This is a genomic window from Pseudomonas marginalis, from assembly GCF_024169655.1.
In the GTDB taxonomy this organism is placed as follows: domain Bacteria; phylum Pseudomonadota; class Gammaproteobacteria; order Pseudomonadales; family Pseudomonadaceae; genus Aquipseudomonas; species Aquipseudomonas paraveronii.
The window spans coordinates 1,203,156-1,257,112 of sequence record NZ_JALJWV010000001.1; the positions used below are offsets into that span (position 1 = coordinate 1,203,156).

The 53,957-nt window shown below is 59.8% G+C and carries 64 protein-coding genes and 1 pseudogene (2 of these 65 cut by a window edge); 38 read left to right on the forward strand and 27 right to left on the reverse strand.

From position 1 onward, the window contains the following. Together glpK and J2Y83_RS05250 are read right to left on the reverse strand one after the other, a co-directional pair. A protein-coding gene (gene glpK / locus J2Y83_RS05245) for a glycerol kinase GlpK (protein WP_247396310.1) crosses the window boundary here: on the reverse strand, positions 1-298 show its 5' portion. 1,208 nt of this gene lie to the left of the window's left edge; only the first 298 of its 1,506 coding nucleotides appear in the window; the start codon lies at positions 296-298; its stop codon lies off the left edge, out of view. Between the two features lie 77 nt (positions 299-375). Then, positions 376-1,230, reverse strand: a complete 855-nt coding sequence (locus tag J2Y83_RS05250) for an MIP/aquaporin family protein (protein WP_253393610.1) — start codon at positions 1,228-1,230, stop codon at positions 376-378. A gap of 327 nt (positions 1,231-1,557) precedes the next feature. Here J2Y83_RS05250 and ybaK point away from each other — a divergent pair, with 327 nt between their 5' ends. Continuing rightward, entirely contained in the window at positions 1,558-2,028 is a 471-nt protein-coding gene (ybaK, locus tag J2Y83_RS05255; RefSeq protein ID WP_253393612.1) for a Cys-tRNA(Pro) deacylase, read from the forward strand. 54 nt (positions 2,029-2,082) lie between these two features. Here ybaK and J2Y83_RS05260 read toward each other — a convergent pair whose 3' ends face one another. After that, positions 2,083-3,192, reverse strand: coding sequence for an ABC transporter ATP-binding protein (locus J2Y83_RS05260; protein ID WP_247396303.1), 1,110 nt, complete (start codon positions 3,190-3,192; stop codon positions 2,083-2,085). After that, positions 3,189-4,109, reverse strand: coding sequence for an ornithine carbamoyltransferase (argF, locus tag J2Y83_RS05265; protein ID WP_247396301.1), 921 nt, complete (start codon positions 4,107-4,109; stop codon positions 3,189-3,191). The genes J2Y83_RS05260 and argF overlap by 4 nt, the downstream gene beginning before the upstream one ends. A gap of 433 nt (positions 4,110-4,542) precedes the next feature. On the opposite strand from argF, the gene J2Y83_RS05270 reads away from it, so the two are divergent. After that, positions 4,543-6,651, forward strand: coding sequence for a molybdopterin oxidoreductase family protein (locus tag J2Y83_RS05270; RefSeq protein ID WP_253393614.1), 2,109 nt, complete (start codon positions 4,543-4,545; stop codon positions 6,649-6,651). A gap of 86 nt (positions 6,652-6,737) precedes the next feature. Further along, on the forward strand, positions 6,738-7,076 hold the full coding sequence (grxD, locus tag J2Y83_RS05275) for a Grx4 family monothiol glutaredoxin (RefSeq protein ID WP_253393616.1): 339 nt from the start codon (positions 6,738-6,740) through the stop codon (positions 7,074-7,076). Positions 7,077-7,247: 171 nt separating this feature from the next. Here grxD and bfr read toward each other — a convergent pair whose 3' ends face one another. From bfr to J2Y83_RS29555, 3 genes are all read right to left on the reverse strand, one after another. Next, positions 7,248-7,718, reverse strand: a complete 471-nt coding sequence (bfr, locus tag J2Y83_RS05280; RefSeq protein ID WP_247396289.1) for a bacterioferritin — start codon at positions 7,716-7,718, stop codon at positions 7,248-7,250. A gap of 201 nt (positions 7,719-7,919) precedes the next feature. Beyond that, positions 7,920-8,138, reverse strand: a complete 219-nt coding sequence (locus J2Y83_RS05285) for a bacterioferritin-associated ferredoxin (RefSeq protein WP_010564137.1) — start codon at positions 8,136-8,138, stop codon at positions 7,920-7,922. 65 nt (positions 8,139-8,203) lie between these two features. Next, positions 8,204-8,335 (reverse strand): hypothetical protein, encoded by a 132-nt coding sequence (locus J2Y83_RS29555; protein ID WP_301299654.1) that lies wholly within the window; start codon positions 8,333-8,335, stop codon positions 8,204-8,206. Between the two features lie 48 nt (positions 8,336-8,383). On the opposite strand from J2Y83_RS29555, the gene J2Y83_RS05290 reads away from it, so the two are divergent. Continuing rightward, entirely contained in the window at positions 8,384-8,986 is a 603-nt protein-coding gene (locus J2Y83_RS05290; RefSeq protein WP_247396286.1) for a peroxiredoxin, read from the forward strand. 66 nt (positions 8,987-9,052) lie between these two features. Here the strand turns inward: J2Y83_RS05290 and rnt are convergent, their stop codons facing one another. Both rnt and pyrC read right to left on the reverse strand, forming a co-directional pair. Next, entirely contained in the window at positions 9,053-9,724 is a 672-nt protein-coding gene (gene rnt / locus J2Y83_RS05295; RefSeq protein WP_247396283.1) for a ribonuclease T, read from the reverse strand. Beyond that, a complete protein-coding gene (gene pyrC / locus J2Y83_RS05300) occupies positions 9,721-10,767 on the reverse strand; it encodes a dihydroorotase (protein WP_253393618.1) in 1,047 nt (348 codons plus the stop codon). The genes rnt and pyrC overlap by 4 nt, the downstream gene beginning before the upstream one ends. A 156-nt stretch (positions 10,768-10,923) precedes the next feature. Here pyrC and J2Y83_RS05305 point away from each other — a divergent pair, with 156 nt between their 5' ends. From J2Y83_RS05305 to J2Y83_RS05315, 3 genes are all read left to right on the forward strand, one after another. Further along, complete coding sequence (locus J2Y83_RS05305) at positions 10,924-11,832, forward strand: flagellar protein MotY (RefSeq protein ID WP_253393620.1); 909 nt, start codon at positions 10,924-10,926, stop codon at positions 11,830-11,832. A 129-nt stretch (positions 11,833-11,961) separates the two neighbouring features. Further along, positions 11,962-13,179: an argininosuccinate synthase gene (locus J2Y83_RS05310; RefSeq protein ID WP_017738284.1), complete on the forward strand. Its 1,218-nt coding sequence runs from the start codon at positions 11,962-11,964 to the stop codon at positions 13,177-13,179. Between the two features lie 613 nt (positions 13,180-13,792). Continuing rightward, positions 13,793-14,425 (forward strand): response regulator transcription factor, encoded by a 633-nt coding sequence (locus J2Y83_RS05315; protein ID WP_253393622.1) that lies wholly within the window; start codon positions 13,793-13,795, stop codon positions 14,423-14,425. An 87-nt stretch (positions 14,426-14,512) separates the two neighbouring features. Here the strand turns inward: J2Y83_RS05315 and J2Y83_RS05320 are convergent, their stop codons facing one another. From J2Y83_RS05320 to metG, 8 genes and pseudogenes are all read right to left on the reverse strand, one after another. Next, positions 14,513-14,692, reverse strand: a complete 180-nt coding sequence (locus J2Y83_RS05320; protein WP_247396274.1) for a PA3496 family putative envelope integrity protein — start codon at positions 14,690-14,692, stop codon at positions 14,513-14,515. Positions 14,693-14,798: 106 nt separating this feature from the next. Continuing rightward, a complete protein-coding gene (gene nth, locus J2Y83_RS05325) occupies positions 14,799-15,437 on the reverse strand; it encodes an endonuclease III (protein WP_247396271.1) in 639 nt (212 codons plus the stop codon). A 25-nt stretch (positions 15,438-15,462) separates the two neighbouring features. Then, the gene (locus J2Y83_RS05330) at positions 15,463-15,957 is read right to left on the reverse strand and encodes an Rnf-Nqr domain containing protein (RefSeq protein WP_253393624.1); all 495 of its coding nucleotides are present in this window, start codon (positions 15,955-15,957) and stop codon (positions 15,463-15,465) included. After that, positions 15,950-16,534, reverse strand: coding sequence for an RnfABCDGE type electron transport complex subunit G (locus J2Y83_RS05335; RefSeq protein ID WP_253393626.1), 585 nt, complete (start codon positions 16,532-16,534; stop codon positions 15,950-15,952). Before J2Y83_RS05335 ends, J2Y83_RS05330 begins: the two co-directional genes overlap by 8 nt. After that, positions 16,531-17,490, reverse strand: coding sequence for an RnfABCDGE type electron transport complex subunit D (locus J2Y83_RS05340; RefSeq protein WP_253393627.1), 960 nt, complete (start codon positions 17,488-17,490; stop codon positions 16,531-16,533). The genes J2Y83_RS05335 and J2Y83_RS05340 overlap by 4 nt, the downstream gene beginning before the upstream one ends. Positions 17,491-18,046: 556 nt before the next feature. Beyond that, a pseudogene (rsxB, locus tag J2Y83_RS29770) lies at positions 18,047-18,418 on the reverse strand (electron transport complex subunit RsxB); the annotation flags it as partial. 17 nt (positions 18,419-18,435) lie between these two features. Continuing rightward, entirely contained in the window at positions 18,436-19,008 is a 573-nt protein-coding gene (locus J2Y83_RS05350) for an electron transport complex protein RnfA (protein WP_253393629.1), read from the reverse strand. A gap of 103 nt (positions 19,009-19,111) precedes the next feature. Further along, entirely contained in the window at positions 19,112-21,163 is a 2,052-nt protein-coding gene (gene metG / locus J2Y83_RS05355; protein WP_253393630.1) for a methionine--tRNA ligase, read from the reverse strand. Positions 21,164-21,336: 173 nt separating this feature from the next. Between metG and apbC the strand changes: the two genes are divergently transcribed. Then, on the forward strand, positions 21,337-22,431 hold the full coding sequence (gene apbC, locus J2Y83_RS05360; RefSeq protein ID WP_253393631.1) for an iron-sulfur cluster carrier protein ApbC: 1,095 nt from the start codon (positions 21,337-21,339) through the stop codon (positions 22,429-22,431). A 497-nt stretch (positions 22,432-22,928) separates the two neighbouring features. Here the strand turns inward: apbC and fdxA are convergent, their stop codons facing one another. After that, positions 22,929-23,252, reverse strand: a complete 324-nt coding sequence (fdxA, locus tag J2Y83_RS05365) for a ferredoxin FdxA (RefSeq protein WP_003222178.1) — start codon at positions 23,250-23,252, stop codon at positions 22,929-22,931. Positions 23,253-23,395: 143 nt separating this feature from the next. Continuing rightward, on the reverse strand, positions 23,396-25,987 hold the full coding sequence (gene mutS, locus J2Y83_RS05370) for a DNA mismatch repair protein MutS (RefSeq protein ID WP_253393632.1): 2,592 nt from the start codon (positions 25,985-25,987) through the stop codon (positions 23,396-23,398). Positions 25,988-26,187: 200 nt separating this feature from the next. Between mutS and J2Y83_RS05375 the strand changes: the two genes are divergently transcribed. The 24 genes from J2Y83_RS05375 (at position 26,188) to recX (ending at position 41,196) form a co-directional block, all read left to right on the forward strand. Further along, the gene (locus J2Y83_RS05375; RefSeq protein ID WP_253393634.1) at positions 26,188-26,922 is read left to right on the forward strand and encodes a LexA family transcriptional regulator; all 735 of its coding nucleotides are present in this window, start codon (positions 26,188-26,190) and stop codon (positions 26,920-26,922) included. Positions 26,923-27,517: 595 nt separating this feature from the next. After that, positions 27,518-27,862, forward strand: a complete 345-nt coding sequence (locus tag J2Y83_RS05380; protein WP_017844641.1) for a phage holin family protein — start codon at positions 27,518-27,520, stop codon at positions 27,860-27,862. Positions 27,863-27,882: 20 nt separating this feature from the next. Then, positions 27,883-28,398, forward strand: a complete 516-nt coding sequence (locus J2Y83_RS05385) for a hypothetical protein (protein ID WP_253393636.1) — start codon at positions 27,883-27,885, stop codon at positions 28,396-28,398. 3 nt (positions 28,399-28,401) lie between these two features. After that, complete coding sequence (locus tag J2Y83_RS05390; protein ID WP_253393637.1) at positions 28,402-29,013, forward strand: phage baseplate assembly protein V; 612 nt, start codon at positions 28,402-28,404, stop codon at positions 29,011-29,013. A 9-nt stretch (positions 29,014-29,022) separates the two neighbouring features. Next, complete coding sequence (locus tag J2Y83_RS05395) at positions 29,023-29,355, forward strand: phage baseplate protein (protein ID WP_253393638.1); 333 nt, start codon at positions 29,023-29,025, stop codon at positions 29,353-29,355. Next, entirely contained in the window at positions 29,352-30,347 is a 996-nt protein-coding gene (locus J2Y83_RS05400) for a baseplate J/gp47 family protein (RefSeq protein ID WP_253393639.1), read from the forward strand. Before J2Y83_RS05395 ends, J2Y83_RS05400 begins: the two co-directional genes overlap by 4 nt. Then, entirely contained in the window at positions 30,344-30,982 is a 639-nt protein-coding gene (locus J2Y83_RS05405; RefSeq protein ID WP_253393640.1) for a phage tail protein I, read from the forward strand. Before J2Y83_RS05400 ends, J2Y83_RS05405 begins: the two co-directional genes overlap by 4 nt. Beyond that, positions 30,979-31,509 (forward strand): hypothetical protein, encoded by a 531-nt coding sequence (locus J2Y83_RS05410; protein WP_201021945.1) that lies wholly within the window; start codon positions 30,979-30,981, stop codon positions 31,507-31,509. Before J2Y83_RS05405 ends, J2Y83_RS05410 begins: the two co-directional genes overlap by 4 nt. 91 nt (positions 31,510-31,600) lie before the next feature. Then, entirely contained in the window at positions 31,601-32,218 is a 618-nt protein-coding gene (locus J2Y83_RS05415) for a hypothetical protein (RefSeq protein WP_253393641.1), read from the forward strand. Continuing rightward, positions 32,219-32,479, forward strand: coding sequence for a tail fiber assembly protein (locus tag J2Y83_RS05420; RefSeq protein WP_253393643.1), 261 nt, complete (start codon positions 32,219-32,221; stop codon positions 32,477-32,479). It abuts the gene before it with no gap. Positions 32,480-32,566: 87 nt separating this feature from the next. After that, positions 32,567-32,740, forward strand: a complete 174-nt coding sequence (locus J2Y83_RS05425; RefSeq protein ID WP_253393645.1) for a hypothetical protein — start codon at positions 32,567-32,569, stop codon at positions 32,738-32,740. 2 nt (positions 32,741-32,742) lie between these two features. Beyond that, entirely contained in the window at positions 32,743-33,909 is a 1,167-nt protein-coding gene (locus J2Y83_RS05430) for a phage tail protein (protein ID WP_253393647.1), read from the forward strand. Beyond that, on the forward strand, positions 33,909-34,415 hold the full coding sequence (locus J2Y83_RS05435) for a phage major tail tube protein (protein WP_253393649.1): 507 nt from the start codon (positions 33,909-33,911) through the stop codon (positions 34,413-34,415). The genes J2Y83_RS05430 and J2Y83_RS05435 overlap by 1 nt, the downstream gene beginning before the upstream one ends. 50 nt (positions 34,416-34,465) lie before the next feature. Next, a complete protein-coding gene (locus J2Y83_RS05440; RefSeq protein WP_253393651.1) occupies positions 34,466-35,038 on the forward strand; it encodes a phage tail assembly protein in 573 nt (190 codons plus the stop codon). Beyond that, positions 35,035-35,160, forward strand: coding sequence for a hypothetical protein (locus tag J2Y83_RS29560; RefSeq protein WP_260473885.1), 126 nt, complete (start codon positions 35,035-35,037; stop codon positions 35,158-35,160). Before J2Y83_RS05440 ends, J2Y83_RS29560 begins: the two co-directional genes overlap by 4 nt. A gap of 6 nt (positions 35,161-35,166) precedes the next feature. Next, positions 35,167-36,321 carry a hypothetical protein gene (locus J2Y83_RS05445; protein ID WP_253393653.1) on the forward strand — a complete coding sequence of 385 codons (1,155 nt, stop codon included), beginning with the start codon at positions 35,167-35,169 and terminating at the stop codon, positions 36,319-36,321. Then, positions 36,321-36,704: a phage tail protein gene (locus J2Y83_RS05450; protein WP_253393655.1), complete on the forward strand. Its 384-nt coding sequence runs from the start codon at positions 36,321-36,323 to the stop codon at positions 36,702-36,704. Before J2Y83_RS05445 ends, J2Y83_RS05450 begins: the two co-directional genes overlap by 1 nt. Continuing rightward, positions 36,697-36,909, forward strand: a complete 213-nt coding sequence (locus tag J2Y83_RS05455) for a tail protein X (protein WP_017844656.1) — start codon at positions 36,697-36,699, stop codon at positions 36,907-36,909. The genes J2Y83_RS05450 and J2Y83_RS05455 overlap by 8 nt, the downstream gene beginning before the upstream one ends. Before the next feature lie 12 nt (positions 36,910-36,921). Then, positions 36,922-37,932: a contractile injection system protein, VgrG/Pvc8 family gene (locus J2Y83_RS05460; RefSeq protein ID WP_253393656.1), complete on the forward strand. Its 1,011-nt coding sequence runs from the start codon at positions 36,922-36,924 to the stop codon at positions 37,930-37,932. A gap of 22 nt (positions 37,933-37,954) precedes the next feature. Continuing rightward, the gene (locus J2Y83_RS05465) at positions 37,955-38,512 is read left to right on the forward strand and encodes a glycoside hydrolase family 19 protein (RefSeq protein WP_253393657.1); all 558 of its coding nucleotides are present in this window, start codon (positions 37,955-37,957) and stop codon (positions 38,510-38,512) included. Further along, entirely contained in the window at positions 38,500-38,997 is a 498-nt protein-coding gene (locus tag J2Y83_RS05470; RefSeq protein ID WP_253393658.1) for a lysis system i-spanin subunit Rz, read from the forward strand. Before J2Y83_RS05465 ends, J2Y83_RS05470 begins: the two co-directional genes overlap by 13 nt. An 80-nt stretch (positions 38,998-39,077) precedes the next feature. After that, on the forward strand, positions 39,078-39,578 hold the full coding sequence (locus J2Y83_RS05475; RefSeq protein ID WP_253393659.1) for a CinA family protein: 501 nt from the start codon (positions 39,078-39,080) through the stop codon (positions 39,576-39,578). A gap of 83 nt (positions 39,579-39,661) precedes the next feature. Continuing rightward, a complete protein-coding gene (gene recA, locus J2Y83_RS05480; RefSeq protein ID WP_253393660.1) occupies positions 39,662-40,720 on the forward strand; it encodes a recombinase RecA in 1,059 nt (352 codons plus the stop codon). An 8-nt stretch (positions 40,721-40,728) separates the two neighbouring features. Next, a complete protein-coding gene (gene recX / locus J2Y83_RS05485) occupies positions 40,729-41,196 on the forward strand; it encodes a recombination regulator RecX (RefSeq protein ID WP_253393661.1) in 468 nt (155 codons plus the stop codon). Positions 41,197-41,255: 59 nt separating this feature from the next. Here recX and J2Y83_RS05490 read toward each other — a convergent pair whose 3' ends face one another. Then, positions 41,256-42,368 carry a TIGR00730 family Rossman fold protein gene (locus J2Y83_RS05490; RefSeq protein WP_253393662.1) on the reverse strand — a complete coding sequence of 371 codons (1,113 nt, stop codon included), beginning with the start codon at positions 42,366-42,368 and terminating at the stop codon, positions 41,256-41,258. 363 nt (positions 42,369-42,731) lie between these two features. After that, positions 42,732-43,172, reverse strand: coding sequence for a PA3611 family quorum-sensing-regulated virulence factor (locus J2Y83_RS05495; protein ID WP_253393663.1), 441 nt, complete (start codon positions 43,170-43,172; stop codon positions 42,732-42,734). 198 nt (positions 43,173-43,370) lie between these two features. Between J2Y83_RS05495 and J2Y83_RS05500 the strand changes: the two genes are divergently transcribed. From J2Y83_RS05500 to J2Y83_RS05510, 3 genes are all read left to right on the forward strand, one after another. Continuing rightward, on the forward strand, positions 43,371-44,090 hold the full coding sequence (locus tag J2Y83_RS05500) for a tRNA-uridine aminocarboxypropyltransferase (protein ID WP_253393664.1): 720 nt from the start codon (positions 43,371-43,373) through the stop codon (positions 44,088-44,090). 252 nt (positions 44,091-44,342) lie between these two features. Next, positions 44,343-44,993, forward strand: coding sequence for a response regulator transcription factor ErdR (gene erdR / locus J2Y83_RS05505; protein ID WP_247402905.1), 651 nt, complete (start codon positions 44,343-44,345; stop codon positions 44,991-44,993). Between the two features lie 75 nt (positions 44,994-45,068). Further along, positions 45,069-45,431 carry a diacylglycerol kinase gene (locus tag J2Y83_RS05510; protein ID WP_247402908.1) on the forward strand — a complete coding sequence of 121 codons (363 nt, stop codon included), beginning with the start codon at positions 45,069-45,071 and terminating at the stop codon, positions 45,429-45,431. 3 nt (positions 45,432-45,434) lie between these two features. On the opposite strand, the gene J2Y83_RS05515 is transcribed toward J2Y83_RS05510, so the two are convergent. Further along, a complete protein-coding gene (locus tag J2Y83_RS05515) occupies positions 45,435-46,361 on the reverse strand; it encodes a LysR family transcriptional regulator (RefSeq protein ID WP_247402911.1) in 927 nt (308 codons plus the stop codon). 124 nt (positions 46,362-46,485) lie between these two features. Here J2Y83_RS05515 and fpr point away from each other — a divergent pair, with 124 nt between their 5' ends. Beyond that, positions 46,486-47,265, forward strand: a complete 780-nt coding sequence (fpr, locus tag J2Y83_RS05520) for a ferredoxin-NADP reductase (RefSeq protein WP_247402915.1) — start codon at positions 46,486-46,488, stop codon at positions 47,263-47,265. A 116-nt stretch (positions 47,266-47,381) separates the two neighbouring features. On the opposite strand, the gene tsaA is transcribed toward fpr, so the two are convergent. From tsaA to rimO, 5 genes are all read right to left on the reverse strand, one after another. Then, positions 47,382-48,077, reverse strand: coding sequence for a tRNA (N6-threonylcarbamoyladenosine(37)-N6)-methyltransferase TrmO (gene tsaA, locus J2Y83_RS05525; RefSeq protein WP_253393665.1), 696 nt, complete (start codon positions 48,075-48,077; stop codon positions 47,382-47,384). A gap of 3 nt (positions 48,078-48,080) precedes the next feature. Then, a complete protein-coding gene (locus J2Y83_RS05530) occupies positions 48,081-48,542 on the reverse strand; it encodes a DUF1456 family protein (RefSeq protein ID WP_253393666.1) in 462 nt (153 codons plus the stop codon). A 68-nt stretch (positions 48,543-48,610) separates the two neighbouring features. Further along, positions 48,611-49,321: an rRNA pseudouridine synthase gene (locus tag J2Y83_RS05535; RefSeq protein WP_053254683.1), complete on the reverse strand. Its 711-nt coding sequence runs from the start codon at positions 49,319-49,321 to the stop codon at positions 48,611-48,613. Positions 49,322-49,392: 71 nt separating this feature from the next. Further along, positions 49,393-49,866 carry a GNAT family N-acetyltransferase gene (locus tag J2Y83_RS05540; protein ID WP_253393667.1) on the reverse strand — a complete coding sequence of 158 codons (474 nt, stop codon included), beginning with the start codon at positions 49,864-49,866 and terminating at the stop codon, positions 49,393-49,395. 118 nt (positions 49,867-49,984) lie between these two features. Beyond that, entirely contained in the window at positions 49,985-51,325 is a 1,341-nt protein-coding gene (gene rimO, locus J2Y83_RS05545) for a 30S ribosomal protein S12 methylthiotransferase RimO (RefSeq protein WP_245229100.1), read from the reverse strand. 312 nt (positions 51,326-51,637) lie between these two features. Here rimO and J2Y83_RS05550 point away from each other — a divergent pair, with 312 nt between their 5' ends. Beyond that, on the forward strand, positions 51,638-53,539 hold the full coding sequence (locus J2Y83_RS05550) for a potassium transporter Kup (RefSeq protein WP_253393669.1): 1,902 nt from the start codon (positions 51,638-51,640) through the stop codon (positions 53,537-53,539). A gap of 225 nt (positions 53,540-53,764) precedes the next feature. After that, positions 53,765-53,957 carry the 5' portion of an NADH:flavin oxidoreductase/NADH oxidase gene (locus J2Y83_RS05555; protein WP_253393671.1) on the forward strand. Its footprint extends 914 nt past the window's final position, so only the first 193 of its 1,107 coding nucleotides appear in the window; its start codon is at positions 53,765-53,767; its stop codon lies beyond the right edge, outside the window.

Below are 53,957 nucleotides of genomic sequence, written 5' to 3' on the forward strand. Positions count from 1 at the left end.
GGCGGCCGGTGACTTTATCCCAGACCACGGTGGTTTCACGCTGATTGGTGATGCCGATGGCGGCGACTTGGTCATGGTGCAGGCCGGCTTGGGCCAGGGCTTCGACCATCACCGCGCTCTGGGTGGCGAAGATCTCCATCGGGTCATGTTCGACCCAGCCCGCTTGTGGGTAATGCTGGACGAATTCACGCTGGGCGGTACAGACCACGTTAGCGTCGCGATCGAAGATGATTGCCCGGGAACTGGTGGTGCCCTGATCAAGGGCAATGATGTAGTTCTTATTCTGAATGTCGGTCATGTCGATTGCCTTGGACGAGAAATAAGGATTGGTAAGCTGCCTGGGCCACGAAGGGGCAGGGTGGACCAGGCTGGCTATCAGGAAATACGGGTGTTGCCGTTGACGGCACTTTCTTCAGTTTCGGCGGCAGTGGGCGCGGCGCTTGGCAGATGACGGGCAATCAGCCCGCGATACGCTGCGGCACCCAGGCATGCGCCGACAATCGGTGCGAAAATCGGCACCAGGAAGTAGGGAATATCGCGCCCGCCAGTAAAGGCCATTTCACCCCAACCGGCGAAAAAGGTCATCAGCTTGGGCCCGAAATCCCGCGCAGGGTTCATTGCAAAGCCGGTCAGCGGGCCCATGGCGCTGCCAATCACCGCGATCAGCAAGCCGATCAGCAGCGGCGCCAGCGGGCCGCGTGGCAGGCCGTTGTTATCGTCGGTCAGGGCCATGATCACGCCCATCAGGATCGCAGTGATGACCATTTCCACCAGGAAGGCCTGGGCTGTGCTCAACAGTGCATGGGGGTAGGTCGAGAAGACCGAGGCCAATTCCAGGCTGGCCTGGGTGCCGCGCACCAGATGGTGGGTTTGTTCGTAATCGAAAAACAGGTTGCTGTAGAGCGTGTACACCAACGCCGCGGAGCAGAAGGCACCGGCGACCTGGGCGAGGATATAGAAGGGCAGTTTGCGCTTGTCGAAATCGGCAAAAATACACAGGGCAATGCTGACCGCCGGGTTGAGATGAGCCCCGGAGATGCCTGCGGTCAGGTAGATCGCCATGCTGACGCCGATCCCCCAGATGATACTGATTTCCCACAGGCCAAAGCTGGCCCCCGCGACCTTGAGCGCAGCGACACAGCCTGTACCGAAGAAGATCAGAAGTGCAGTCCCCAGGAATTCGGCCATGCATTGGCTCGAAAGTGAAGGCTGTTGAAGAGCAGTTGTCATGGAAAACCTCAATTTGTTGTTCTTGTCTGGCGTCTGGCCTCAACGGGCCTTGCGCGTTGTTCACCGTGTCGAGGATCCCCATCCCGGGCGCGGCTTACTGCTGGAATTCTGCGGGTGTATTCCTACAGTATTCGGAAACGAAAAAATATAGACAAGAATGACGCCTGTCAAAGGTCGAAAGTGAACCATTGGTCATTTTCGAACTATAGGTTTGATGAATGATCACGCTCGCCACGGTAAGTATTGCCGGGAGTGAGGGGCGTACTAGAGCGTTTTGTGTGGGCTTGGCCTAGAATTGGCCATCCGTTTGCCACGCCAGGAGTGTCCATGACCCCCGCATTGGATTTGTTGAAAAAAGTTCGCGCCGAACATCGCATCCACAGTTATGAACACGATCCCAAGGCGGCGTCGTATGGCCTGGAGGCCGCGGAAAAGTTGGGTCTCGACCCGGCGCAAGTGTTCAAGACCTTACTGGCGAGCAGCGAGAAGGGCGAATTATTGGTGGCGGTGGTGCCGGTCGTCGGAAGTCTGGACTTAAAAGCCTTGGCCCATGCCGCTGGCGTGAAAAAAGTCGAGATGGCCGACCCGGCGGCAGCGCAGCGTTCCACCGGCTATCTGTTGGGCGGGATTAGCCCGTTGGGGCAGAAAAAGCGTTTGCGGACCTTTATCGATAGTACGGCGCAGCCGTTCCCGACGATTTTTGTCAGCGCCGGGAGAAGGGGGCTGGAAGTGGAATTGTCCGCTGCGGTCCTGGCCGAGCAGACCCAGGCCAAATTCGCGTCGATCGGGCGGGCCTGAGATCCAATGTGGTAGCGGGCTTGCCTGCTACCACGTTGATGAATGTCGGTTTCTTCAGTTGGCAGGGCTGAAGCGCCGCACACCTGAATCGGCGTGAGGCACCTGCGCCGCAGTGCTGCCGGATGCCTGGAACAACACCAGGTGCTCGGCGGCGACACGAATCCCCACGTCTGCACCGACTTGATGGTCGGCATGACTGGGAAAAATCGACTCCAGTTGTGCGCCTGTCGACAGCTGCAGGCGGTACAGGGTCGAGGCGCCAAGGAACGTCTTGCCGACGATCCGTGCTTTCAATGCGCTGTCCGGCGCGTAGACGATGTCATCCGGGCGCAGCAATACATCCACGGCGCCGCCTGTCGGCCAGGTATATGCGCGGTTGCCACGCAGGTCGCCGAGCTCGGTGCTGACGGATTCCGGCGTGCTCAATTGGCCACGGATGAAATAGCCCTGGCCGACAAAGCTGGCGACGTAGGGTGTCAGCGGCTCGTGATAGAGGTTGTAGGGCGTATCCCACTGCTCCAGGCGGCCTTCCTTGAACACGCCGACGTGGTCACTCACGGCGAACGCTTCTTCCTGGTCATGGGTCACCAGGATCGCACTGGTGCCTCGTGCCTTGAGAATGTCGCGCACCTCATGGCTGAGTTTGCGCCGCAGTTCGCCATCGAGGTTGGAGAACGGTTCGTCGAGCAGCAACAATTGCGGCTCCGGCGCCAAGGCGCGGGCGAGGGCCACGCGTTGTTGCTGACCACCGGACAGCTCGTGGGGGAAACGCTTGCCCAGGTTCTTCAGGTTGACCAGCTCCAGCAGTTCGGCGACCACGCGGTCTTTCTGCGGGTGCTTGCGAATGCCGAAGGCGATGTTGTCGGCCACGCTGAGGTGGGGAAACAGCGCGTAGTCCTGGAACACCATGCCGATACGACGTTTCTCCGGCGCCAGGGTGAACCCTGCACTGGAGATGACTTCGCCGGCCAGGCTGATTTCGCCTTCGTGGACCGGTTCAAACCCTGCGATCGCGCGCAGGGTAGTGGTCTTGCCGCACCCCGAGGAACCGAGCAGGCAACCGATGTCGCCGGCATTGAGGTGCAGGTTGAGGTTCTGCACCACCCGCTGATCTTGATAGCCGCATGCCAGATTGCGCAGGTTCAGCAGTAATGGCTGGCTCATGCGTGGTGGTACGCCGGCTCTACCAGAAATTCGAGCAGGGCTTTTTGCGCATGCAGGCGGTTTTCCGCCTGGTCCCAGGCGACCGAACGCGGGTCGTCGAGCAGGTCGAGGCTGATTTCTTCGCCACGGTGGGCGGGCAGGCAATGCATGAACAGCACGTCCGGCGCGGCCAGGTCGAGCAGGGCGCGGGTGACCTGGAACGGCGCAAACAGCTTCAGGCGCTTGGCGGTTTCGTCTTCCTGGCCCATGGAGGTCCAGACGTCGGTGCTTACCAAGTGGGCGCCGATCACCGCATCTTTTGGATCACGCAGGATTTGTACACGGCCATCAGCGTTGGCCAGGAACTCGGCGGACGGTTCGAAACCTTCCGGGCAGGCGATGCGCAGGTGGAAGTCGAATTGGATCGCCGCTTCTATATAGCTGTTGCACATGTTGTTGCCGTCGCCGATCCAGGCCACGGTCTTGCCCTGGATCGAGCCACGGTGTTCGAGGAAGGTTTGCATGTCGGCCAGCAACTGGCACGGGTGCAGGTCATCGGACAGGCCGTTGATCACCGGAACGCGGGAGTTGGCGGAAAATTCGGTCAGGGTGCTGTGGGCGAAGGTACGGATCATCACCGCATCGAGCATGCGCGACATGACAATCGCGCAATCGCTGATCGGCTCGCCACGGCCCAGTTGGGTGTCACGCGGCGACAGAAAAATGGCCTGGCCGCCCAGTTGGATCATGCCGGCCTCGAAGGACAAGCGGGTGCGGGTCGACGACTTCTCGAAAATCATCCCGAGCACGCGGTTTTTCAAAGGCTCGAACAGTACGCCGCGGTTACGCAGGTCTTTAAGCTCAATGCCTCGACGGATCACGCTGACCAGCTCTTCGGGCGTGCAATCCATCAGGGAGAGAAAGTGCCTTGCGCTCATCATTAACTACCTTTTTGCAACAGACCGCAGATACTCAAAGCCTTGTTTATTGTGAAAACGGGCGAGACCTGCGGCGAAAGCCGCACGGGGCGACGAAATAGGGGAAGGCGCGATCTTATAATTAAATGTCGCGTCTTACCAATAGGGCTACGGTGTTTAGGGGTGTTCAGATAGGCGCGATAGCGCTTTTGAAGACGATTTCCTGACAGCAGCGGGTCATTTGTACACTGGCGTTGCGACCTTTTGCAATCTGCGAGGGCTGGCCCAGGCCAGGCTGCGTCGGTTTCAGGGACTGTTCGGCAGGTTTTGAAACACTTTCTCACGTTTGCTCATGGCCTGGCCTGATGCCCCTCAATTCACGCGACGAACGTTGCTGGTGCCCGTTGCAGTCGCGGCCCATAGTCGGGCCAAAGCCCTGATAAAGAGACTGGCCATGACCAAGACTCTCCACCACCGTGCCTGCCATCTGTGCGAAGCCATTTGTGGTCTGACCCTGGAAACCACCCAAGCCGAAGATGGCAGCCTGGCGATCACTTCGATCAAGGGTGACGCACTGGACACGTTCAGTCGTGGGCATATCTGCCCCAAGGCCGTGGCGCTGCAGGATATCCAGAATGACCCGGACCGCCTGCGCCAGCCGATGCTGCGAGTGGGTAGCGAATGGCAACCGATTCCGTGGGAAGAGGCCTTCGCCCTGGTGGCCGAAAAACTGTCGGACATCCAGGCTCGCTACGGACAGAATTCGGTGGCGGTGTATCAGGGTAATCCCAGCGTGCATAACTATGGGCTGATGACCCACAGCAACTACTTCCTTGGCCTGCTCAAGACGCGTAACCGGTTTTCCGCGACGTCGGTCGACCAGTTGCCCCATCACCTCACCAGCCACCTGATGTACGGTCATGGCCTGTTGTTGCCGATTCCGGATATCGACCATACCGACTTCATGCTGATCCTCGGCGGCAACCCGCTGGCGTCCAACGGCAGCATCATGACGGTGCCCGACGTGGAGAAGCGCCTCAAAGCCATCCAGGCCCGGGGCGGTAAAGTGGTGGTGGTCGACCCTCGTCGCAGCGAGACGGCGGCGATTGCCGATCAGCACCTGTTTGTGCGGCCCGGTGGCGACGCCGCGTTGCTGTTCGGATTGCTCAACACCTTGTTTGCCGAAAACCTGACCCGTGACAGTCACTTGCCGGTTGACGGCCTGGATGACGTGCGCCGCGCAATCGCCGGGTTTACCGCCGAGGCCATGAGCCACCAGTGTGCGGTGCCTGCTGAGCAGATCCGCCAATTGGCGCGGGATTTTGCCGCCGCAGATAAGGCGGTATGTTACGGGCGCATGGGCGTTTCGACCCAGGCGTTCGGCACGCTGTGCCATTGGCTGGTGCAATTGATCAATCTGGTCACCGGCAACCTGGATCGTCCAGGCGGTGCCTTGTGTACCACGCCGGCGGTGGACCTGGTGGCCTCGACTTCCGGCGGGCATTTCAATCGCTGGCAGAGCCGTGTGTCGGGGCGTCCGGAATACGGTGGCGAGTTGCCGGTGTCGGCGCTGGCGGAAGAAATGCTCACCGAAGGCGAAGGACAGATCCGCGCCCTGATCACCGTGGCCGGCAATCCGGTCCTATCAACCCCGAATGGCCGCCAGTTGGAGCAGGCCCTGGACGGGCTGGAGTTCATGCTCAGCGTCGATCTGTACATCAACGAGACGACGCGCTATGCCGACTTGATTCTGCCGTCCACCTCGGCGCTGGAAAACGATCACTACGACACCACCTTCAATATGTTCGCGGTGCGCAATGTCACCCGTTTCAATCGTGCGATCCTGCCCAAGCCTGAAGGCGCGCTGCATGACTGGGAGATCTTCGTTGGCTTGGCCAAGGCGTTTGCGGCGCACACCGGGGTTGCGCTCAAGCCGACCCTGTCACCGGCGCAGATGATCGACTTCGGCCTGCGCGCCGGCGTGTATGGTGATGCTTCCAGCCACAAACTGTCGGTGGCGATGCTCGCTGAGCATCCCCACGGCGTCGACCTGGGTCCACTCAAGCCCAATCTCGCTGCGCGCCTGAACACCGCGAATGGTCGGGTGCAGGCGGCACCGGCAGTAATTCTGGCGGACCTGGCGCGTTTCGCGGCGCAACCGCTGCCACAGGCCAACGAATTGCTGTTGATCGGCCGCCGCCATGTGCGCAGCAACAATTCCTGGATGCACAACTATCACCGCTTGGTAAAGGGCAAGCCCCGGCACCAGTTGCACATGCATCCCGATGATCTGGCCAGCCGCCAATTGAGCGACGGGCAGCGGGTGAAGGTCAGCTCGCGCATCGGCATGATCGAGGTGGAGGTGGTCGCCAGCCTGGACATGATGCCTGGCGTGGTCAGCCTGCCGCACGGCTGGGGCCATGGTCGTCCGGGCGTGCAGATGACGATCGCCAGCAGTCAGCCGGGTGCCAGTGCGAATGACCTGACCGACGAACGGCAACTGGATGAGTTGTCGGGCAACGCCGCGCTGAACGGCGTGCCGGTACAGGTCGCTGCGGCATAATGTGCCCGAGCACCGCGCTGGGATTTTGCGTTACAATGCGCCACCGTGCCGACCTGTGAGTCGCAAAGTTCCAGCCGAGGTGTTCCATGGATATCATCGAAACGATCAAAGAGCAGATTGCCAACAACACCATTCTGCTTTACATGAAGGGCTCTCCCAATGCCCCGCAGTGCGGTTTCTCCGCGAAGGCGTCCCAGGCCATCATGCAGTGTGGCGAGAAATTCGCTTACGTGGATATCCTGCAAAACCCGGAAATTCGCGCCAACCTGCCGAAGTACGCCAACTGGCCAACATTCCCACAACTGTGGGTAGCCGGTGAACTGGTCGGCGGCAGCGATATCATCACTGAAATGGCCGCTGATGGTTCGTTGCAAGCGCTGGTCAAAGACGCAGCAGTAAAAGCGGCAGCTCAGACTGAAGCTTGATTGGCCTGCAACAAAAAGCCCCGCTTCTCATACGAGAGCGGGGCTTTTTCATGCTTCCAGTGTAGGAGCGAGCTTGCTCGCGAAATACTCAAAGACGCCGTGTTCATACTGAATGCACGCGTTATCGTTGACGCTCTTCGCGAGCAAGCTCGCTCCTACAATGAATAAGGGTTATTCACCCATCTGCGATTGCAGGTAGTTTTCCAGGCTGACCTTGTCGATCAGGCCCAGTTGGGTTTCCAGCCAGTCGATATGTTCTTCCTGGTCTTCCAGGATATCTTCCAGCAGTTCGCGGCTGCCGAAGTCCTGGGTCACCTCGCAGTGAGCGATGGCGGCCTTGAGGTCGCTGTGGCTCTTGCGTTCGAAGCCCAGGTCGCTGCTGATCATTTCCTGGGTGTGCTCGCCGATGTTCAGCTTGCCCAGGTCCTGCACGTTCGGCAGGCCTTCCAAGAACAGGATGCGCTTGATCAGGGCATCGGCGTCCTTCATGGCTTTGATCGATTCCTTGTACTCGCGCTTGCCCAGCTTTTCCAGGCCCCAATCGTCATACATGCGCGCATGCAGAAAGTACTGATTGATCGCGACCAGTTCATTGCCAAGGATTTTGTTGAGTTGCTGGATGACTGAGATGTCGCCTTTCATGACTGGGGTCCTGCCCTTTATTCGCTGTATATAGGCCAGAGTTTGAGTGGCGAACCTCTAAGTGTCAAACCTAAGTAATTGAATAATAAATGAAAATTAATCTGAATAAGAATGTTTGAGTTCCGCGTCTTGGCCCTAACTGATTGAATTGCGGGCATAAAAAAGCCGGACACTAAGTCCGGCTCGTTAAAACACGCTCATTTAAGCGTGTGTAAATTCTGCTGAATAGGGGAGCGCGGCCTGGGCTGTTTGCAGCTGCGTCAGGGTTTCGCGTACCACTTGCTTGGCGAGGCAAGCACATTTACCGCATTGGCTGGCAACGCCGGTCGTTTCACGCACTTCCTTGTAGCTGCAGCAACCTTCGTAGATTGCTTCGCGGATTTGTCCGTCGGTGACGCCAGTGCAGAGGCAGACATACATAAGGGAGAACCATCGCGGGTTTAAGGCTTAAGTGCGATGGATCTTAATGTTAACGAGAATGATTGTCAAAGTAGTTTTGCCGCGCTGGGCAGCGACTTGGCCTGCGCGCTGACGAACGGTTTTTTCAGTGTATGATGGTCGGTCTTCACGAAGCGTGACTGCGTCACAGGCTTGTCGCTTATGCGCGGCAGACTCAAGGCCGGTCCTTTTACTTCAATCGTCACCCCTACATCAGGAGATATCCAATGAGCGTACTCGTCGGCAAACAAGCCCCGGATTTCGACGTACCTGCCGTTCTCGGCACTGGCGAAATCGTTGACAGCTTCAAGCTGTCTGAAGCCATCAAAGGCAAATACGGCCTGGTGTTCTTCTACCCGCTGGACTTCACCTTCGTCTGCCCTTCGGAGCTGATTGCTCTGGACCACCGCATGGACGATTTCAAGGCGCGTAACGTTGAAGTGGTCGCGGTTTCCATCGACTCCCACTTCACCCACAACGCCTGGCGCAACACGGCCATCAACGATGGCGGCATCGGCAAAGTCAAATACACCATGGCTGCCGACATGAAGCACGACATCGCCAAGGCTTACGACGTTGAGTCCGAAGGCGGCGTGGCATTCCGTGGCGCGTTCCTGATCGACGACAAGGGCGTTGTGCGCTCCCAGATCATCAACGACCTGCCGCTGGGCCGTAACATGGAAGAGCTGATCCGTCTGATCGACGCCCTGCAATTCCACGAAGAGCACGGCGAAGTCTGCCCTGCCAACTGGAAAAAAGGCGACAAAGGCATGAACGCTTCGCCAGAAGGCGTTGCAGCGTACCTGACCGAGAACGCCGGCAAGCTGTAAGCCACGTTATCGGTACAAAAAAAACCGGCCTGAGAAGGCCGGTTTTTTTATACGTGGGATTTAGCGTCAGTCGCTGAAGTCTTCCCAGCCGCCCATCTGTTTCCAACGGTTGACGATGCCGCAGAACAGTTCGGCAGTCTTTTCAGTGTCGTAGCGCGCCGAGTGGGCTTCGCGACCGTCAAAGTCGATACCGGCGGCCTGGCAGGCTTTGGCCAATACGGTCTGGCCGTAAGCCAGGCCTGCGAGCGTAGCGGTGTCGAAGCTGGAGAACGGGTGGAACGGGTTACGCTTCATGTCCAACCGCGCCACGGCGGCATTCAGGAAACCCAGGTCGAAACTGCTGTTGTGCCCCACCAGGATCGCGCGTTTGCAGCCATTGGCCTTCAACGCCTTGCGCACGCCACGGAAGATATCGGTCAACGCCGCTTCTTCACTCACCGCCATGCGCAGTGGGTGATCGAGCTTGATCCCGGTGAATTCCAGGGCCGCTGCTTCGATATTGGCGCCTTCGAACGGCTCGACGCGGAAGAAGTGGGTGTGTTCCGCGAACACAAAGCCCTGTTCGTCCATGCCGATGGTCGTCGCGGCGATTTCCAGCAGTGCATCGGTGGCGCAGTTGAAGCCACCGGTTTCTACGTCGATGACAACCGGCAGATAGCCGCGAAACCGCTCGGCCATCGGGTGACGGGAACCGCCACCGCTGTGCTCGTGTTCGTCATCGTAATGGTCTTCACTCACTTGCTTTCCTCCAGCAGGCGCCAGCGCAGTGTTTCACCGGCGCGCAGCGGGATAACAGTCAGCTCGCCAAATGGCAGGCTGGCGGGGGTGGTCCAGTCTTCACGAACCAGGGTGATGCGGTCGGTATTCGCCGGCAGCCCGTAGAAACGCGGGCCATTCAGGCTGGCGAAGCCTTCGAGTTTGTCCAGGGCGTTGCGCTGTTCGAACGCCTCGGCGTACAGCTCGATCGCCGCATAGGCGGTGTAGCAACCGGCACAGCCACAGGCAGCTTCCTTGGCGTGCTGGGCGTGGGGCGCCGAGTCGGTGCCAAGGAAGAACTTCGGGTTGCCGCTGGTCGCGGCGTCCAGCAGGGCCACCTGATGGGTGTTGCGCTTGAGAATCGGCAGGCAATAGAAGTGCGGCCGAATCCCGCCCACCAGCATGTGGTTGCGGTTGTAGAGCAGGTGATGGGCGGTGATGGTCGCGCCGACGTTGGCCGAGGCCTCGGTGACGAATTGCACCGCGTCGGCCGTGGTGATGTGTTCGAACACCACCTTGAGGGTTGGAAACAGCTCGACCACACGGCGCATATGCTCGTCGATGAAGATTTTTTCGCGATCGAATACGTCGACATCACCACGGGTGACTTCACCGTGGATCAACAGCGGCATGCCGACTTCGGCCATCGCTTCGATCGCCGGCAGGATCTTGTCGATACTGGTCACGCCGGAATCGGAGTTGGTGGTCGCGCCCGCCGGGTAGAGCTTGGCGGCGTGTACGAAACCGCTGGCCTTGGCCTGGCGGATTTCGTCGGGCTGGGTGCGGTCGGTCAGGTAGAGCACCATCAGCGGTTCGAAGCGGCTGCCGGCCGGCCGTACAGCGAGGATGCGCTGGCGATAGGCGTCGGCTTCAGCGGCATTACGCACCGGAGGTACCAGGTTAGGCATGATGATGGCGCGGCCAAACGTGCGCGCAACATCGGCCACGGTTTGGGTTAACGCAGCACCATCGCGAAGATGAATATGCCAGTCGTCGGGACGCAGCAGGGTCAGGCGGTCGGACATTGGGGATTCCAGGCGGGTCAATCTGGTGGGAATGCTACCGGAAAAGACTCTTGCAGGCACTCGCTATCAAGTTTTGCAGGATGCATCCGATAGCCTTTGGTATGCCTTAACGATGTATGACGCTTTGAAGTGTTGTAGAAACCAGTGGAGCCTCCCGTGCGCCAGCATTATCTAGCCCTGCTCAGTGTGTTTGCCAGCCTGCCTGCGATGGCCCTCACGTTTCAGACACGTCTGGAGAATATTGAGTGGAAGGTGGAGGGCGACAAATTCGAGTGCCGTTTGACCCAGCCGATCACTGATTTCGGCTCGGGCGAGTTCGTGCGCCGGGCCGGTGAGCAGGCGACATTCCGTCTGAAAGCCTTCAACGGCTCGCTCGGCGCGGGATCGGCGACCTTGCTGGCGGCTGCTGCGCCTTGGCAACCGGGCCGGGGTGATATCAACCTCGGTGCCGTGCGTGTCGGCAGTGGCGACGTGTTGTTCAACAGTTCCCAGGCCCAGGCCGGGCGCCTGTTCAATGGCCTGCTTGAGGGGCGCAGTCCGACCGTGCGGCATTACGGGCGTGAAGGCGGCTATTCGGAAATTCGCCTGTTGCCGGTGAAATTCAACAAGGCCTACAACGACTATCAACTGTGTACTACCAAGTTGCTGCCGATGAATTACGATCAGGTCAAGCAGACCGAAGTCGGCTTCCCCGGTGGCGGCATCGAGCTGGACGCATCGGCCAAGAGCAAGCTGGCGGTGATCGTCGAATTCATGAAAGCCGATCCGACGGTCAACCATATCGAATTGAATGGTCACTCCGACAATAGTGGCAATCGCCTGACCAATCGCGATGTCTCGCGCCGTCGCGCATTGGCGGTAATGGACTACTTCAAGGCCAACGGCGTGCAGGAATCGCAGATCACCATGCGGTTCCACGGCGAAAGCTACCCCTTGGCGCCCAATACCAACGCCGCTAACCGAGCGCGCAATCGCCGCGTCAATATCCAGCTCGAACGCGTGGCAGCCCCCGAGAAGCCGGCGGCCCAGGCCGCGGGGCCGAGCAACCCCGCCGCCACGTCATAAGCTGCGACCATCGGTCGCCCGCTCGACATAATCTGTCGCTTTATCTTCATTTGCTGTCGCGCCCCTGTAATTTCGCGGTTTTGATCGGTAGAATCGTTGCCTTTCCGTAAAACCCCGTGGAGTGATGGCATGGCCGACGTAAACAAGGTCGTTCTCGCGTATTCCGGCGGCCTGGACACTTCGGTGATCCTCAAGTGGCTGCAGGATACTTATAACTGTGAAGTGGTGACCTTCACCGCTGACCTGGGTCAGGGCGAAGAGGTCGAACCTGCACGTGCCAAGGCGCAAGCCATGGGCGTCAAAGAGATCTACATTGACGACCTGCGCGAAGAGTTCGTCCGCGACTTCGTTTTCCCGATGTTTCGCGCCAACACCGTCTACGAAGGCGAGTACCTGCTGGGTACCTCCATCGCACGTCCGCTGATCGCCAAGCGCCTGATCGAAATCGCCAACGAAACCGGCGCTGACGCCATTTCCCATGGCGCCACCGGCAAAGGCAACGACCAGGTGCGTTTCGAACTGGGCGCCTATGCCCTCAAGCCGGGCGTGAAAGTGATTGCCCCTTGGCGTGAATGGGACCTGCTGTCCCGTGAAAAGCTGATGGATTACGCTGAAAAGCACGCAATCCCGATCGAGCGTCATGGTAAGAAAAAGTCCCCGTACTCGATGGATGCCAACCTGTTGCACATCTCCTATGAAGGCGGCGTGCTGGAAGACACCTGGACCGAGCACGAAGAAGACATGTGGAAGTGGACCGTCTCCCCGGAGAACGCTCCCGACAAGCCGCAGTATCTGGAACTGACCTACCGCAACGGCGACATCGTCGCGCTGGACGGCGTCGAAATGACCCCGGCCACCGTACTGGCGACCCTGAACCGTATCGGCGGCGAACACGGTATCGGCCGTCTCGACATCGTCGAGAACCGTTACGTGGGCATGAAGTCCCGTGGCTGCTACGAAACCCCAGGCGGCACCATCATGCTGCGCGCCCACCGCGCCATCGAGTCGATCACCCTCGACCGCGAAGTGGCTCACCTCAAAGACGAGCTGATGCCCAAGTATGCCAGCCTGATCTACACCGGCTACTGGTGGAGCCCTGAGCGTCTGATGCTGCAACAGATGATCGACGCTTCCCAGGCTCACGTGAACGGTGTTGTGCGCCTGAAGCTGTACAAGGGCAATGTGATCGTCACCGGTCGCAAGTCCGACGAGTCGCTGTTCGACGCCAACATCGCCACCTTCGAAGAAGATGGCGGCGCCTACAACCAGGCGGACGCAGCAGGCTTCATCAAGTTGAATGCACTGCGCATGCGCATTGCGGCCAACAAGGGTCGCAAGTTGTTCTGAGTGTTCCAGTCGAAATGAAAAGTGGCCCCTTGTTCAGGGGCCATTTTTTTTTGCCCGTAAAAAGGCACAACGGCCCTGATGTTTAAAGTTGTTTACGGTTGTTTAAAGTCTGTCGAGGGTTTGGCGTTTCAAAAACTTTGATACTTGACGCGCCGAGGAATGAATTATTTACACCTGAATAGGAACTATGTCTTACAGAAAATTCACTCACGGAAGTGCGGTGTAGATGTAAGCCGAGGAAAGTTCTGTAGGAAATTTATGGTGTAAATGAATATGTTAAATGGAACTGAAGTCATCAGGTTTTTTTTACGCGTCCGTTCGTGTGATAGCGGCATGCAAGGGGCATTTCCTGAAACTGGTGTGCGCTGCGTTTACGACTGGCCCCCTAACCACCGGATATTTCTCTCAAAATATGTGCGAGCCCGGAAAGGTCTGAAGGGCTCCATAAAACTAGAAACATCTGAGTTGGTGATTTTTTGTAGGTTAATTCCTATCTCGTTGTGGGTTGGGTCTCTGCTTGCTGTTGCTTGGGGTGGAACGCTATGCCAACTAGGAAACGACTAGGCTATTGTGCTTGCTCTGAATAATTCGAACAGCGAAATTGGACTTTCTCATGAATAAAGTGCTGATCGTGGATGATCATCCCGTCATTCGTCTTGCTGTGCGCATGCTAATGGAGCGTCATGGTTATGAGGTCGTTGCCGAGACCGATAACGGTGTCGATGCGTTGCAACTTGCGCGGGAACATATGCCGGACATTGTCATACTGGATATTGGGATTCCCAAACTCGATGGCCTGGAAGTTATCTGCCGGCTGTCGTCGACCAAGCAGGCCATACCGTTCAAGGTGCTGGTCCTGACTTCCCAGGCCCCGGGTCATTTCTCCATGCGCTGCATGCAAGCGGGGGCGGCCGGGTACGTGTGCAAGCAGCAGGACCTGACGGAATTGCTGAGTGCCATCAAGGCGGTGCTGTCCGGCTACAGCTACTTTCCGAACCAGGCGCTGAATTCGGTGCGTTCCACCATGGGCAATGCCAGCGAGGCCGACATGGTCGAGCGCCTTTCGGGGCGCGAGATGATGGTGTTGCAGCAACTGGCGCGCGGCAAAACCAACAAGGAAATCGCCGACGGCATGTTCCTCAGCAACAAAACCGTCAGCACCTATAAGACGCGGTTGCTGCTCAAGCTCAATGCCCGCTCACTGGTCGATCTGATCGAGTTGGCTCAACGCAATGGACTGGTCTAGAGGAGGGCGCCACCACATGGCTTGATAGCCAGGCGAATCGGCAGAAAAAAGCCTCCGTCAGGGAGGCTTCCGGCCGTTCTCGGCCGATCAGAGGTCGAAGTCGTAATCGGCCAGCTGTTTTTGCAAGCGTCGCTCTTCCAGAAGGTTGTCGATGGTGCGGCGTTTGCTTAGATTGGTCTTGGCCACCTCTACAGGTGTTTCCTCTCCACCGTCATCCGACTCAACAAGGTCATCTTCCACTTCCAGTTGTTCTTTGCCAGTGCTCATAAGGTTAACTCCGGGCTAAGACTGCCGTTGGCGCTCCTTATAACGATATTCCATGGGCGGGTAAAAAAGATTTTTTCAATCGATGGATCGAAAAACCAATGATCTCTCAATCGTCCGACGTCTTGTCCTTGTATTCGCACAGGTCTTCGATGCGACAGCTGCCACAGCGCGGCTTGCGGGCCTGGCAAACGTAGCGTCCGTGAAGGATCAGCCAGTGGTGCGAATCGAGCAGATACGGCTTGGGGACAAACTTCATCAGTTGTTTTTCCACTTCCACCACATTCTTGCCGCGGGCAATGCCGGTGCGGTTACTTACGCGGAAAATGTGGGTGTCCACGGCCATGGTCAGTTGCCGGAATGCCGTATTGAGCACTACGTTGGCCGTCTTGCGGCCCACTCCCGGCAGAGCCTCCAGCGCTTCACGAGTCTGCGGCACTTCACCGTTATGCCGTTCGACCAGCAGGCGGCAGGTCTCGATGACATTCTTCGCCTTGCTGTTGTACAGACCGATGGTCTTGATGTATTCGGACAAACCTTCCACGCCCAAAGCATGGATCGCTGCCGGGGTGTTCGCCACGGGATATAGCTTGGCCGTGGCCTTGTTGACGCCAACGTCTGTGGATTGGGCCGAGAGAATCACCGCAATCAGCAACTCAAACGGCGTTGAGTAAGCCAGTTCGGTTTTGGGTTCCGGATTGTCTTCGTGAAGCCTGCGGAAAATTTCCAGGCGTTTTGCGGCGTTCATGGGGCAGGCGATTCCTTGCTGGAGGTCAGCGTGATTGTGAAAAATGGGCCCAGGCCTGCAACCCTGCGAGCAATAACCCGAGCAGGATAAACCCGGCCGGCATCAATTGGGTGGCGGCAGTGGCGCGTAACAACCCCAGGATGATCATGAGTGCGGCGAACAGACCGACTAACCGTAGCTGCGCCTTGCGTTGGCTCGCCTCAAAGAAACCATGATGTTCCAGGACGACGCATTGCACGCTGATCAGCGCGAGGTAGATGCCCAGTTGCTGATACATCGGTAGCGCAAATGCCTGTAACAATAACTGCGCACAGCTGACTAGCGTAGCAGCGACTGTCAGGCTGGCACCCAACCGCAAGGGCGTGCTCAGGCGTGAGCGCAGCGCGCGCATGGCCAGGCCGTAGAACGTCACGATCAGCGCCGACAACGCCAGGAAACTCAGGGCTTTGGGCAGGGTGTCGGTCACCCCGAGCAACGGTGCCAGCATCGATGCATTGGCCAGGCCAACGGCTCTAGTCATGGGTGTCGGGCTCCAGCAGGGATGAGCGGTGCTCGTCGAAATAGCGCAAAGCGTCGTGGACGGCACTGATCACCGCTCGGGAGGTGAGGGTGGCACCGGCTATTTGATCGAAGTTCGAGCCTTGCATGTCCGTGCGCGAACGCCCCTTGAATGAAGCCAGCCAAGGGTTGCCGGGCTCGCTGATATGCCCACCCAGGCTTGGGGTTTCCGATTGCGCCAGGGTTTTGATGCCCAGCAGCTTGCCGTCGCGGTCGATGGCGATCAGCAGTTCGATCGGCCCAGCGTAGCCGTTGGTCGTCAAACGAAGCAGTACCGCGCTGGGTTGGCCCGACAGGGTCACCCGATAGCCACCCTGCAGGTGGCTATCGGCCAGGGGCTGTGGGGCGATGGTCAGCGGGTGATCCAGTGGTTGGTTGTCATAGCGGTCGGCGGGTAGCAGGTCGCGCAGCGCCTGGCGCTGTAGCGCCTGAACCTGGCGCGCGGCGTGATCGGCGGTCAGGTGCTGAAGGGTGAGGACCAGCGTGCCGCCGCCGATGGCGATCAGCAACGCCAGCAACACACCTCTGCTCGATTTCATACGCTGACCGCCGGCTGTTTCGCTGCCACCAGGCGTTCCAGCGCCGGCACGGCCAGGTTCATCAACAGCACCGCAAAGGCTACACCGTCCGGGTAACCGCCCCACGTGCGAATCAGATATGTCAGCACGCCCACTCCCGCCCCGAACAGCAGCCGGGCTGTGGGGCTTTTCGGGCCGGAGACCGGCTCGGTGACGATAAAAAATGCGCCGAGAACGGTGGCGCCGGTCAGCAGATGAAACAGCGGCGAGCCGTGGGAGTCGGAGCCCGAGCCATTCCAGCACAGCAAGCTGATCACAAAGAGGCTGCCCAGCATGCCCAGGGGTGCGTGCCAACTGAATACCCGCTGGCGTAACAGCCACAGACCGCCCGCCAGAAACGCCAGGTTCACCCACTCGCTGCCCTTGCCGCCGAAATGCCCAAATGCCGGGCTGCGAGCGAACAGTTCATCGATGGTCAAGCTCTTGTTCAGTCGCAGGGCATCCAGTGCAGTCGCCTGGGCCCAGGCATCGGGCGCGTCGCGGTGCAGGCCGAATATCTGTTGTGCGCCGGCCAGCAGGTCCAGGCCGTGGGTGGCCGGCCAGTGCGTCATGAGTTGCGGAAAGGCCACCAGCATCAACGCATACCCGACCATGGCCGGGTTGAAAGGGTTGCGATGGCCGCCGTACAGGTGCTTGCCCAGCAGCAGCCCACTGGCGACGGCCGCCACGCACAGCCACCAGGGGCAATAGGGCGGCAGTGCCAGGGCGAGCAAGGTCGCGCTGACCAGGCTGCTCAGATCGCTGCCACGCTGCCCCCGCAGGCGTTGCACGCCCGCATCTACCAACAATGCGCCGCCTGTCGCCAGCAACAGATTGATCAACACGCCCCAACCGTATAACCAGAACATCGCCACCGCCCCCGGTAGCGTCGCCAGCAACACCCGTTGCAGGGCCTGCTGAGGCTCAAGCGTGGCCATGGGCATCCACCTGGCGCTGTGCAGCGTCGAGCTTGTTTTGCGCCTCGGACAGTTGCTGTGGATCGGCGTTCTGATCCTGGGCTTTCTTCAATTCGGCGCGGCGCATTGCCAGTTGGATCTTGGCGCGCTTGAGATCGGCGCTGCTATCGGGGGCCGGTGTTGCGGGTGCGAGGTTTACCTCCAGGGCGGTTAGTGCTTGCTCTGCGGCTTCGAACTGTTGTTGCAGGACGATCAATTGCGACTGCTGTTCAAAGGTGGGCGGATGCCCGAATGCCTTCAAGGATTTGTGCAACTGCGCGCGGCTCATCGCCACGTTGATCTTGGCTTTCTTGATCGCGGCGTCCTGGGCTGCCTGCGCTGCATCGATCGACACGGCGGCCAACGGCGCGGCACGCTTGGCGCGGGCCAGGCGTTCGGCCTGCTTATGTTCTTCTTCCCGTTGCAGGCGCGCGTTGCGTTGCTCAAAGCGTCGTCGTGCGCGGTCTCGCTTCAAGCCGCGCGCGCGGCGCTCGTGGTCGTTGGTCGCCAGGCCGCCGACGATCGGCAGCACCGTCGCCAGCGGGTGCATTTCGATGCAGTCGACCGGGCAGGGCGCAACGCACAGGTCGCAACCGGTGCATTCGTCGATGATCACGGTGTGCATCCATTTGGCAGCGCCGACAATCGCGTCCACCGGGCACGCCTGGATACATTTGGTACAACCGATGCATTCGGCTTCGCGGATGTAGGCAATCTGTGGCGGCGCTTCGCCGTGGCTGGCGTCCAGCGTCAGCACCGGCACGTTCAGCAACTGCGCGAGTGCGCCGATCGTTTCCTGCCCGCCCGGCGGGCACTTATTGATGGCTTCGCCTTGGGCAATGCCTTCGGCGTAGGGCTTGCAGCCCGGGTGCCCGCATTTGCCGCATTGGGTTTGCGGGAGCAGCGCGTCGATACATTGAATCAGGTTCATGCTTTGATCATTGCGTTGAAACCCAGAAAAGCCACCGCCATCAGCCCGGCGCTGATCAGTTCGACCGGCAGGCCGCGGAAGGGCAGCGGAATGTCGTTGTCGGCGATCCGCTGGCGTAAGTCGCTGAACAGGCTCAGCACCAGCCAGAAGCCGAGCCCGGCGCCCAGGCTCAGTGCCGCTGTGTGTGCCAGGCCCTTGTCGTCTTCAATGCCCAGCAACACCACGCCCAGTACCCCGGCGTTGCCCAGTAGGAGCGGCCATAACCCCTCCGTCGGCAGTGTGGGGCGCAAGCGCGTGAGCAAGCCGAGCACGGGGCGGATCAGCAGCGCTGTCAGCGGTAAAAACACAAACAGTCGCAGGGCGGTCAACGCCAGTGGCTGCAGCAGGTAGTGGTCCAGCAGATAGCCCAGCATGCTGCTGACTGCCATCAACACGGTGGTGGCAATCCCCAATGCATGCACCCGCGAGCGTGAGTGCGCAGCCAACATCGGGTCGACGGCCAACGGCATCTGCAACACGAGGTTGTTGATCAGGGCGGCGCTGACAAGGGTGAGGAGCATATCGGTCATGGGCATGCCGGTTAAGCAAACAGGGCCTGATTATCCGGTAAGCGAGAAGGGGGTACTAGCTGAAAAGCCCTGTCGTCGCGACGACAGGGCTGTTTTGCAGGGCTTACTTGATGCGTTGACCCGGCTTGGCGCCGCTGTCAGGGCTCAGCAGGTAGATTTCTTCACCGCCAGGGCCGGCCGCCATCACCATGCCTTCGGAAATACCGAACTTCATTTTCCGTGGCTTGAGGTTGGCGATCATCATGGTCAGGCGACCATTGAGCTTGGACGGGTCTGGATAAGCGCTCTTGATCCCGGAGAACACGTTGCGTTGCTCGTCGCCGATGTCGAGGGTCAGGCGCAGCAGCTTGTCGGCACCTTCCACGGCTTCGGCCTTGAGGATCAGCGCAACCCGCAGGTCCACGGCGGCAAAGGCGTCGAACTCGATCTCCGGGGACAGCGGCTCCTTGACCAGTTCGCCGTTGCCGGCCGGCGTCGATTCGCCGGTGTCTGTCTGGCTGGCGACCAGGTCTTCTTTCGAAGCGTCGCTCATGGCCTGGACTTTTACCGGATCGATGCGGGTCATCAGCGGCTTGAACTCATTCAACTGATGGTTGCTGAGCAAGGTGGCGTGATCGTTCCAGGTCAGCGGCGCGACGTTGAGGAACGCCTCTGCATCCGCAGCCAGCAACGGCAGCACCGGCTTGAGGAAGATCACCAACTGGCGGAACAGGTTGACGCCGGTGGCGCAGATGGCCTGGACTTCCGCCTGCTTGCCTTCCTGCTTGTTCAGCGACCACGGCGCCTTGTCGGCGATCCACGCGTTGGCGCGGTCGGCCAGGCCCATGATCTCGCGCATGGCGCGGGCAAAGTCGCGGGCCTCATAGGCTTCGGCAATGCTTGGCGCGGCGGCCAGGAACGCGTCAGTCAGCTCCGGCGCGGCATTCTCGGCCACCAGCACACCGGCGTTGCCCTTATGGATGAAACCGGCGCAACGGCTGGCGATGTTGACGACTTTGCCGACGAGGTCCGAGTTGACCTTCTGTACGAAGTCTTCCAGGTTCAGGTCGAGGTCGTCGACGCCACGGCCCAGCTTGGATGCGTAGTAGTAGCGCAGGTATTCCGGCGACAGGTGATCCAGGTAGGTGCGCGCCTTGATAAAGGTGCCACGGGACTTGGACATCTTTTGGCCGTTGACGGTCAGGTAGCCGTGTACGTTGATGCCGGTCGGCTTGCGGTAGCCCGCACCTTCGAGCATCGCCGGCCAGAACAAGGCGTGGAAGTTGACGATGTCCTTGCCGATGAAATGGTACAGCTCGGCGGTGGAGTCCTTGCCCCAGAACGCGTCGAAGTCCAGCTCCGGCGTGCGGTTGCACAGGTTCTTGAAGCTGGCCATGTAGCCGATCGGGGCGTCCAGCCACACATAAAAATACTTGCCCGGCTCGCCTGGAATCTCAAAGCCGAAATACGGCGCATCGCGGGAGATGTCCCACTGTTGCAGCCCGGCATCCAGCCATTCGGCGATCTTGTTGGCGACGGCATCCTGCAGGGTGCCGCTGCGCGTCCAGGTTTGCAGCATTTGCTGGAAATCCGGGAGCTTGAAGAAGAAGTGCTGGGAATCCTTGAGCACCGGGGTGGCGCCGGAGATTGCCGACTTCGGGTCCTTCAGGTCGGTGGGAGCGTAGGTGGCACCGCATTTTTCGCAGTTGTCGCCGTACTGGTCCGCGGTGCCGCATTTCGGGCAGGTGCCCTTGATGAAGCGGTCGGCCAGGAACATTTTCTTTTCCGGGTCGAAATACTGGGTGATCGAGCGCGTGGCAATGTGCCCGGCATCCTTCAACCGCAGGTAGATCTGGCTCGACAGCTCACGGTTTTCGTCGGCGTGGGTCGAGTGGAAGTTATCGAAGTCCACCAGGAACTCGGCAAAGTCGGCGCTGTGTTCAGCCTGCACATTGGCGATCAGTTGTTCCGGGGTGATGCCTTCCTTTTCGGCGCGCAACATGATGGCCGAACCGTGGGCGTCGTCCGCGCAGACATAGATGCATTGATTGCCGCGATGCTTCTGGAAGCGCACCCACATATCGGTCTGGATGTACTCAAGCATATGGCCAAGATGGATCGAACCATTGGCATAGGGCAGGGCGCTGGTGACGAGGATCTTGCGTGGCTCGGACATTGGGGCTCGGCTACTTGATGAAACGGAGGTCGGTCACTATAAAGCGCCGGGAAATATATTTCACCCCGTGACGCTGTTTCAGAATCTTCCCGGCCTGCGAAAGCATGCCGTTAAGCCGCTGGAACGGGTAGGATAGCCGCCTGTTTCAGTCAGTCTTTTTTCGGGAGTAGCCCATGAGCGCCGTCAATCGCGCAGCGGTGGAAGCCGTTCTTCGCCAATACACCGACCCCTATTTGAACCAGGACCCGGTCAGTGCCGGTTGTGTCCGCGCCATCGAGATCCAGGGCGACCAGGTGTCGGTCTGGATGGAACTGGGCTATGCCGCCGGTCTGTTCAAGAGCGGCTGGGCGCAGATGCTGCAAATGGCCATCGAAGGCCTCGACGGCGTGCGTTCCGCCAAGGTCGACATTCAGTGCGTGATCGCGCCGCACAAGGCCCAGGCGCAGATCCCCGGCCTGGCCAATGTGAAAAATGTGGTGGCCGTGGCCTCCGGCAAGGGTGGGGTGGGTAAATCCACCACGGCGGCCAACCTGGCGCTGGCGCTGGCGCGCGAAGGCGCTCGCGTGGGGATTCTCGACGCGGATATCTACGGCCCAAGCCAGGGCGTGATGTTCGGCATTGCCGAGGGCACTCGCCCGAAAATCAAGGACCAGAAGTGGTTCGTGCCCATCGAGTCGCTGGGTGTGGAAGTGATGTCGATGGCGTTCCTGACCGACGACAACACACCGATGGTATGGCGTGGGCCGATGGTCTCCGGCGCCTTGCTGCAACTGGTGACCCAGACCGCCTGGGGCGATTTGGACTACCTGGTGATCGACATGCCGCCAGGCACCGGTGACATCCAGCTGACCCTGGCACAAAAAGTCCCGGTGGCCGGTGCGGTGATCGTCACCACCCCCCAGGACCTGGCGTTGCTGGACGCGAAGAAAGGCGTGGAAATGTTCCGCAAGGTCAACATTCCAGTGCTGGGCGTCGTGGAAAACATGGCGGTACACATCTGCTCCAACTGCGGCCACGCCGAGCATCTGTTCGGCGAGGGGGGCGGCGAGAAACTGGCCACTCAGTACGGCGTCGAGTTGCTCGCCTCGCTGCCGCTGGCAATGGTGATTCGTGAACAGGCCGATGGCGGCAAACCGACGGTGGCGGCCGAGCCCGACGGCCAGATCGCCATGGTTTATCAGGAGCTGGCGCGTCACGTGGGCGCGCGGATTGTGCTGCAGGAAGCGGCTGCTCCGGCCATGCCGACGATTACAGTCAGCGACGACTGAGCCAGTCGTAGGAAACAAGCCTCGAATTTGTCGGGGCTTTTTCTTGTCCGCAGAACGGCCAGGCATTGCTTGCTGCGCTCTTACACAGTTGCTCGTGTAAGCATTTGCTTACTTTCACGTAAGTGTTTGGTTTTTTTAGCGCTGCCGGACGTCTCGAATTGTCTGGCTATATTTCTAATCAATTGAAATATAACAATTATTTATTGGCTTTCGAGCGCGATTGCGGCGCAGGCGGCGGTTTGGATTGCGTTGTACTTCCCTGGGAACTGGCTACTATCTGCCCTGTGTCCACGGATTGACACAGCCATCAAGGAACGATGGTTTGAAGGAACGTCGCAGGATGCGATTCATCAGGATGATGAAAAAGGAATACAGGGACTAGGGAAAAAATGTGGGCGGGTCATACCGCCCCTTTTTTTGCCTGCAGAAAAGTAAAATGCCTGCCCCATAACGCAAAAAAGGCCCACAAAGGGCCTTTTTATTGGACAGCGGCGCTGTCAGCGCTCGAGATCTTTGATCTTGCCTTTCACACCGTCCCACTCTTCCGCATCCGGCAGCGACTCTTTCTTCTCCGTGATGTTCGGCCAGATTTCCGCCAGTTCGACGTTCAACTGGATAAATTCCTGCATATCTTCCGGGACCTCGTCCTCGGAGAAAATAGCGACGGCCGGGCATTCAGGTTCACACAGGGCGCAGTCAATGCACTCGTCCGGGTGGATGACCAGGAAATTCGGGCCTTCGTAGAAGCAGTCCACCGGACAGACTTCTACGCAGTCGGTGTATTTGCACTTGATGCAGTTGTCGGTGACGACGAAGGTCATTTCTAATTTTCTCCTCAGGCGGCGGCAGCGAAACCCCTTATGGTGGGGCCCGCGAGGTTTGAGAGCGATAGTCTGCGGACCAGGCTAAAAAGCCCGCAGCATCCCAAACCGCGCGAGATAATATCAGCTTGCAAGCGTCTGCGTTAGATCCGTGTCTTCAGTGTATAGAGCATTTCCAGCGCTTTTCGCGGTGTCAAGTCGTCCAGGTCAAGTTTTGCCAACTCATCCAGCACCGGATGGGGCAGGCTGGCGAACATATCGCTCTGGTGTGGCGCGCTGGATTTGCTGCTGGCCTTCTTCGGGCTGGCGACCACGGTTTCGTGGGGCAGGGCGGTGGCTTCCAGGCGACTGAGGTGCTCGCGGGCGCGGGTGATCACGTCGTTCGGCACACCGGCCAACTGCGCCACGGCCAGGCCGTAACTCTGGCTGGCCGGCCCTGGCAACACATGGTGCAGGAACACGATGCGCTCGTTGTGCTCGGTGGCATTGAGATGCACGTTGGCCACCAGCGGCTCGCTTTCCGGCAGCACGGTCAGTTCGAAGTAGTGGGTGGCGAACAGCGTATAGGCGCGCAGATGCGCCAGGCGCTCGGCCGCCGCCCAGGCCAGGGACAGGCCGTCGAAGGTGCTGGTGCCGCGGCCCACTTCGTCCATCAGCACCAGGCTGCGCTCGGTGGCGTTGTGCAGGATGTTCGCGGTTTCGCTCATCTCCACCATAAAGGTCGACCGGCCACCGGCGAGGTCATCGCTGGAACCGATCCGCGTGAAGATGCGATCCACCAGGGACAGCTCACAACTGGTCGCCGGTACGAAGCTGCCAATATGTGCCAGCAACACGATAAGCGCGGTCTGGCGCATGTAGGTGGATTTACCGCCCATATTCGGACCGGTGATCACCAACATGCGGGTATCGTCGTCCAGCGACAGGTCGTTGGCGACGAACGGCGTAGTCAATACCTGCTCCACCACCGGGTGGCGACCCTGAACGATGCGCATGCACGGCTCGCTGACAAACCTCGGGCAGTTCAAGTCAAGGTTCAGCGCACGCTCGGCCAGGTTGCTCAGCACATCCAGCTCCGCCAGTGCGGCGGCGGTGTCTTGCAACGGCGCCAAGCGGCCGATCAAATCTTCGAGCAGCGCTTCATACAGCATCTTTTCCCGCGCCAAGGCGCGGCTCTTGGCCGACAGCGCCTTATCTTCGAACGCTTTCAGCTCGGGGGTGATGAAGCGCTCGGCACCTTTTAGGGTTTGACGACGTTGATAGTCGATGGGCGCCTGCTCGGCCTGCTTGCTCGGCAACTCGATAAAGTAGCCATGCACGCGGTTGTAACCGACCTTCAGGTTGGCCAGGCCGGTGCGCGCTTTTTCGCGGGCTTCCAGGTCAATCAGGAACTGCCCGGCGTTCTCGCTCAGGGACTGCAGTTCATCCAGTTCGCTGTCGTAGCCAGTCTTGAGCACGCCGCCGTCACGGATGATCGCCGGCGGGTTGTCGATGATGGCTTTTTCCAGCAGCGCCGCCAGGTCCGGGTAGGTGCCGGCAGTTACTGCGAGTTGTTGCAGGTGTGGTGTGTCCAGTTCGGTCATCGCCACTTGCAGTTGCGGCAGGGCGCTCAAGGCATCACGCAGACGCGCCAAGTCACGGGGCCGCGCGTTGCGCAGGCCAATCCGCGCCAGGATGCGCTCGATATCGCCGATTTCTTTCAACTGCGGCTGCAGCTTTTCGAAGCGATAGCCGTCCAGCAGGCAGGTAATCGACGTCTGCCGCGCTTGCAACACCGTCAAATCCCGCAGCGGACGGTTCAGCCAACGGGTCAGCAAGCGGCTGCCCATGGCGGTCTGGCAACGGTCCACCACCGATTGCAGAGTGTTGTCGCGCCCGCCGGCCAGGTTGGTGTCCAGTTCCAGGTTGCGACGGGTGGCACCATCGAGCACGACGGTGTCGTCCAGGCGCTCATGGCGCAGGCTGCGCAAGTGCGGCAGGGCGGTGCGCTGGGTTTCCTTGGCATAGCTGAGCAGGCAACCGGCGGCGCCGATGGCCAGGGTCAGGGTCTCGCAACCGAAGCCCTTGAGGTCCTGCACGGAGAACTGCTGGCACAGGCTTTTCAGCGCCGAATCACGTTCGAAATCCCACGGTGCGCGACGCTTGGTCCCACGACGACGTTCCGCCGGCAGGTCCTTTGGCCAATCATCCGGGATCATCAGCTCCACCGGATTGATACGCTCCAGCTCCGCCAGCAGGTTCTCCCAGCCTTTGGTCTCCAACACGCTGAAGTTGCCGCTGGTGATATCCAGTACCGCCAGGCCGAACAGCCGCTCATCGCCGAGCACCGCAGCGATCAGGTTATCGCGCCGCTCATCCAGCAGCGCCTCATCACTCACCGTCCCCGGCGTAATAATGCGCACCACCTGACGCTCCACCGGCCCCTTGCTGGTGGCCGGGTCGCCGATCTGCTCACAGATCACCACCGACTCGCCCAGCTTCACCAGCTTGACAAGGTAGCCTTCCAACGAATGGTAAGGAATCCCACACATCGGAATCGACTGCCCCGCCGACTGCCCACGCGCGGTCAGGGTGATGTCCAGCAACTTGGCGGCCTTCTTCGCGTCTTCGTAGAAGATCTCGTAGAAATCGCCCATGCGATAGAACATCAACTGATCAGGGTGCTGGTTTTTCAGGCGCCAGTACTGCTGCATCATTGGGGTGTGGCTGGACAGATCGGAAGTGGTTTTACTCATCAGATAATTAGCGAATTCGTTAAAAGAAGTGGGGCAAAGGTGGGGCACTCGGCCCAGCTGATTTTGCGATGGCGGCAAGGTTAACACGCGAGGTCGACCGTTCGCAGGCCCGCTCAAAAGTCACGAAAAATGCATAAAAATGCATACTCAATGCAAATTAGCATTTGCCAAGCCTGAAATCTGTCGTCACTATCCGCTTTATGCAAAAACGCAACGTTTCTATCGTCTTAAGAGAGCTGCTGGACCGCGACCGGATCTCCCCCACGGAGCTTCACCGGCGTACCGGCGTGCCTCAATCCACGCTGTCCCGGATACTCAGCAGCAAGATCGTTGACCCCTCGGACAAGCACATCTCCCGCATCGCCGAGTACTTCCGCGTCAGCACCGACCAACTGCGCGGGCGCGCGGCGGTGGGCGTTTCGCGGGATGATGGGCGCGACCCGACGCATTCGGAACTCAAGGACATAAGCCTGTGGGATGACGACACCCCCGTGAATGACGACGAGGTGTCGATCCCCTTTTTGCGTGAGGTTGAATTGGCTGCTGGATCAGGAAGATTCGTCATCGAGGAAAGCGAAAAGGCCAGCCTGCGGTTCGGCAAGCGCAGCCTGCGGCATAACGGCGTGCAGTTCGACCAGGCCAAGTGCGTGACGGTGCGCGGCAACAGCATGTTGCCCGTGCTGCGTGATGGCGCGACGGTGGGGGTGAATGCGGGCAAGAGCGCGATTGGCGACATCGTCGATGGCGACTTGTACGCCATCAATCACAATGGCCAGTTGCGGGTCAAACAGCTCTATCGCTTGCCTTCCGGGATTCGCCTGCGCAGTTTCAACCGCGATGAACACCCGGACGAGGACTACAGCTTCCAGGACATCCAGGATGAACAGATCAGCATCCTCGGTCATGTCTTCTGGTGGGGCATGTACGCCCGTTAACCTTCTCTCGTAAGACAAAGCCCGCCAATGAGCGGGCTTTTTTTCGTCTGTTGAAAGGCATCAAACCCTTTGCTAGCAAGGCTCTAAATGCATCAGTGCATTTGCATACTGAAAATAAATGCATTTATGCATTGACTGTATATGCATACATGCATATTCTTTGTCTCAAGCCAGCCAACAAGGCCTGGTGGAGGCGGCAAGGATGCTGCCAAGGACGACAAGGAAGGCACGCAACATCGGCACGGACGCCATCGAAGCGATGGCAGGGATGCCAAGCAACACCGGCAAGGATGCCGACGCTCTTTAGTTTCACCGTTTTACAAGAACAGGCAGCGATGAACCGGCCTTAACGGTTCAGAGGGTTGGCAACTGACCCGGGTGTGCAGCGTAAAGCACCAGAAGCAGTTATCCGGCAGACAGGGATCGTGGTCGGAAAAACATTGAGGAAAGATCCGTACCGCGCCAGTAGCGCCGAAAGATCGAGGACCGCATTACTGAAAAGCCCGGTCAGCCGGGCTTTTTGGAATGCCTACCTATAAATGGATTTACCCGAACACCGGCATTCTGCCGGCATTGCTCAGCCAGGAGGCGTGACATGACAAACGAGCAGCAAGCGTTAGCGGAAATGCCTATCTGGCTGGTGATCGTACTGGCGCTGATCGGCGGAGTTTCCGGCGAAATGTGGCGCGCCGACAAGGAGGGCGCCCGTGGTTGGTCGCTGATCCGGCGCCTGGCGCTGCGGTCTGGGGCGTGCATGGTCTGCGGGGTCTCGGCGTTGATGCTGTTGTACGCCGCCGGTATGTCGATCTGGACCGCCGGCGCCCTCGGTTGCCTGACCGCCATGGCCGGTGCGGACGTCGCCATCGGCCTTTATGAACGTTGGGCGGCCAAGCGCATTGGCGTCGACGAGGCCCCGCCCTCCCGCCCGGATCAGCAGTAACCGCTGCAAGGACGCGACTGATGACATCTATCGAAAAACCTTCCCAACTGCCCATCGCAATTGGTGAAGCGCTCAAGGGCGCCTTCCCACAATTGCGTGTGGGCAATCACCAGGACTTCCAGGGCGCCGGGGATAAAACCGGCGTGCTGATTACTGTGGAACGCAACGGCCCCGGCGTTCGATCCCTTGAAGGGCGTAAGGCCCATGCACTGTCGGTGTCACTCATGGCCAGGGTTGCCAGTGGTTCGGCGCCTTACGACGCCTGCGACCTGGCCAGCCAATTGATGGATTTGGCCCTCGATAATCGCTGGGGCCTGCCGGCGGATCAGTGCGACCTGCCAACCGCCATCGTCGCGGCGCCGACCCTACAGGGCAGTGCCGAAACGGACTACGACACCTGGACAGTGTCCTTCACCCAAAACATCTACCTCGGCCCGCCGTTACTCGAAGATCCCACCGGAAAACCTCTGTTTGCCTGCACGTGGGAAGTCTCGAGTATCGACGATCCTGAGCAATACCGACCCTTGCAGGAGTAGTCCATGTTCGATGCGCTGTTACGCATGCAACTGGGACCGATCGTCGAGCGCCTGGCGGAAATGGAGGCCCAGCTCGAAGATCTGTACCGCCGCGCTGAAAGCTACTGTCGGATCGGCATCTGCCAGCAGGTCGACGCCGCCAGCAATACCTGCACCGTCAGCCACGGTGATTTGCTCACTCCAGCGATTCGTTTTTTCAACCCCAGTGCGGGGGCGCAGACTGAAACGCGGATTCCGTCAGTGGGCGAACAATGCTTGCTGCTCAACTATGGCGGCGGGGAAGGCGCTGCGCAGTCGGTGGCGCTTTTCGGGCTCAACAGTAGTCTGTTTCCGCCGGTCTCCAGCGTTGCGTCGTTGACCCGGCGCCGCCATCAGGACGGCACACAAAGTGACTATGACGACGTCAGCCACACGTTCAACTGGACCAACGGACCCACTGTCTTCGGCGGCTCCCGCGAACAGATCGAAGCGAAGATCGGCGCCGCCACGCTGCGGCTGACCGCCAACCACATCAGCTTGCAACTCGGCGCCGTCGGCCTGCTATTGGATGCTGGCGGCGTGCATTTGAGCGGCCCGCTGGTGGATCACCAGGGCCGCGTGATCAGCACCGCATAAGGATTTGCCATGATCGGAATCGATAGGAACACCGGGGCAGCCGTCGATGACTGGCTGCAATTCGTGCAGCGCGCCACCCGAGCGCTGACCACCCCCGTGGGCACTCGCCAGAAGCGTCCGTTGTACGGCTCGCTGATCCCCCAACTGCTCGGGCAGAACCTCGGCGACGACCTCTTGATCCTCGCCCAAAGCCACGCCGCCAAAGCGTTCTACAACATCGAGAACGGCATCGCCGACTTTCAACCCCAAGTCATCGTCGCCACCCGCCAGGGCGCCGGTCTGTTGCTGCGGTTTGCCGGCACCTGGAAAAACCGCCAACAATCCTTCGAGGTCATGACATGAGCATGCTGATCCCTGGCCAGAACCAACTGGCAGAGCCGGCGATCATTGCCGTCGACGCGTTCGAGCCGTTGCTGGCGGAGTTCAAGGCGTTTGTCATTGACTACGTCGCCACCCGTGCGCCGCAAAGCGCCGCCAAACTCAAGGTCAGCCTCGACAACGAAAGCGAACTGCTGACCCTGGCCCTGGAAGCGTTTTGCGTGCGCCTGCAAACCCACGAGCGCAAGTACAACGCGCGCATCAAGCAGATGCTGGCGTGGTGGGCCACCGGCAGTAACCTCGACGCGCGCCTGGCCGATATGGGGCTGGAGCGCCAGGTGCTGGACCCCGGTGACCCGGCGGCCTTCCCGCCGGTGCCGCCGACATTGGAAAGCGACGACGACGCACGGCTGCGCTATTACTTGGCGCCCCACGCGCCGGCGGCGGGTTCGCGCATGCAGTATCGCCGCGAGGTGTTCACCCTCGGCGAACGACCGGCGGTGAACGTGGAAAGCGCGACACCGGGTGTCGTCACGGTCACCTATACCTTCGACCCGGATGGCTATGCGGCGCAGGTCAAGGACGGCAATGGCCGACGCACCGCCCCCGGTGAGGTGAGGGTGACGGTGCTGTCCAGGGACGGCGACGGAACCCCTTCTGCCGATTTGCTTGACGGCGTGCGCAGACATTTCGCACGGCCCGATGTACGGCCGGAAACGGATCTCGTCACGGTCCAAAGTGCGCAGATCCAACGCTACAAGATTCGCGTCGTGGCCAAGATCAACGCCGGCCCGGATTCGGGCCTGACCCAAGTGGCCGCGCAGCAGTTGCTGCAAACCTACGCCGAGTCCTGTCACCGCCTGGGAGGGCGCGTCGACCCGAGCTGGATCGACTACGCCATCCACAGTGCCGGAGCGGCGCAACTGCAAATCCTCGAGCCGCTGGCGCCGATTGTCTGCTCGGCGTTCCAGGCACCGTATTGCACGGGCGTCGAGGTGGAGGTGCGCACGCTATGAGTGAGCCCAAATCGAGTTTGTTGCCCGCCAATGGCGCACCGTTGGAAAAGGCGTTGGACCTGGGGTTTGGCCACTTGCTGGAACGGATCATGCCGCCGTTTCCGGCGTTGATGAACCCGCTGCAAACGCCCTCCGAATTCCTTCCTTACCTGGCCGCCGACCGAGGCGTCAGCGAATGGGACGCGGATGCCAGCGAAACGGAAAAGCGCCTCACCGTGGGCTTGTCCTGGCAGATCCAGCGCCAGGCGGGCACGCCCAAGGCCTTGAGTTATGCGGTGGAGTCGCTGGGTTTCAGCCCCAACATCAGCGCCTGGTATCAACAGCGGCCGCTGGGCGTGCCTTACACCTTCGATGTGCAGGCGATCATCGGGCGCAGTTGGTCCAGCGGCGACCATAACCGCTTGATCCGCCGTATCAACGCCGCGAAGAGCGAGCGCGACCAGGCGACGATTACCGTGGTTCACCAGACGCAAGCACGCCTTGGCCTGACCGCGATTGTTCACGCCCCGTTTAACGACAGCGAGTTAAGCCTGCAAGGCGCGTTACCCGAACTTGCCTTGGGCGCTCGACTTAACAGTGCCGGCGTTGCCCGGCACTACACCATTAACGACTACGACCTCAGGGCGCAGCCATGACAGATGACATTACGCGCCTGGTGCGCTTCACCTCCAAAGGTTTGGATGAAGTGCTGCAGGCAAAGAACCAGGGCTTGAAAGGCGAAATCACCCACATCGGCGCCGGCACCGGCCGCTACAACCCAGACGGCACGGAAGTGGCCTTGCGTGACGAGCGCCAGCGGGTGGCGATTGTGGATTACGAGGACTTGGGCGAGCGCCAACTCAGGATGGCCGCGCTGTTCGATGGCGATGGCGAGTATGAGATTGGTGAGTTCGGTTTTTACCTCGCCAGTGGGACGTTGTTGGCGGTGTATTCGGTAGCTGGGAAGTTGCTGACGTATAAAGCGGCGGCGGCTCGGGTGTTGCAGAAGTTTACGTTGGATGTTTCGCCGTTGCCGGCACAAAGCGTGACAGTGGTGGTAGGTACTGAGAATCTTAATATCCTCATCGCCGATGAATTAGCGGCTGTTGCTGCGGCGAATATTGATAATATGGCTCGTCATCTTGGAGTGCTCTTTCGCATCATGCAAGTGGAGAAAAAATAGCTTTAAATATTAATAGTTTGTTTGGTCTCTTTAGCTATCGTTTATATGGTTGCTGGGTGGCCTGAAATGGCAAAGTAAAGGAGATACTATTTTGAGTACGGAAACGCAAATAGCCAACTTGGTTCAGGCCTCCAATAACCTGACAAGTGCTGTGAATGGAAAAATTGGTGCTATCGACGTACGAATGGATCAGGCTCGTGCAGAATTTGACCAATTTCGTGCGCTTAAGGATGTTGTTGGAGGTGTTGGTGAGCCTGGGACGTTGTTGATGAGTGTTTTTCAGGGGCTTATTTGGGGAACTGGAGCGCCTTATGACGTCGGGGCGACGGGCGGGATGGTCGCAACGGATCTTGGATCCTCAATGAATGTATACGTCCACTTCAAATTGCCATTTTCCATTAACTCAGATGATCAGATGTTTTGGCTGAATATTCGCGGTTATAGTTACGGTAGCTCTTTGGTACTGGACGAAACATTCGCAGGCTACGTTTACTCTCCACAGCGTGCAGTTATCAATCAGTCGTGTTTTGGGAAATTTGAACCCGCTATTTACGCGGATGCGGCTGGCAATGCTGTATGTCGTATAAAAATCCCCAATGTCTATGTCACATCTTTGCGGCTTGATACTATGCAGGTTGGCCGGTATCGCGCAATTAAGTTGGGTGATATTAAATCTAAGCTCTCTCTCTCGTCGACGGTGGTTTTTTAAATGAATGAATCCTCTGTAGATACCGTTCCATCTCTTATCCTCAGCAAGGAAGGCTTGGAACTATTGGAGTGGTCAAGTATTCGCGTTCGTCGTGATCAACTGTTGCGCGACACAGATCATACTCAAGTTCAGGACAGTCCCCTTGACGAAAGTCAGCGTGTTCAGGTTGCGGCTTACCGGAGACTTTTGAGGGATGTTCCGCAAGACGTTGGTGATCCGTTCGCCGTGGTATGGCCCGAAAGGCCGACCTTCCTGAAGTGATATACAACCGCGAAAGCGGTTTTTTTTCGTCTCCCCAAAGCCCCTCCCGCAGGGGCTTTGGTGTTTTCCACCCGGAGAATTCAACACATGCCCACTCGCCAAACCTACACCGTCCTCATCCCATTCCCCATCGGCGCCGGCCATTGGTCCCGCGTCGGCCAGGAACTGGAACTGCTGGACGTCGAAGCATCCGCCCTGCGCACCGCCGGCCGCTTGGAACTGACCAGCGTCCTCAATACCACCCCCAAGAAGGCTGAATAATCATGGCTGAGGTTTTGAACTTCGAGCACAACGGCATCACTGTGAACGCAACTGAGTCCCCCGAGGCCATGGGCGGCCTTGGCGACAACGTCATCGGCCTGGTCGGCACCGCGCCGAATGCCCACGCATCGATCCCGAAAAACGCCCCGTTCCGCATCAACAGCTTCACCACCCAGGCGCTGCTGGACCCTAGCGGCAGTGAGGCGGGCACGCTGTTTCAGGCGGTGTACCAGATCCTCAAAGTGGTCAAGGTGCCGGTCTACGTGGTGATCGTGGAGGAGGGCGCGACCCCGGCTGACACGCTCAACAATGTGATCGGCGGTAACGAACCGATTACCGGCCGCAAACTCGGCCTGGCGGCCCTGAGCAGTGTGCCGGAAGACCTGACCATCATCGGCGCCCCAGGCTTCACTGGTACCAAGGCCGTGGCGAGCGAGTTCGCCGCCTTCGGCAAGCGCATCAAGGCCCGCGTGGTGCTGGATGGCAAGGACGCCTCAGTTGCCGATCAGGTGACCTACAGCGGCGAGCTGGGCGGTGCCGATCTTGGCTTCGACCGTTGCCTGCTGGTACACAACATGCCGTCGGTGTACTCCAAGGCGGCGAAGAAGAACGTGTTTCTTTCGCCGTCGTCCCTGGCCATCGCTGCACTGGCCAAGGTCAAGCAGTGGGAAAGCCCGGGCAATCAGGTGACCTTCGCCGAGGACGTTTCTCGCGTGGTTGAGTACAACATCCTCGACACTTCCACCGAAGGCGACCTGCTCAACCGCTACGGCGTGAGCTACTACGCTCGCACCATCCTCGGCGGTTTTTCGCTGCTGGGTAACCGCTCCATCACCGGCAAGTTCATCAGCTACGTCGGCCTGGAAGACGCCATCAGCCGCAAGTTGGTCAAGGCCGGGCAGAAGGCGATGGCCAAGAACCTCACCAAGTCCTTCATGGACCAAGAGGTCAAGCGCATCAACGACTGGCTGCAAACCCTGGTCGCTGACGAAACCATCCCCGGTGGCAGCGTGTACCTGCACCCGGAGTTGAACAGTGTCGAGAAGTACAAGAACGGTACCTGGTTCATCGTTATCGACTACGGCCGCTACGCGCCGAACGAACACATGATTTATCAACTCAATGCCCGCGATGAAATCATCGAGCAGTTCCTGGAGGACGTTCTCTAATGTTTACCAACCGAGTCAGACAGGCCATTGCGGCCACCCTCCAAGGCCTGCCGCTGTCCGCGACCGTGGAAGAATTCACCCCGCCGAAGATCGAGTTCGACATGGAGCCCATGTCCGGCGGGCGCTTCATTGCCGAGGAAATGGCCAAGAGCGGCAAAGTGCTCAATGCCAAGCTGATCCTGCAAGGCGCCGGCCCGGAAATCATGCTGGCCTTGGGCGTGCGGATGGGTGACGACATTCTGCTGAACGTGCGTGAAGCCGGCCAGGACCAGGACGGCAAGACCTACTTCACCTACCACACCGTGGGCGGCAAGCTCAAATCCCTGGAGGAGGCGAAGCTGAAGATGGGCGAGAAGGCCACCACCACGCTGGAGCTGTCTTGCCGCACCTATAACCGCCTGGAAAACGGCATCTCGGTGATCGACATCGACGTGCGTACCCAGAAGTTCGTCCTCAACGGCGTCGACATTCTGGGCGACGCCCGCCGTGCGGTGCTGATGCCGTAAGCCCTCGGGGGCGGGCTCGCTCGCCCCACACTTGACCAAGGAATTGCCCCATGGCCTGGATGCCGCCGCTGCACCTCCTGCTGTCCCCGATCACCGCCGATACCGGCGCGACGATCCAGCAGGTTCAACTCAAACCGTTGTTCTACGCCGCGCAAAAAGACGCGCTGGCCCGGGCCGGTGATGACGAGGACGACCAGTTTTTCGAACTGGCGAAACTCGCCACCGGCCTGTCGGAAAAAGAGCTCGACCAACTCAAGCGCCCGGACTACGTGAGCATCGCCCAATACGTACATGAGATGTCGACGCGCCCGGCGTGGTTCTTCCTGGACCCGCTTGAAGCGCCGACCTTCGACGAGCCCGTTCAATTGTTGCTGCCCCTGGAGGCCGCCGGCCGCACCTTCAGCGCATTGCCCCTGGAAATGCCCGCCCTGCGCGCGACCAAAGTGATGAAAAAACTCGCCACCAACAAAGAGCGCGCCGAGTTCATCACCGCCCACTGCACCGGCCTGATGATCGCCGACCTGGCTGGCCTGACCGTGCCTGACTGGACGGAGTTGCAGGAGCGCATCGATGATTTTTTAAACAAACCGGCGGACTTCTTTCGGAGCGCGACATCGAAGTGATCCTCGACGTGGTGCCGCTGATTTACTCGGTCAATGAAGCGGAAATCCTCGACTGGGACGCCGGAAAAGCACTGCGCCGCTACGACATCGCGATCAATCGCCTTGGCGTCAAACAGGAGTAGAGCGGGATGCAAGAGACTCAATACGAGATCAGGCTCGCCGAGGAAGACAAGCGCTGGATGACCTTTGCGGCCCTGTCCAACGAGGCGACGCTCAACAGTGTGCTGACACCCCTTCCCGAAAGTTTTGTCGGGCCTTCGAGCCTGGATGCCGAACCGCAGCCATCGTCGGAACTCGGCCTGGCGCTGGTCACGGTGAGCCTGGATATCAACGCCTTGACCCTGGAGCAAGTGCGGCTGCGCGAGACACTGGAAACGCTCAACAGCACGTTATTCATTACCAGTGATTCACTGGCGCTCAGGACGGTCGATACCACCTCGCAGGCGCAGAACAGTCAGCCCAAAGAACCGCCGCCGGCAGCCGACTCCTGGGTCGACAAAGGCCTACAGTTCGGGGCCGATGCGGCGAAGACCATTGCCAAGGATGTGGGCTCGAGTTTGTGGGATACGGTCAAGAGCAGGGTCTCGGGCAAGGCCATCGATGCGCTGGCGCAAAAGTTTCCCAAAGCCGGCAAGTGGCTCAAAGACGACAAAGACAAGGACTGCTGCTGCCGCGGCGAGTCTCTTCGTGGCGCCACCACCCCGAGCATCATCTTGCCGCCTGGCTATGAGCGTTCTGGCGGGAAAAAGACGTCCGCGAAAAAAACCGCCAAGTCGACGCTGTGGCGGGAGTTGCCCGTTCCCCGTGGCCCTGGCCCGTTAAGGTATGCCGACACCGCCATCAATGTGATCCAGGGTCTACGCGATGGCGACGCGAAAACAGTCGCCACCGGCCTGTCTACGGCCGGTGGTGCCTGGGCCGGCGCCTCCGCCGGTGCGGCCATCGGCACCCTGGTGTTCCCTGGCATCGGTACGGCTGTAGGCGGCGCAATCGGCGGCTTGCTCGGCAGTGAGGCGGGCGCTTGGCTCGGGGACAGACTGTTCAGCCCAGGTGACCGCCTGCCCGCACCCAGCGCCGTCAGCAAGGAGCTCAACAGCGCGCGCTCGGACAACGTGCAAGTCACCCTTGCCCCCAGCATCCAGATCACCGGCGTCAACCCCGCCGATGCCCAGCAGGTGGTCAACCAGGTGATCCAGGCCCTGCAATTCCAATGCATGCCGATGCTCTCCGACACCCTCGGGCTCCGGCGCAACGCGGCACTGGCCGATCCAGGAGGTGATTGATGCGACAACAGATGGTGCTGGGCGATTTCATTTTTGGGCTCGCCCGTGGGTTTGCCTATTCCTCGCTGACCCGTAACAGCGACGGCGGCTGGGCTGACCTGACGATTATCGCGAGCAAACCGCAGTCGCGGCAGAACGGCCAGAAACTGGAAAAACTCACCTTCGGCGGCACGGCGATGTACGGCGTGGGCATGCAACGCTTGGACGAGTTGCGCGCCCTGCAAAATCAACGCGTGCCGCTGCCGCTGGTGGATGGTATCGGCCGCAACTGGGGCTTGTGGCGGATCAATTCGGTGATGGAAACCCAAAGCAACGTGATCGATGACGGCACCGCCATGCTCATGACCTGGACCCTTGAACTGGAGGAATTCGTCAATGCGTAGAGTGCGAAGTATTGCCGGTGATTCAGTCAACCTGCTGCTCTACCGCGAACTGGGACGTTGCGATGATGCCGCGGAAGAAACCCTCTGGCGCTTGAACCCCACGCTTGCCGAATACGGCCCGGTGCTGCCGGCTGGCGTGTGGGTGATCGTGCCGGAAATGGCGTCGCGGCCGGCTGCGCTGCGCCTCGTTTCGGCCTGGGATTAAGAAGGAGGCTACATGGCTCAGGGATTTACGCCCATTGTGGAGTTCTATGGCGCCAACGCGGCGCTGCTCAATCAACGTCTGATGCACTGGAGCCACACCGACGCGGCGGGCATTGAGTCCGACCGCCTTGAACTGACGATCAACATCGAGGGTCTGGAGGGCCTGCCGAGCCTGAGTGGCAAGATCGGTTTGCGCGTCGGTTATAAGGAGTCTGGCTTGGTGGAAAAAGGCGAGTTTGTCATCACCCAGCGCACGCCGGTGCTGTTTCCCATGCGCCTGATGATCGTCGCCACCGCGGCGCCCTTCAGCGCGGGCGATGCCAGTGGTTATCGCCAGCGTCGATCCGCCAGTTATGGACCGATCACCCTGGGCACGCTGTTTCGCCAGCTGGTCAGCCGCCACGGCTATTCGCCGCGGGTGGCGCCGGCGCTGGAAGGCATTGCGATTGCCCACATCGACCAATCCAATGAAAGCGACATGGCGTTCATCACCCGCCTGGCGAAACGTTATGGCGCCGTCACCAAACCGATCAACGAACTGTACGTGCTCGCCGAGGCCGGGCAGGTCAAGTCACTCTCCGGCCAGCAACTGCCGGACGTGACACTGTCGGTCACCGAGGACAATCGCCCCGGCGATCAAGCATTCATCACCGCCAAGCTCGACGAAACCTCGCGCGCCAAATACCAGGGCAGCCGCGTCACCTGGTGGGATGCCGCCGCGGGCAAGCAGCGGGTGGTTCAGGTCGGGGTTGCGCCCTTCAAGACCTTGCGCCAGCGCTGTCAGAACGAAGCCGAGGCGCGGGCGGTGGCTGAGGGGGAGTTGCGCCGCGTGGGGCGTGAAGACCTCAAGCTGCAGATCGATTGTCCGGGGAACCCGCTGTTGGCGGCCGAAGGGCTGTTGCTGCTGGATGACACCTGGCCTTCCTACATGCAGGGACGCTGGTCGATTACCAAGGTGACGCACGTAGGCGACCCGGTGACGGGCTATCGCAGTTCGGTCACGGCCGGCGGGTTGTCGGCGTAATGCCTTTTACGGAGTAGGACTTATGCTGATAACACTGCCCCAGTTGCTTTACGTCATGCCGGGTGCCCGCCTTAGCGCGGGCATTTTTCTATCCTCGTTAAATACGGCATTCGCTCGGTACGCGATCAATACTCCCAAACGCCTCGCCGCTTGCCTCGCCCAGATCGGCCACGAATCCGGCGAGTTGCGCTATGTCCGCGAACTGGGCAGCGATCAATACCTGAGCCAATACGATACCGGCACCCTGGCTGCTCGCCTGGGCAACACCCCCGAAGCGGATGGCGACGGCCAGAAGTACCGGGGCAGGGGGCTGATTCAGATCACCGGGCGTCGCAACTATTTAATCTGTAGCCAAGCGTTGTTTGGCGACGAGCGCCTGCTGCTGCAACCGCAATTGCTGGAACAACCGCAATGGGCCGCCGAATCCGCCGCCTGGTTCTGGCACAGCAACGGCCTGAACGAACTGGCGGACAACGACCAGTTCAGCACCATCACGCGGCGCATCAACGGCGGTCTCAACGGCCTGGAGGAGCGTTTGCGATTGTGGGCGCGGGCGAAGGCGGTGCTATGCGTTTCCTAGCGGCCTGGCGCCTGATCGGCGTATGCCTGCTGAGCGCGTTCGTGTGGCAGGTGCAAGCCTGGCGCTATGGCGCGCAGCTTGAGGCGCAATCGGCGGCCCATGCGCAGGCGCTCAGCCAGCAAAACCAGCTAGCCTTGCGCCAGCAACAGGCGCAGCAGGACCAACGGCGGGCGCTTGAGCAACAACTCAACGCCAGCGACCAACAACATACTCAGGAGTTGAGCGATGCCCACCGTAATCAGGCCGCTCTGCGCGATCGCCTGGCCACTGCTGATGTGCGGTTGTCAGTCCTCCTCGACACCAGTGACGGCGCCAGTGGCTGCGCAATGCCTGCCACCGCCACCGGCGGCGTGGTTCATGCAGCCCCGCGAGCCCGACTTGACCCGGCGCATGCTCAGCGAATTATCGCCATCACCGACGACGGTGATAACGCCGTGATCGCCTTGCGTGCCTGTCAGGCGTATGTGCGGGCCATCGCGCGTTAGTGTCTTGGGCACGCTGCAACTTGCATGGCTGATGGGCTCCTGTAGGGTAGGCAAACGCCCGCCCATTCCAGGAGACGACCGTGAAAGAAATCACCCCACTTGCCGCTGAACTGGGTCGACGTTTACAGGTGCTCAATGCCCACGTCACCACTGCCGAGTCGTGTACCGGTGGCGGCATCGCTGAAGCCATCACGCGGATACCCGGGAGTTCGGCGTGGTTCGAAGCGGGATATGTCACCTATTCCAACCGGCAGAAGACTCGGCAACTGGATGTGCCGGAGGAACTGTTCGGAAAAGTGGGGGCCGTCAGCCGCGAGGTGGTCGAGGCCATGGTCAGGGGCGCCCAGGAAAAAAGCCTGGCGCGCTTTGCCGTGGCGGTCAGCGGTGTGGCCGGCCCCGATGGCGGCTCGCCGGACAAGCCGGTAGGCACGGTATGGCTGGCTTTCGGCGTGGGTGACGAGGTCACGGCCGAGCTCCAGCACTTCTCCGGCAACCGCGACGAGGTCCGCCGACAAACGGTAAAGGCCGCGCTAGAGGGCTTGTTGCGACGAGCTGCAGCAGAAATAGAAAATCAGGGGTAGGCGATCTCCGATCTTTGTGGAACAATACTGTCTACTTATACAGGTGTTGGCCGTCAGGCCTTATTGATTACGTGAGGACTTTAATGGACGAGAACAAGAAGAAAGCCTTGGCTGCGGCCCTGGGTCAGATCGAACGTCAATTCGGCAAGGGTGCCGTAATGCGTATGGGCGATCACGACCGTCAGGCGATCCCGGCTATTTCTACTGGCTCTCTGGGTCTGGACATCGCGCTCGGCATTGGCGGTCTGCCAAAAGGCCGTATCGTTGAAATCTACGGTCCTGAATCTTCTGGTAAAACCACCCTGACGCTGTCGGTGATTGCCCAGGCGCAAAAGATGGGCGCCACCTGCGCGTTCGTCGATGCCGAGCACGCCCTGGACCCTGAATACGCTGGCAAGCTGGGCGTCAATGTTGACGACCTGCTGGTTTCCCAGCCGGACACCGGTGAGCAAGCCCTGGAAATCACCGACATGCTGGTGCGCTCCAACGCCATCGACGTGATCGTGGTCGACTCCGTGGCGGCCCTGGTGCCGAAAGCTGAAATCGAAGGCGAAATGGGTGACATGCACGTGGGCCTGCAGGCCCGTCTGATGTCCCAGGCGCTGCGTAAAATCACCGGTAACATCAAGAACGCCAACTGCCTGGTGATCTTCATCAACCAGATCCGGATGAAAATCGGCGTCATGTTCGGCAGCCCGGAAACCACCACGGGTGGTAACGCGCTGAAGTTCTATGCTTCGGTCCGTCTGGACATCCGCCGTACCGGCGCGGTGAAAGAAGGTGACGAGGTTGTCGGTAGCGAAACCCGCGTCAAGGTCGTGAAGAACAAAGTGGCCCCGCCATTCCGTCAGGCTGAGTTCCAGATTCTCTACGGTAAAGGCATCTACCTGAACGGCGAGATGATCGACCTGGGCGTGCTGCACGGTTTCGTCGAGAAATCCGGTGCCTGGTATGCCTACAACGGCAGCAAGATCGGTCAGGGCAAGGCCAACTCGGCCAAGTTCCTGGCGGACAACCCGGATATCGCCGCCGCGCTTGAGAAGCAGATCCGCGACAAGCTGCTGACTCCTGCGCCGGACGTGAAAGCTGCTGCCAACCGCGCGCCGGTTGACGAAATGGAAGAAGTCGACACTGACGTCTGAACCAAACGATGACCGTTGTGCTGGATACACTCGTCGCCGTTCGGCGCACTGCGATGGACCTGCTCGCGCGCCGCGAGCATGGTCGAGTCGAGCTGACGCGTAAACTGCGTCAGCGCGGTGCGTCTGCCGAGATGATCGACAGTGCCCTCGACCGCTTGACGGAAGAAGGGTTGCTGTCGGAAGCCCGTTATCTCGAAAGTTTTGTGTCCTACCGAGCGCGCTCTGGCTATGGTCCTGCGCGCATTCGTGAAGAACTGAGCCAGCGTGGCCTACAACGCGCCGACATCGACCTCGCCCTGCGCGAGTGCGGTATCAGTTGGCAGTCGCAACTGGAAGATACCTGGCGTCGCAAGTTCTCTGGGCATCTTCCGATTGATGCCAGAGAGCGCGCGAAACAAGGGCGCTTCCTGAATTATCGCGGGTTTTCGATGGAAATGATCAATCGGTTGTTCAGCGGTCGGGACATGGACGACTGAACAACGCAAAAAATAAAGGCCCGCTATGAAAATAGCGGGCCTTTTTTTTTGCTCAAAAATCACGCCGGCTCCGGCGCCACCCGTTGTTGTGTCTTGCCCTGAGCCTGCGCCCAGTTCTCCGGCAAGTTGATGTAATCCACCAACTCCCGCAACCGGCCCTGATCACGCCCGTTGAAGTTGAACACCAGTCGCGTCAGATGACTGAACTGCGGCTCATCATGCTCTTCTCCGGTATAGGCGAGTTGCTGGAAGTCGCCGCTCAGCCGCAGGCTGGCGAACTCTTTTTGCACCTGAGCCAGCGCCCGCTCACTGAGCGGATGATGCATGCGCATCACAAACTCACGCTTCAGCCAGCGGGTAGAGTGGAAGTTGGCGTAGAACTGGTTGATCTCGTCCACCGCTGCTTCGGCGCTGTACACCAGGCGCACCAGCTTCAGGTCAGTGGGCAGGATATAGCGATTGGCTTCCAGTTGGCTGCGGATAAAGTCCAGGGCGCCTTGCCAGAAACCGCCGCCTGGTGCATCGAGTAACACCACCGGCACCAGTGGGCTCTTGCCGGTCTGGATCAGCGTCAGCACTTCAAGCGCTTCATCCAGGGTGCCGAAACCACCCGGGCATAACACCAGCGCATCGGCCTCCTTGACGAAGAACAGCTTGCGCGTAAAGAAGAAGTGGAAGGACAGCAGGTTCTCGGTGCCATCGATGGTCGGGTTGGCATGTTGTTCGAACGGCAAGGTAATGTTGAAGCCCAGGCTGTGCTCCAGGCCAGCACCTTCGTGGGCGGCGGCCATGATGCCGCCACCGCCGCCGGTGATCACCATCAGATCGGAGCGCGCCAGCGCCGCGCCCACTTCCCGGGCCAGGGCGTAGAGCGGGCTTTCCATCGGCGTGCGCGCCGAGCCGAACACGGTAACTTTGCGTCGCCCCTTGAACTGTTCCAGCACGCGGAAGGCGTGGTCCAGTTCGCGGATAGCTTGCAAGGTGATTTTGGCGTTCCAGCGGCTGCGGTCGTCTTGGGCCATGCGCAGCGCGGTGAGGATCATGTCGCGATAAAGAGGAATATTCGGGCTGTCGGGAGCGATCAACTGGAGTTGAGCTTCGACCTGCTGCGTGAGGTCGACCCCGTTCGCTTCAAAATGCTGGAGCAGACGCTCATTCGGTTCGTAAGGCATTCAACTTCTCCTTCTTCACAGAGCCTGGGCGGGCGGCGAGATTCGTCCGTGGCCACGACACTGCATGCCAAGGCATTGCACGGTGTTCGCCAAGCGGCAAAGTGCGGCTCTGTATGTTCCTTGTGATTTAAAAACCTTTGCACTGCACGTGGCAGGAGGACAACTCTGTTTTGCCCTGAAAATGTTACAGAACAGCATGGGAACTGGGCTGAGCGGGCAGTAGGAATGAGACGATCATGGGCCGAAAAACCCTTGGCTGGCAACCGCTTATTGGTCTTACGTCAGAACGTGCGGCGCTTGGTGGAAAACGCAAACGAGGGAAGTGCGCGCCACTGGACAGCGGCGCGCGGGGGTAAGTACGACTTACTTTTTCTTCTTCGCCGCCGCCGGTGCCGGGCAGTCCGCTTCGACGAATTTCACCGATGCTACCGGGCGGTTGGTCTTGTTTTCGGAGATGTCATAACGCATGACCGCGCCCTTGGCCATCAGCTCGCGGTAGCCTTTGTTCAGGCACACGCTTTGCCCCAGTTGGAAATACACCGCCTTGGGGTTGGCACGCATCTGTTCGGCACGATCAGGCAGCACGCTGAGGTGATCGATCAACTGCATTCCTTCAACGGTATAGGCCACTTCCAGGGTTTTTTCATCGATTTCCCGGGGCAGGTCCTTGTTGCTTTCAGCCGCGACGCTTTGCAGCTTCTTGTTCATTTGGGCCTCCAGCAGCGAGGCCGCCTGAGCGCCAACAGGCAAGACCAGCGCAAGGGCGACGGATGGGGCGACAAGACGCAGCATGGAACGCAGCATGAAACTCTCCTGATTCGGTTACTGGTGCATAGACCAGCCACTGGGCTGTGCGTTCAGTGGCGCGCAATTATAGGTGAGCCCTGGCCAGTACAGCCAGGCGTATTGCTGGGAAGTGCGTGTGGCTCTGGTAAACTGCGGCCACTTAAGCCTTCCTCGAGTTCCCTCAGTGTCGATTTCCCCTTCCGTGCGGCGCATCCGATGAGCCACGCCGTCTCTCGTCTGCGTACCCAGCGCCTGGCGCGCGCCATCAGGCCTTTCGTCAATCGGGGTTCGCGTGCCGAGCGCTGCCCCGGCTGCCGGGTGATCCCCGCCTATTGTTTGTGTGCCTGGCGGCCCAAGGTCCAGGCCCGGTCTGCGATGTGCCTGTTGATGCACGACGTCGAACCGATGAAGCCCAGCAACACAGGCTGGCTGATCGCCGATGTGATCGACGACACCAGCGCGTTCGCCTGGTCGCGCACCGAGGTTGATCCCGAATTGCTCACCCTGCTGGCTGACCCGCAGTGGCAACCCTACATCGTGTTCCCCGGCGAATTCGTGGCGCCGGAACGGGTGGTCAGTGAGGTCAAGGTAGGGGAGGGCAAGCGCCCGCTGTTTATCCTGTTGGACGGCACGTGGAGCGAAGCGCGCAAGATGTTCCGCAAAAGTCCTTATTTGGAGCATTTGCCGGTCCTCAGCCTGGCTCCGGAACAGCTGTCGCGCTACAAACTGCGTCGTTCCAAGCGTGATGATCATTTCTGCACAGCCGAAGTCGCCGCGCTGTGCCTGGAGCTGGCCGACGACTGCGCAGCCAGCGAAGTGCTGGACGCTTACCTCGACGTGTTCAGCACCCATTATCTGGCCGCCAAGTTCCAGTTACCGCTGGACTTGACGGATATCGTCCATACTCGTCTAGCGCCCTACATCCCGGCGGTATAACCAGACGACGTTTGCATGATGGCACTGTGAATTCAACCGCCGCTAAACTGCCCATTGGCGTAGTGCTTGACCACCCAGGCTGCGCTGGGCATGCTGGGCGCCGATCAGGGCGCAACCGTGAATTTCCAACGTCGTTTCAGGTGCTTTTGACGTTGAGCATGCCCTGTGGTGATGGCTGCCTGGCCGTTACCTTGTGTATTGGCGAACCCTGAACCCATCAGGGCTGCCATAAAAAACAGGATCATTTAATCAATGGCCACATACGAAATCCTGATAGCTGATGACCACCCGCTGTTTCGCAGTGCGCTGCATCAGGCAGTAACGCTGGGCCTGGGCCCGGATGTACGTCTGGTTGAAGTGGCTAGCATTGCCGAGCTGGAAACCCGCCTCACCGAAAAATCCGACTGGGACCTGGTGCTGCTCGACCTGAACATGCCTGGTGCCTACGGATTTTCAGGGCTGGTGCTGTTACGCGGGCAATACCCGCAGATCCCCGTGGTGATGGTCTCGGCCCAGGAAGAAGCCGATGTGGTGGTGCGCTCCAAGGAGTTTGGCGCCAGCGGTTTCATTCCCAAGTCGAGCTCCATGGAAGATATCCAGAAAGCCGTGCGCACGGTGCTGGATGGCGATGTGTCCTGGCCGCCGCAGGCGTTTGAAGAAATCAATGTGTCCGACGAAGCCAAGGCTGCCCGTGATGGCTTGGCCAGCCTGACGCCCCAGCAGTTCCGGGTGCTCACCATGGTCTGCGAAGGCTTGTTGAACAAGCAGATCGCTTACGAGTTGAGCGTGTCGGAAGCGACCATCAAGGCCCACGTCACCGCGATCTTTCGCAAGCTGGGAGTGCGCACGCGAACCCAGGCGGCGTTGCTCTTGCAACAACTTGAGTCAATTTCGCAGCATTAAGCTGTTGCCAATTCACGCTTTTTTGACTTTGCGTGATCTAGTTTTCCCACTTCTTTGGTTCAGTTGCCTACATCTATGTCGCCTTTCAAGGGTCAAACCGGTATCAAACGTATCTTTAACGCAGGGGGCTATTCCCTGGATGGCCTGCGCGCAGCCTTCACCGGTGAGGCGGCATTCCGTCAGTTGGTGTTGCTGAACGTCATCCTGATCCCGCTGAGTTTTTTCCTGCATGTCAGCCGCGTCGAAAGGGCGCTGTTGATTGCGGTGTGCCTGCTGGCGTTGATCGTCGAGTTGCTCAACTCGGCGGTGGAAGCGGCCATCGACCGCATTTCCCTGGACCGTCACCCACTGTCGAAAAACGCCAAGGACATGGGCAGCGCCGCGCAATTCGTGGCACTGACCATGATCGCCCTGGTGTGGGCCGTGATCCTGATCTAAGCCTCAGGCAATGCTCGGCAGCACGATTTCGTCGCTGCGCTGGACCCCTGCGGTGAAGGCGCGGCACAGTTCCAGAAACTCGCGCATCGCCGAGGTCTGGTATTTCTGCTTGTGCCAGATGAAGTAGAACTGCCGGGCCAGGTCCAGGTCCGGGGTTTCTACCGGCACCAGGCTGCCACGGCGGAAGGCATCGCGCAGCGCCAGCCGCGAAATGCAGCCAATCCCCAGCCCCGACTCCACCGCACGTTTGATCGCTTCGGTGTGTTCCAGCTCCAGGCGAATATTCAGCGCGCTGCGATGATGACGCATGGCCTGATCAAAGGTCAGGCGCGTGCCCGAGCCTTGTTCGCGCAGAATCCACGCTTCATGGGTCAATTCTTCCATGGTGGCCACGCCGCGCTGGGCCAGGTGATGCTGAGGCGCGCAAAACACCACCAGCTCATCTTCCACCCAGGTTTGCACTTCGATATCCGGGTGGCTGCAGTCGCCTTCGATTAGACCCAGGTCAATTTCGTAATGCGCGACTTGGTGCACGATATGTGCAGTGTTCTGCACATGCAGCTTCACCTGGCTCTCGGGGTGCTGCTGCATGAAGCTGCCGATCAGCAGCGTGGCCAGGTAATTGCCGATGGTCAGCGTGGCGCCAACGGCCAGCGAGCCGAAGCCGGACTTGCCGTTGAGCAGGTCTTCGATCTCCTTGGACTGGTCCAGCAGGGCGACCGCCTGGGGCAATAACTGACGGCCGAGGGCGTTGAGGCTCAGGCGTTTACCCGCCCGATCGAACAATTGGCAGCTGGATTGACGCTCCAGCTCGGTGATTGAGGTGCTGGCGGCGGACTGAGACAAGGCCAGAAGGCCAGCAGCGCGTGAGACGCTTTCCTGCTGGGCGACGGCGACGAAGACTTGCAGTTGACGGAGAGTAAATCGCATATCGATATAACCGATAACCCTTATCTTAATAATCCAGTTAACAGATATTGTCGCCGCGATTAGAATGCTGTGCAATTGCGCACTTATCATTTGGCGCAGACCCATCTCCAGGAGTCCCCCGTACATGAGCAACATGAACCACGAGCGTGTCCTCAGTGTTCATCACTGGAACGACACTCTGTTCAGCTTCAAGTGCACCCGCGATCCGGGCTTGCGCTTCGAGAACGGTCAGTTCGTGATGATCGGCCTGCAACAGCCCAACGGCCGCCCACTCATGCGCGCTTATTCGATTGCCAGCCCGAACTGGGAAGAGCATCTGGAGTTCTTCAGCATCAAGGTGCCCGATGGCCCGCTGACTTCCCAGTTGCAGCACCTGAAGGAAGGCGATGAGATCATCATCAGCAAAAAGCCGACAGGCACCCTGGTGCTTGACGATTTGAAGCCGGGCAAGCACTTGTACCTGCTCAGCACCGGTACGGGCCTCGCGCCGTTCATGAGCGTGATCCAGGACCCGGAAACCTACGAGCGTTTCGAAAAAGTGATCCTGTGCCACGGCGTGCGTTACGTCAACGAAGTCGCCTACCGCGAATTCATCACCGAGCACTTGCCGCAGAATGAATTCTTCGGCGAAGCCCTGCGTGAAAAGTTGATCTACTACCCCACCGTGACCCGCGAGCCGTTCGAACACCAAGGTCGCCTGACCGACCTGATGCGCAGTGGCAAGCTGTTCCGCGATATCGGCCTGCCACCGATCAACCCCGAGGACGACCGCGCCATGCTGTGCGGCAGCCCAAGCATGTTGGACGAGACCAGCGAAGTGTTGAACAGCTTCGGCCTGAAAGTTTCGCCACGGATGCGTGAACCGGGTGACTATCTGATCGAACGCGCCTTCGTCGAGAAGTAAACGCGGTCAAAAAAATGTGGGAGGGGGCTTGTCCCCGATGGCGGTCTGTCAGTTGCTACAACTAGCACTGAATCACCGCCATCGGGGGCAAGCCCCCTCCCACATTTGTTTTCGGTTTATTCAGCTGCAATCACTTCCAGCACACAGATGACGCCCGCCTCGGGATAGTGCCAACGCACATCCACATCCCAGAACCGCACCCCGTATTCACGCTCTGGCCCGGGCGTCTGATAGGCCGGCCGCGGGTCTTGTGCCAAACACTGCTCGATCAACTCCACCAGCGGTTCAGCAAGGCGCTGAGCGTGGCCTTGTGCCTGGTGCAGAGCCGTCTTCAGCCACTGCACGGGAATCAGTTGCGGCGCGCTACTGGCGATGTCGTTGGTGGCGCTGTCGATGATGTCGGCATACGGCACATACGGCTTGATATCCAACACCGGCGTGCCGTCGAGCAGATCGATCCCGGAGATCCACAGCCGGCCCGGTTCGACCTTGTCCAGCTTCACCACCGACTGGCCAATCCCGTTGGGTCGATGGGTCGCGCGGGTGGCAAACACGCCCATGGACGTGTTGCCACCCAGGCGTGGCGGGCGCACTTTCAGGCGGGGCTTGTCTTCGAGGGCCTGGTGGAACAGAAACAGCAGCCACACATGGCTGACCTGCTCCAGGCCCTGCACCGCCTCGCCGTGGTCGAACGGCGCGACCAACTCCAGCACGCCGCGGGCGGCAGGCGCCAGTTGCGGTTGGCGCGGGATGGCGAACTTCTCCTTGAAGCAGGAGCGCACGAAGCCGACGGGCGAGACCTGGTAACTCATGGCTTACGCGCGAACCCGCAGGGTCAGGCCCTTGAGGAAGTTGCGCAGCAACTGGTCGCCGCAGGTGCGGTAATTGGTATGGCCAAACTTGCGGAACAGCGCGCTCAGCTCAGGCTTGGACACCGGGAACTCGGCAGCCTTGAGGATGGCGTGCATGTCGTCTTCCTTCAGTTCGAAGGCCACGCGCAGCTTCTTGAGGATGATGTTGTTGGTCACCGGGGTTTCGATCGGCTGCGGCGCACGGCTGTCGTCCTTGCCGCGCTTGAAAATCACCAGGCCGTCAAGGAAGTGCGCCATGACCTCGTCCGGGCAGAACACAAAGCCTTCTTCCTCGTCTTTCTTGAGGTAAGTCAGCAGGTCTTCCTTGGTCACGTCCATGCCGCCGAGTTTGATCAGCTCGACCATCTTGTTGTCGCTGATGTCGAGCATGTAGCGCACGCTGCGCAGTACGTCGTTGTGAATCATGGTGGGCAATCCTGGTTTTCAACGGTGGACACCGCCCACGCAGGCGGTGTCGAAAAAGGGGGAGGGGCTCAGAACTTCTCTTTGCCGGACAGGTAGCGCCATTGGCCCACCGGCACCTTGCCGATGGACACACCACCGATGCGGATGCGACGGATGGCGATGACTTTCAAGCCGACGGCTTCGCAGAACAAGGCAATCACCCCAGGTTGCGGGTTTTTCATCGCAAAGCGCAGGCGGTTTTCGTTCTGCCAACTGGCTTTCACCGCTGGCAGCTCTTTGCCTTTGTAGGTCAGGCCGTGGTTGAGGCGGTTCAGGCCGTGAGCAACCATGTCACCTTCGACCTCCACCACGTATTCCTGCTCGATCTTGGCGGCATCGGCGGTCAACTTGCGCAGAATCTTCCAATCCTGGGTAAACACCAACAGGCCGCTGGCCTTGGCTTGCAGGTCGGCGCTGGCGGTCAGGCGCAGGAAGTGGCCCTTGAGCGGGCGCTTGCTGAAGCGGTGTTCTTCCGACAGCGTTTCGGCGCTGATCGAAGCCATCGCCGTCTCGGCATCCACGCCGACAGGCGCGTGCAGCAGGATGGTCACCGGCTCTGGCGCGGTGGCCTTGGCCTCGGGGTCCAGTTCGACCTTCTGGGTGGTGACCTTGAACTGCGGTTCGTCGATCACTTCACCGTCCACCGAGACCCAGCCGCCTTCGATAAACAGCTCAGCCTCCCGACGGGAGCAACCGACCAGTTCGATAAGGCGTTTGGAGAGGCGTATGGGGTCAGTCATGACAAAGGCCGTAGCAAAAGGGGGCCACTATTGTACCTGTGTGGACGCGGTTAATCCCGGCCCCATTTCATTTAGCCCTGACGCGCCTCTTGCTGCACCTGGCGCAAACGCATGTGCAGCAGCGGATAAGGTTGCCCAAGGCCATCATGCTCCGTGCGGCCGATGACCTCGAAGCCTTGCTTGACGTAAAAACCCAGCGCCTGCGGGTTCTGTTCGTTGACGTCCAGCTCATCGGCGTTCATGCACTCGATCGCATAACGCAGCAATTGCTTGCCCAGGCCCTGGCCACGGTGCTGTGGGTCGATAAACAGCATCTCGACCTTGCCCGCGGCCACCCCGGCGAACCCGGTGATGCGTTGGTGCGTGTCCTTGGTGCAGATCAGCATGACCGCATCCAGGTAGCGGGTCAGCACCAGGTTTTTCAGCAACGTGATGTAGCTGTCCGGCAGAAAATCATGGGTGGCACGCACCGAATCCTCCCAGATACGCGCCAATTCCGCGAAGTCGCTGGTTTTGGGGGTGTGGATAACCGAATGCTGACGCATGTCCGCTGCCCTTTTGTAGATGATCGGGACCGATGGGCAAGACGATAGACCTAAAAAAGCCCCGCATCTTGTTCAGAGGCAGGGCTTTTCGAGTTTTTTTTAGCGGTGCCTGATGCTATCAGTCGCGCTTTTCAGCCCACAGGTCGTATTCGTCGGCATCGGTCACGGTGCACCAGACTTTGTCACCCGGTTTCAAACCGCTGGCATCGTCGATAAACACGTTACCGTCGATTTCCGGTGCGTCGAAGAAGCAGCGGCCCACGGCGCCTTGCTCGTCGACTTCGTCGATCAGCACTTCGATTTCCTTGCCGATGCGCAGTTGCAGGCGCGCCGAGCTGATCGCCTGCTGGTGCGCCATGAAACGCTCCCAACGGTCCTGCTTGACGTCATCCGGCACCACGGCCAGGTCCAGCAGGTTGGCCGGAGCGCCTTCCACCGGCGAGTACTGGAAGCAACCGACGCGGTCCAACTGGGCTTCGGTCAGCCAGTCGAGCAGGTACTGGAAGTCTTCCTCGGTTTCGCCAGGGAAGCCGACGATGAAGGTCGAACGGATGATCAGATCCGGGCAGATCTCGCGCCAGTTCTTGATGCGCGCCAGGGTCTTGTCTTCGAAGGCCGGGCGTTTCATGGCCTTGAGCACTTTCGGGCTGGCGTGCTGGAACGGGATGTCCAGGTACGGCAGGATCTTGCCGGCGGCCATCAACGGGATCAGCTCGTCCACATGGGGGTACGGGTACACGTAATGCAGGCGCACCCACACGCCCAGGCTGCTGAGGGCTTCGCACAGTTCGGTCATGCGGGTTTTCACCGGCGCGCCGTTCCAGAAGCCGGTGCGGTATTTCACGTCGACGCCGTAGGCACTGGTGTCCTGGGAGATCACCAACAGCTCTTTCACGCCGGATTTGACCAGGCGCTGGGCTTCGTCGAGCACGTCACCCACCGGGCGGCTGACCAGCTTGCCGCGCATCGACGGGATGATGCAGAAGCTGCAACTGTGGTTGCAGCCTTCGGAAATCTTCAGGTAGGCGTAATGGCGCGGGGTCAACTTGATGCCTTGCGGCGGCACCAGGTCGATCAGCGGGTTGTGGTCCTGGCGCGGCGGCACCACTTGATGCACGGCGTTGACCACCTGCTCGTACTGCTGCGGACCGGTCACGGCCAGCACGCTCGGGTGTACGTTGCGGATATTGCCTTCTTCCACGCCCATGCAGCCGGTGACGATGACCTTGCCGTTTTCCTTGATGGCCTCGCCGATCACTTCCAGGGATTCCGCCTTGGCCGAGTCGATGAAGCCACAGGTGTTGACCACCACCACGTCCGCGTCCTGGTAAGTGGACACGACGTCATAACCTTCCATGCGCAGTTGCGTCAGGATGCGTTCGGAGTCGACCAGAGCCTTCGGGCAACCCAGGGAAACAAAGCCGACCTTGGGGTTGGCTTTTGCGATGGTGGTGGACATGTCTAACCTCGGTATTGAATGACGCCGCCAGTCGGGCACGACAAGGCGGTAGACGGGCACTTAGCGCACTCGTGAGAGAGGGGCTTTTATGCCTCTGATCAAAAAGTGCGCAATTCTAGCGACGGGCAACGCACTTGACCAGCTTTATGCAGGGAAATACGACGAGTGCTGCGCTATGCTTCGCGCCGTTGCTCGCGGGTGAAATCCTTGGGTCAATAAAACGTCTGTTACGAGAAGTAAAACAGCGCATGCTAAGGTCAGCTTAGATGCGTTGTTTATAAGAGACCTCAGGTCATAGGGCAGGAGTGGTTGATGGGTCAGGCAAGTAGTCAGGCAGCGGGTGCCGAGCATTCCAACGCCAAGCCGATTGGTATGCTGGTGGCAGCGGTCGGGGTAGTTTACGGCGATATCGGGACCAGCCCGCTCTACACCCTTAAAGAGGTGTTCAGCGGAAATTATGGGGTTCAGGTCAACCATGACGGAGTCTTCGGGATCCTGGCGCTGATCTTCTGGTCGCTGATCTGGGTCGTTTCGATCAAGTATGTGTTGTTCATCCTGCGCGCCGACAACCAGGGTGAGGGCGGCATCATGGCCCTTACCGCGTTGGCGCGGCGGGCGTCGTCGCCGTATCCGAAACTGCGCTCGGTGCTGGTAATTCTCGGGTTGATCGGCGCGGCGCTGTTTTACGGCGACAGCATGATCACCCCGGCAATCTCGGTGCTCTCGGCGGTAGAAGGCCTGGAACTGGCCTTTGAGGGACTTGAACGCTGGGTCGTGCCGTTGTCGCTGGTGGTGCTGGTGGGCCTGTTCCTGATCCAGAAACATGGCACTGACCGCATCGGCAAGCTGTTCGGGCCGGTCATGGTGTTGTGGTTCCTGGTGCTGGCGGGCCTGGGCGTGCATGGCATCAGCCAGCATCCGGAAGTACTCAACGCGTTGAACCCGGTGTGGGGTGTGCGTTTCTTTATAGTCCACCCTGGCATGGGTGTGGCGATTCTCGGCGCCGTGGTGCTGGCATTGACCGGTGCCGAAGCGCTGTACGCCGACATGGGCCATTTCGGGCGCAAACCCATCGCCCGTGCGTGGTTCGCCCTGGTGCTGCCGGCGTTGGTGCTCAACTATTTCGGCCAAGGTGCGCTGCTGCTCGAAAACCCCGAAGCGGCGCGTAACCCGTTCTACCTGCTCGCACCGAGCTGGGCGCTGATTCCGTTGGTGGTGTTGTCCACCCTGGCCACGGTGATTGCGTCCCAGGCGGTGATTTCCGGCGCGTTCTCCCTGACCCGTCAGGCGATCCAGTTGGGTTACATCCCGCGCATGCACATTCAGCATACGTCCAGCGCTGAACAAGGGCAGATCTACATCGGCGCGGTGAATTGGTCGCTGATGGTCGGCGTGATCCTGCTGGTGTTGGGCTTCGAGTCGTCCGCCGCGCTGGCTTCAGCCTACGGCGTGGCGGTGACTGGCACCATGCTGATCACCAGCATCCTGGTGTCGGCAGTGATGCTGTTGCTGTGGAAATGGCCACCGGTGCTGGCGATTCCGGTGTTGATCGGTTTCCTCTTGGTGGACGGGCTGTTCTTCGCCGCCAACGTGCCGAAAATCATCCAGGGTGGTGCGTTCCCGGTATTGGCGGGGATCGTGCTGTTTATCCTGATGACGACCTGGAAACGCGGCAAGGAACTGTTGATGGACCGCCTCGACGAGGGCGGCCTGCCGTTGCCGATCTTTATCGGCAGTATCCGTGTGCAGCCGCCCCATCGCGTGCAGGGCACCGCCGTGTTCCTCACCGCGCGGCCCGACGCGGTGCCGCATGCGCTGTTGCACAACCTGCTGCATAACCAGGTGCTGCACGAGCAAGTGGTGTTGCTGACGGTGGTCTACGAAGACATTCCCCGCGTTCCCGCCGCACGGCGCTTCGAGGTGGATGCCTACGGCGAAGGGTTCTTCCGCGTGATCCTGCACTTCGGCTTTACCGATGAGCCGGACGTGCCCGAAGCGCTGAAGCTGTGCCACCTGGATGATCTGGATTTCAGCCCGATGCGCACCACGTACTTCCTCAGCCGCGAAACGGTGATCGCCTCGCGCATCAAAGGCATGGCCCGCTGGCGCGAAGGCTTGTTTGCGTTCATGTTGAAGAACGCCAACGGCAACCTGCGTTTCTTCAAACTCCCGGTCAACCGGGTGATCGAGCTGGGCACCCAGGTCGAAATGTAAGCGGCTGTTGAACGGGAGCCGGCAATCGGCTCCCGTTTTACCTTCTGAACCCTGTGCGATCCCTCGTTGTCGACTAGGCTCTAAGCACTGTTGTGTAGGAGCGGGCTTGCCCGCGAAAAACCTTAACGGTAACGCGTCGATCCTGGATAAACGCGGCGCCCATGAGGCTTTCGCGAGCAAGCTCGCTCCTACAGAAGTGCCCAAAAAGCCAAGAAGAGGTGCGCCATGAGTCAGTTGCTCGAACCCTACACCCTGCGCCAATTGACCCTGCTCAATCGCATTGCCGTGTCGCCAATGTGCCAATACTCCAGCGTCGATGGCCTGGCCAACGACTGGCACCTGGTCCACCTCGGCAGTCGCGCCGTCGGCGGGGCCGGGCTGATTTTCACCGAAGCCACCGCCGTCACCGCCGAGGGCC

Excerpts from the sequence above, each read along its gene's own strand:
- J2Y83_RS05410 (WP_201021945.1), top strand. The coding sequence starts at position 30,979 with ATGACAGATGACATTACGCGCCTGGTGCGCTTCACCTCCAAAGGTTTG.
- erdR (WP_247402905.1), top strand. The coding sequence starts at position 44,343 with ATGGCCACATACGAAATCCTGATAGCTGATGACCACCCGCTGTTTCGC.
- J2Y83_RS05445 (WP_253393653.1), top strand. The coding sequence starts at position 35,167 with ATGCAAGAGACTCAATACGAGATCAGGCTCGCCGAGGAAGACAAGCGC.
- pyrC (WP_253393618.1), bottom strand. The coding sequence starts at position 10,767 with ATGTCCGACCGCCTGACCCTGCTGCGTCCCGACGACTGGCATATTCAT.
- J2Y83_RS05435 (WP_253393649.1), top strand. The coding sequence starts at position 33,909 with ATGTTTACCAACCGAGTCAGACAGGCCATTGCGGCCACCCTCCAAGGC.
- J2Y83_RS05340 (WP_253393627.1), bottom strand. The coding sequence starts at position 17,490 with ATGGCCACGCTTGAGCCTCAGCAGGCCCTGCAACGGGTGTTGCTGGCG.
- J2Y83_RS05430 (WP_253393647.1), top strand. The coding sequence starts at position 32,743 with ATGGCTGAGGTTTTGAACTTCGAGCACAACGGCATCACTGTGAACGCA.
- tsaA (WP_253393665.1), bottom strand. The coding sequence starts at position 48,077 with ATGAGTTACCAGGTCTCGCCCGTCGGCTTCGTGCGCTCCTGCTTCAAG.
- J2Y83_RS05490 (WP_253393662.1), bottom strand. The coding sequence starts at position 42,368 with ATGCCTTACGAACCGAATGAGCGTCTGCTCCAGCATTTTGAAGCGAAC.
- J2Y83_RS05330 (WP_253393624.1), bottom strand. The coding sequence starts at position 15,957 with ATGACTAGAGCCGTTGGCCTGGCCAATGCATCGATGCTGGCACCGTTG.
- J2Y83_RS05405 (WP_253393640.1), top strand. The coding sequence starts at position 30,344 with ATGAGTGAGCCCAAATCGAGTTTGTTGCCCGCCAATGGCGCACCGTTG.
- J2Y83_RS05455 (WP_017844656.1), top strand. The coding sequence starts at position 36,697 with ATGCGTAGAGTGCGAAGTATTGCCGGTGATTCAGTCAACCTGCTGCTC.
- J2Y83_RS05320 (WP_247396274.1), bottom strand. The coding sequence starts at position 14,692 with ATGAGCACTGGCAAAGAACAACTGGAAGTGGAAGATGACCTTGTTGAG.
- J2Y83_RS05425 (WP_253393645.1), top strand. The coding sequence starts at position 32,567 with ATGCCCACTCGCCAAACCTACACCGTCCTCATCCCATTCCCCATCGGC.
- J2Y83_RS05375 (WP_253393634.1), top strand. The coding sequence starts at position 26,188 with ATGCAAAAACGCAACGTTTCTATCGTCTTAAGAGAGCTGCTGGACCGC.
- J2Y83_RS05465 (WP_253393657.1), top strand. The coding sequence starts at position 37,955 with ATGCTGATAACACTGCCCCAGTTGCTTTACGTCATGCCGGGTGCCCGC.
- mutS (WP_253393632.1), bottom strand. The coding sequence starts at position 25,987 with ATGAGTAAAACCACTTCCGATCTGTCCAGCCACACCCCAATGATGCAG.
- J2Y83_RS05390 (WP_253393637.1), top strand. The coding sequence starts at position 28,402 with ATGTTCGATGCGCTGTTACGCATGCAACTGGGACCGATCGTCGAGCGC.
- argF (WP_247396301.1), bottom strand. The coding sequence starts at position 4,109 with ATGAGCGCAAGGCACTTTCTCTCCCTGATGGATTGCACGCCCGAAGAG.
- J2Y83_RS05335 (WP_253393626.1), bottom strand. The coding sequence starts at position 16,534 with ATGAAATCGAGCAGAGGTGTGTTGCTGGCGTTGCTGATCGCCATCGGC.
- J2Y83_RS05420 (WP_253393643.1), top strand. The coding sequence starts at position 32,219 with ATGAATGAATCCTCTGTAGATACCGTTCCATCTCTTATCCTCAGCAAG.
- rimO (WP_245229100.1), bottom strand. The coding sequence starts at position 51,325 with ATGTCCACCACCATCGCAAAAGCCAACCCCAAGGTCGGCTTTGTTTCC.
- J2Y83_RS05270 (WP_253393614.1), top strand. The coding sequence starts at position 4,543 with ATGACCAAGACTCTCCACCACCGTGCCTGCCATCTGTGCGAAGCCATT.
- ybaK (WP_253393612.1), top strand. The coding sequence starts at position 1,558 with ATGACCCCCGCATTGGATTTGTTGAAAAAAGTTCGCGCCGAACATCGC.
- nth (WP_247396271.1), bottom strand. The coding sequence starts at position 15,437 with ATGAACGCCGCAAAACGCCTGGAAATTTTCCGCAGGCTTCACGAAGAC.
- J2Y83_RS05550 (WP_253393669.1), top strand. The coding sequence starts at position 51,638 with ATGGGTCAGGCAAGTAGTCAGGCAGCGGGTGCCGAGCATTCCAACGCC.
- J2Y83_RS05530 (WP_253393666.1), bottom strand. The coding sequence starts at position 48,542 with ATGATTCACAACGACGTACTGCGCAGCGTGCGCTACATGCTCGACATC.
- fpr (WP_247402915.1), top strand. The coding sequence starts at position 46,486 with ATGAGCAACATGAACCACGAGCGTGTCCTCAGTGTTCATCACTGGAAC.
- J2Y83_RS05250 (WP_253393610.1), bottom strand. The coding sequence starts at position 1,230 with ATGACAACTGCTCTTCAACAGCCTTCACTTTCGAGCCAATGCATGGCC.
- J2Y83_RS05495 (WP_253393663.1), bottom strand. The coding sequence starts at position 43,172 with ATGCTGCGTTCCATGCTGCGTCTTGTCGCCCCATCCGTCGCCCTTGCG.
- J2Y83_RS05515 (WP_247402911.1), bottom strand. The coding sequence starts at position 46,361 with ATGCGATTTACTCTCCGTCAACTGCAAGTCTTCGTCGCCGTCGCCCAG.
- J2Y83_RS05395 (WP_253393638.1), top strand. The coding sequence starts at position 29,023 with ATGATCGGAATCGATAGGAACACCGGGGCAGCCGTCGATGACTGGCTG.
- J2Y83_RS05385 (WP_253393636.1), top strand. The coding sequence starts at position 27,883 with ATGACATCTATCGAAAAACCTTCCCAACTGCCCATCGCAATTGGTGAA.
- J2Y83_RS05315 (WP_253393622.1), top strand. The coding sequence starts at position 13,793 with ATGAATAAAGTGCTGATCGTGGATGATCATCCCGTCATTCGTCTTGCT.
- J2Y83_RS05350 (WP_253393629.1), bottom strand. The coding sequence starts at position 19,008 with ATGACCGATATGCTCCTCACCCTTGTCAGCGCCGCCCTGATCAACAAC.
- grxD (WP_253393616.1), top strand. The coding sequence starts at position 6,738 with ATGGATATCATCGAAACGATCAAAGAGCAGATTGCCAACAACACCATT.
- metG (WP_253393630.1), bottom strand. The coding sequence starts at position 21,163 with ATGTCCGAGCCACGCAAGATCCTCGTCACCAGCGCCCTGCCCTATGCC.
- J2Y83_RS05510 (WP_247402908.1), top strand. The coding sequence starts at position 45,069 with ATGTCGCCTTTCAAGGGTCAAACCGGTATCAAACGTATCTTTAACGCA.
- J2Y83_RS05290 (WP_247396286.1), top strand. The coding sequence starts at position 8,384 with ATGAGCGTACTCGTCGGCAAACAAGCCCCGGATTTCGACGTACCTGCC.
- fdxA (WP_003222178.1), bottom strand. The coding sequence starts at position 23,252 with ATGACCTTCGTCGTCACCGACAACTGCATCAAGTGCAAATACACCGAC.
- J2Y83_RS05500 (WP_253393664.1), top strand. The coding sequence starts at position 43,371 with ATGAGCCACGCCGTCTCTCGTCTGCGTACCCAGCGCCTGGCGCGCGCC.
- J2Y83_RS05285 (WP_010564137.1), bottom strand. The coding sequence starts at position 8,138 with ATGTATGTCTGCCTCTGCACTGGCGTCACCGACGGACAAATCCGCGAA.
- J2Y83_RS05470 (WP_253393658.1), top strand. The coding sequence starts at position 38,500 with ATGCGTTTCCTAGCGGCCTGGCGCCTGATCGGCGTATGCCTGCTGAGC.
- J2Y83_RS05540 (WP_253393667.1), bottom strand. The coding sequence starts at position 49,866 with ATGCGTCAGCATTCGGTTATCCACACCCCCAAAACCAGCGACTTCGCG.
- J2Y83_RS05450 (WP_253393655.1), top strand. The coding sequence starts at position 36,321 with ATGCGACAACAGATGGTGCTGGGCGATTTCATTTTTGGGCTCGCCCGT.
- recX (WP_253393661.1), top strand. The coding sequence starts at position 40,729 with ATGACCGTTGTGCTGGATACACTCGTCGCCGTTCGGCGCACTGCGATG.
- recA (WP_253393660.1), top strand. The coding sequence starts at position 39,662 with ATGGACGAGAACAAGAAGAAAGCCTTGGCTGCGGCCCTGGGTCAGATC.
- J2Y83_RS05460 (WP_253393656.1), top strand. The coding sequence starts at position 36,922 with ATGGCTCAGGGATTTACGCCCATTGTGGAGTTCTATGGCGCCAACGCG.
- J2Y83_RS05260 (WP_247396303.1), bottom strand. The coding sequence starts at position 3,192 with ATGAGCCAGCCATTACTGCTGAACCTGCGCAATCTGGCATGCGGCTAT.
- bfr (WP_247396289.1), bottom strand. The coding sequence starts at position 7,718 with ATGAAAGGCGACATCTCAGTCATCCAGCAACTCAACAAAATCCTTGGC.
- J2Y83_RS05400 (WP_253393639.1), top strand. The coding sequence starts at position 29,352 with ATGAGCATGCTGATCCCTGGCCAGAACCAACTGGCAGAGCCGGCGATC.
- apbC (WP_253393631.1), top strand. The coding sequence starts at position 21,337 with ATGAGCGCCGTCAATCGCGCAGCGGTGGAAGCCGTTCTTCGCCAATAC.
- J2Y83_RS05535 (WP_053254683.1), bottom strand. The coding sequence starts at position 49,321 with ATGACTGACCCCATACGCCTCTCCAAACGCCTTATCGAACTGGTCGGT.
- J2Y83_RS05310 (WP_017738284.1), top strand. The coding sequence starts at position 11,962 with ATGGCCGACGTAAACAAGGTCGTTCTCGCGTATTCCGGCGGCCTGGAC.
- J2Y83_RS05380 (WP_017844641.1), top strand. The coding sequence starts at position 27,518 with ATGACAAACGAGCAGCAAGCGTTAGCGGAAATGCCTATCTGGCTGGTG.
- J2Y83_RS05440 (WP_253393651.1), top strand. The coding sequence starts at position 34,466 with ATGGCCTGGATGCCGCCGCTGCACCTCCTGCTGTCCCCGATCACCGCC.